This window comes from Ciceribacter sichuanensis (genome assembly GCF_024055605.1).
Classification (GTDB): domain Bacteria; phylum Pseudomonadota; class Alphaproteobacteria; order Rhizobiales; family Rhizobiaceae; genus Allorhizobium; species Allorhizobium sichuanense.
The window spans coordinates 1-57,025 of the sequence record NZ_JAMXLX010000004.1 but is presented as its reverse complement, the minus strand read 5'-3'; the positions used below and the strand labels follow the sequence as shown (position 1 = coordinate 57,025).

General features: G+C 58.7%; 52 protein-coding genes, 1 other RNA gene, 2 pseudogenes and 1 other annotated feature (1 of these 56 cut by a window edge). Of the genes and pseudogenes, 29 read left to right on the top strand and 26 right to left on the bottom strand.

The features are described 5' to 3' along the window. Positions 1–967, bottom strand: partial view of a 2-hydroxyacid dehydrogenase gene (locus NBH21_RS13345; RefSeq protein WP_250914199.1) — the 5' portion only. It extends 38 nt beyond the left edge of the window; 967 of the gene's 1,005 nt are visible here — the first part of the coding sequence; its start codon is at positions 965–967; its stop codon lies beyond the left edge, outside the window. Between the two features lie 196 nt (positions 968–1,163). Here NBH21_RS13345 and NBH21_RS13340 point away from each other — a divergent pair, with 196 nt between their 5' ends. Further along, positions 1,164–1,706: an SH3 domain-containing protein gene (locus tag NBH21_RS13340; protein WP_250914200.1), complete on the top strand. Its 543-nt coding sequence runs from the start codon at positions 1,164–1,166 to the stop codon at positions 1,704–1,706. Here the strand turns inward: NBH21_RS13340 and NBH21_RS13335 are convergent. After that, entirely contained in the window at positions 1,699–2,691 is a 993-nt protein-coding gene (locus NBH21_RS13335; RefSeq protein WP_250914201.1) for an adenosine kinase, read from the bottom strand. The two genes, NBH21_RS13340 and NBH21_RS13335, sit on opposite strands and share 8 nt — an antisense overlap. Positions 2,692–3,108: 417 nt before the next feature. Here NBH21_RS13335 and NBH21_RS13330 point away from each other — a divergent pair, with 417 nt between their 5' ends. Continuing rightward, positions 3,109–4,053, top strand: a complete 945-nt coding sequence (locus tag NBH21_RS13330; protein ID WP_250914202.1) for an AEC family transporter — start codon at positions 3,109–3,111, stop codon at positions 4,051–4,053. Between the two features lie 70 nt (positions 4,054–4,123). Here the strand turns inward: NBH21_RS13330 and NBH21_RS13325 are convergent, their stop codons facing one another. Further along, positions 4,124–4,684, bottom strand: a complete 561-nt coding sequence (locus tag NBH21_RS13325; RefSeq protein WP_250914203.1) for a c-type cytochrome — start codon at positions 4,682–4,684, stop codon at positions 4,124–4,126. 152 nt (positions 4,685–4,836) lie between these two features. Between NBH21_RS13325 and NBH21_RS13320 the strand changes: the two genes are divergently transcribed. Both NBH21_RS13320 and NBH21_RS13315 read left to right on the top strand, forming a co-directional pair. Continuing rightward, a complete protein-coding gene (locus NBH21_RS13320; protein ID WP_250914204.1) occupies positions 4,837–5,592 on the top strand; it encodes a 3-deoxy-manno-octulosonate cytidylyltransferase in 756 nt (251 codons plus the stop codon). A gap of 16 nt (positions 5,593–5,608) precedes the next feature. Next, complete coding sequence (locus NBH21_RS13315; protein ID WP_250914205.1) at positions 5,609–6,466, top strand: prephenate dehydratase; 858 nt, start codon at positions 5,609–5,611, stop codon at positions 6,464–6,466. A 10-nt stretch (positions 6,467–6,476) separates the two neighbouring features. On the opposite strand, the gene nudC is transcribed toward NBH21_RS13315, so the two are convergent. Both nudC and NBH21_RS13305 read right to left on the bottom strand, forming a co-directional pair. Continuing rightward, positions 6,477–7,436, bottom strand: coding sequence for an NAD(+) diphosphatase (gene nudC, locus NBH21_RS13310; protein WP_250914206.1), 960 nt, complete (start codon positions 7,434–7,436; stop codon positions 6,477–6,479). After that, entirely contained in the window at positions 7,433–7,843 is a 411-nt protein-coding gene (locus tag NBH21_RS13305; RefSeq protein ID WP_099056089.1) for an HIT domain-containing protein, read from the bottom strand. Before NBH21_RS13305 ends, nudC begins: the two co-directional genes overlap by 4 nt. A gap of 90 nt (positions 7,844–7,933) precedes the next feature. Here NBH21_RS13305 and ffs point away from each other — a divergent pair. The 3 genes from ffs (at position 7,934) to NBH21_RS13290 (ending at position 10,359) form a co-directional block, all read left to right on the top strand. Continuing rightward, positions 7,934–8,030, top strand: an RNA gene (gene ffs, locus NBH21_RS13300) — signal recognition particle sRNA small type. 92 nt (positions 8,031–8,122) lie between these two features. Further along, on the top strand, positions 8,123–10,009 hold the full coding sequence (locus tag NBH21_RS13295) for a DNA polymerase III subunit gamma/tau (protein WP_250914207.1): 1,887 nt from the start codon (positions 8,123–8,125) through the stop codon (positions 10,007–10,009). A 26-nt stretch (positions 10,010–10,035) separates the two neighbouring features. Next, the gene (locus tag NBH21_RS13290) at positions 10,036–10,359 is read left to right on the top strand and encodes a YbaB/EbfC family nucleoid-associated protein (protein WP_099056087.1); all 324 of its coding nucleotides are present in this window, start codon (positions 10,036–10,038) and stop codon (positions 10,357–10,359) included. A gap of 18 nt (positions 10,360–10,377) precedes the next feature. On the opposite strand, the gene NBH21_RS13285 is transcribed toward NBH21_RS13290, so the two are convergent. Then, positions 10,378–10,851, bottom strand: a complete 474-nt coding sequence (locus tag NBH21_RS13285) for an Lrp/AsnC family transcriptional regulator (RefSeq protein ID WP_250914208.1) — start codon at positions 10,849–10,851, stop codon at positions 10,378–10,380. Between the two features lie 120 nt (positions 10,852–10,971). On the opposite strand from NBH21_RS13285, the gene NBH21_RS13280 reads away from it, so the two are divergent. Continuing rightward, positions 10,972–11,547 carry an RBBP9/YdeN family alpha/beta hydrolase gene (locus NBH21_RS13280; RefSeq protein ID WP_250914209.1) on the top strand — a complete coding sequence of 192 codons (576 nt, stop codon included), beginning with the start codon at positions 10,972–10,974 and terminating at the stop codon, positions 11,545–11,547. Positions 11,548–11,550: 3 nt separating this feature from the next. Here the strand turns inward: NBH21_RS13280 and NBH21_RS13275 are convergent, their stop codons facing one another. Next, positions 11,551–12,168, bottom strand: coding sequence for an MOSC domain-containing protein (locus NBH21_RS13275; protein WP_250914265.1), 618 nt, complete (start codon positions 12,166–12,168; stop codon positions 11,551–11,553). A 56-nt stretch (positions 12,169–12,224) separates the two neighbouring features. On the opposite strand from NBH21_RS13275, the gene recR reads away from it, so the two are divergent. Both recR and NBH21_RS13265 read left to right on the top strand, forming a co-directional pair. After that, positions 12,225–12,830 (top strand): recombination mediator RecR, encoded by a 606-nt coding sequence (recR, locus tag NBH21_RS13270; RefSeq protein WP_250914210.1) that lies wholly within the window; start codon positions 12,225–12,227, stop codon positions 12,828–12,830. 23 nt (positions 12,831–12,853) lie between these two features. Then, positions 12,854–14,110 (top strand): lytic murein transglycosylase, encoded by a 1,257-nt coding sequence (locus NBH21_RS13265; protein WP_425340417.1) that lies wholly within the window; start codon positions 12,854–12,856, stop codon positions 14,108–14,110. A gap of 10 nt (positions 14,111–14,120) precedes the next feature. Here NBH21_RS13265 and NBH21_RS13260 read toward each other — a convergent pair whose 3' ends face one another. Beyond that, positions 14,121–15,749: an MFS transporter gene (locus tag NBH21_RS13260; protein WP_250914211.1), complete on the bottom strand. Its 1,629-nt coding sequence runs from the start codon at positions 15,747–15,749 to the stop codon at positions 14,121–14,123. Positions 15,750–16,011: 262 nt separating this feature from the next. Between NBH21_RS13260 and rimP the strand changes: the two genes are divergently transcribed. The 11 genes from rimP (at position 16,012) to NBH21_RS13205 (ending at position 28,961) form a co-directional block, all read left to right on the top strand. Next, positions 16,012–16,611 carry a ribosome maturation factor RimP gene (rimP, locus tag NBH21_RS13255; RefSeq protein WP_163905994.1) on the top strand — a complete coding sequence of 200 codons (600 nt, stop codon included), beginning with the start codon at positions 16,012–16,014 and terminating at the stop codon, positions 16,609–16,611. 59 nt (positions 16,612–16,670) lie between these two features. Continuing rightward, positions 16,671–18,278, top strand: a complete 1,608-nt coding sequence (gene nusA, locus NBH21_RS13250; protein ID WP_250914212.1) for a transcription termination factor NusA — start codon at positions 16,671–16,673, stop codon at positions 18,276–18,278. Continuing rightward, complete coding sequence (locus NBH21_RS13245) at positions 18,275–18,967, top strand: RNA-binding protein (protein WP_250914213.1); 693 nt, start codon at positions 18,275–18,277, stop codon at positions 18,965–18,967. Before nusA ends, NBH21_RS13245 begins: the two co-directional genes overlap by 4 nt. A gap of 99 nt (positions 18,968–19,066) precedes the next feature. Continuing rightward, on the top strand, positions 19,067–21,805 hold the full coding sequence (infB, locus tag NBH21_RS13240) for a translation initiation factor IF-2 (RefSeq protein WP_250914214.1): 2,739 nt from the start codon (positions 19,067–19,069) through the stop codon (positions 21,803–21,805). A 72-nt stretch (positions 21,806–21,877) separates the two neighbouring features. Next, positions 21,878–22,294 (top strand): 30S ribosome-binding factor RbfA, encoded by a 417-nt coding sequence (gene rbfA / locus NBH21_RS13235; RefSeq protein WP_250914215.1) that lies wholly within the window; start codon positions 21,878–21,880, stop codon positions 22,292–22,294. Positions 22,295–22,301: 7 nt separating this feature from the next. Further along, positions 22,302–23,231, top strand: a complete 930-nt coding sequence (gene truB / locus NBH21_RS13230; RefSeq protein WP_250914216.1) for a tRNA pseudouridine(55) synthase TruB — start codon at positions 22,302–22,304, stop codon at positions 23,229–23,231. A gap of 155 nt (positions 23,232–23,386) precedes the next feature. Further along, the gene (rpsO, locus tag NBH21_RS13225; RefSeq protein ID WP_250914217.1) at positions 23,387–23,656 is read left to right on the top strand and encodes a 30S ribosomal protein S15; all 270 of its coding nucleotides are present in this window, start codon (positions 23,387–23,389) and stop codon (positions 23,654–23,656) included. Between the two features lie 366 nt (positions 23,657–24,022). Then, a complete protein-coding gene (pnp, locus tag NBH21_RS13220) occupies positions 24,023–26,170 on the top strand; it encodes a polyribonucleotide nucleotidyltransferase (RefSeq protein WP_250914218.1) in 2,148 nt (715 codons plus the stop codon). 73 nt (positions 26,171–26,243) lie between these two features. Beyond that, a complete protein-coding gene (locus tag NBH21_RS13215; RefSeq protein ID WP_250914219.1) occupies positions 26,244–27,260 on the top strand; it encodes a class I SAM-dependent methyltransferase in 1,017 nt (338 codons plus the stop codon). A gap of 162 nt (positions 27,261–27,422) precedes the next feature. After that, the gene (locus NBH21_RS13210; protein WP_250914220.1) at positions 27,423–28,451 is read left to right on the top strand and encodes an AraC family transcriptional regulator; all 1,029 of its coding nucleotides are present in this window, start codon (positions 27,423–27,425) and stop codon (positions 28,449–28,451) included. Positions 28,452–28,700: 249 nt separating this feature from the next. Then, complete coding sequence (locus NBH21_RS13205; protein WP_250914221.1) at positions 28,701–28,961, top strand: LuxR C-terminal-related transcriptional regulator; 261 nt, start codon at positions 28,701–28,703, stop codon at positions 28,959–28,961. 172 nt (positions 28,962–29,133) lie between these two features. Here the strand turns inward: NBH21_RS13205 and fabI are convergent, their stop codons facing one another. From fabI to fabA, 3 genes are read right to left on the bottom strand one after another with little or no spacing between them, the layout of a single operon-like run. Beyond that, a complete protein-coding gene (gene fabI / locus NBH21_RS13200; RefSeq protein WP_250914222.1) occupies positions 29,134–29,940 on the bottom strand; it encodes an enoyl-ACP reductase FabI in 807 nt (268 codons plus the stop codon). Between the two features lie 4 nt (positions 29,941–29,944). Continuing rightward, a complete protein-coding gene (gene fabB, locus NBH21_RS13195; protein WP_250914223.1) occupies positions 29,945–31,168 on the bottom strand; it encodes a beta-ketoacyl-ACP synthase I in 1,224 nt (407 codons plus the stop codon). Positions 31,169–31,210: 42 nt separating this feature from the next. Next, positions 31,211–31,726, bottom strand: a complete 516-nt coding sequence (gene fabA / locus NBH21_RS13190) for a 3-hydroxyacyl-[acyl-carrier-protein] dehydratase FabA (protein WP_250914224.1) — start codon at positions 31,724–31,726, stop codon at positions 31,211–31,213. A gap of 315 nt (positions 31,727–32,041) precedes the next feature. Here fabA and irrA point away from each other — a divergent pair, with 315 nt between their 5' ends. Continuing rightward, complete coding sequence (irrA, locus tag NBH21_RS13185; RefSeq protein ID WP_250914225.1) at positions 32,042–32,458, top strand: iron response transcriptional regulator IrrA; 417 nt, start codon at positions 32,042–32,044, stop codon at positions 32,456–32,458. Between the two features lie 80 nt (positions 32,459–32,538). Here the strand turns inward: irrA and NBH21_RS13180 are convergent, their stop codons facing one another. After that, positions 32,539–33,177, bottom strand: a complete 639-nt coding sequence (locus tag NBH21_RS13180) for a trimeric intracellular cation channel family protein (protein WP_250914226.1) — start codon at positions 33,175–33,177, stop codon at positions 32,539–32,541. A 110-nt stretch (positions 33,178–33,287) separates the two neighbouring features. Between NBH21_RS13180 and NBH21_RS13175 the strand changes: the two genes are divergently transcribed. After that, a complete protein-coding gene (locus NBH21_RS13175) occupies positions 33,288–33,761 on the top strand; it encodes a hypothetical protein (protein ID WP_250914227.1) in 474 nt (157 codons plus the stop codon). Between the two features lie 15 nt (positions 33,762–33,776). On the opposite strand, the gene NBH21_RS13170 is transcribed toward NBH21_RS13175, so the two are convergent. After that, positions 33,777–34,568: a YdcF family protein gene (locus NBH21_RS13170; RefSeq protein WP_250914228.1), complete on the bottom strand. Its 792-nt coding sequence runs from the start codon at positions 34,566–34,568 to the stop codon at positions 33,777–33,779. A 158-nt stretch (positions 34,569–34,726) separates the two neighbouring features. On the opposite strand from NBH21_RS13170, the gene NBH21_RS13165 reads away from it, so the two are divergent. Beyond that, positions 34,727–34,921, top strand: a complete 195-nt coding sequence (locus NBH21_RS13165) for a hypothetical protein (RefSeq protein ID WP_163902608.1) — start codon at positions 34,727–34,729, stop codon at positions 34,919–34,921. A gap of 24 nt (positions 34,922–34,945) precedes the next feature. Here the strand turns inward: NBH21_RS13165 and NBH21_RS13160 are convergent, their stop codons facing one another. Next, positions 34,946–36,109 carry a TMEM43 family protein gene (locus tag NBH21_RS13160; RefSeq protein ID WP_250914229.1) on the bottom strand — a complete coding sequence of 388 codons (1,164 nt, stop codon included), beginning with the start codon at positions 36,107–36,109 and terminating at the stop codon, positions 34,946–34,948. Positions 36,110–36,379: 270 nt separating this feature from the next. On the opposite strand from NBH21_RS13160, the gene NBH21_RS13155 reads away from it, so the two are divergent. Further along, complete coding sequence (locus NBH21_RS13155; RefSeq protein ID WP_250914230.1) at positions 36,380–37,807, top strand: MBOAT family O-acyltransferase; 1,428 nt, start codon at positions 36,380–36,382, stop codon at positions 37,805–37,807. Next, entirely contained in the window at positions 37,734–39,044 is a 1,311-nt protein-coding gene (locus NBH21_RS13150; protein ID WP_250914231.1) for an alginate O-acetyltransferase AlgX-related protein, read from the top strand. Before NBH21_RS13155 ends, NBH21_RS13150 begins: the two co-directional genes overlap by 74 nt. 28 nt (positions 39,045–39,072) lie before the next feature. Here NBH21_RS13150 and NBH21_RS13145 read toward each other — a convergent pair whose 3' ends face one another. The 11 genes and pseudogenes from NBH21_RS13145 to NBH21_RS13095 all read right to left on the bottom strand — a co-directional run bounded on the left by NBH21_RS13145 (position 39,073) and on the right by NBH21_RS13095 (position 53,236). Beyond that, a complete protein-coding gene (locus NBH21_RS13145) occupies positions 39,073–39,963 on the bottom strand; it encodes a glycosyltransferase family 2 protein (RefSeq protein ID WP_250914232.1) in 891 nt (296 codons plus the stop codon). Continuing rightward, positions 39,960–40,655: a class I SAM-dependent methyltransferase gene (locus tag NBH21_RS13140; RefSeq protein ID WP_250914233.1), complete on the bottom strand. Its 696-nt coding sequence runs from the start codon at positions 40,653–40,655 to the stop codon at positions 39,960–39,962. The genes NBH21_RS13145 and NBH21_RS13140 overlap by 4 nt, the downstream gene beginning before the upstream one ends. Before the next feature lie 222 nt (positions 40,656–40,877). After that, the gene (locus NBH21_RS13135) at positions 40,878–42,221 is read right to left on the bottom strand and encodes an ABC transporter ATP-binding protein (RefSeq protein WP_250914234.1); all 1,344 of its coding nucleotides are present in this window, start codon (positions 42,219–42,221) and stop codon (positions 40,878–40,880) included. Positions 42,222–42,223: 2 nt separating this feature from the next. Next, on the bottom strand, positions 42,224–43,045 hold the full coding sequence (locus tag NBH21_RS13130; protein WP_250914235.1) for an ABC transporter permease: 822 nt from the start codon (positions 43,043–43,045) through the stop codon (positions 42,224–42,226). 52 nt (positions 43,046–43,097) lie between these two features. After that, positions 43,098–45,416 carry an FkbM family methyltransferase gene (locus NBH21_RS13125; protein WP_250914236.1) on the bottom strand — a complete coding sequence of 773 codons (2,319 nt, stop codon included), beginning with the start codon at positions 45,414–45,416 and terminating at the stop codon, positions 43,098–43,100. Continuing rightward, a complete protein-coding gene (locus NBH21_RS13120; protein ID WP_425340416.1) occupies positions 45,413–46,321 on the bottom strand; it encodes an NAD-dependent epimerase/dehydratase family protein in 909 nt (302 codons plus the stop codon). The genes NBH21_RS13125 and NBH21_RS13120 overlap by 4 nt, the downstream gene beginning before the upstream one ends. Positions 46,322–46,341: 20 nt before the next feature. Continuing rightward, complete coding sequence (locus NBH21_RS26240) at positions 46,342–46,680, bottom strand: acyltransferase (RefSeq protein WP_425340428.1); 339 nt, start codon at positions 46,678–46,680, stop codon at positions 46,342–46,344. Positions 46,681–47,050: 370 nt separating this feature from the next. Then, positions 47,051–48,754, bottom strand: coding sequence for a capsular biosynthesis protein (locus NBH21_RS13110; protein ID WP_250914238.1), 1,704 nt, complete (start codon positions 48,752–48,754; stop codon positions 47,051–47,053). Positions 48,755–49,109: 355 nt separating this feature from the next. Further along, entirely contained in the window at positions 49,110–50,216 is a 1,107-nt protein-coding gene (locus NBH21_RS13105) for a glycosyltransferase (RefSeq protein ID WP_250914239.1), read from the bottom strand. Next, complete coding sequence (locus tag NBH21_RS13100; protein WP_250914240.1) at positions 50,213–51,592, bottom strand: capsule biosynthesis protein; 1,380 nt, start codon at positions 51,590–51,592, stop codon at positions 50,213–50,215. Before NBH21_RS13100 ends, NBH21_RS13105 begins: the two co-directional genes overlap by 4 nt. 399 nt (positions 51,593–51,991) lie before the next feature. Further along, positions 51,992–53,236: pseudogene (locus NBH21_RS13095) on the bottom strand (IS3 family transposase). After that, positions 52,838–52,955, bottom strand: a sequence feature (AL1L pseudoknot). It overlaps the preceding pseudogene by 118 nt. Before the next feature lie 277 nt (positions 53,237–53,513). Between NBH21_RS13095 and gmd the strand changes: the two are divergent. After that, positions 53,514–54,608 carry a GDP-mannose 4,6-dehydratase gene (gmd, locus tag NBH21_RS13090; protein WP_250914241.1) on the top strand — a complete coding sequence of 365 codons (1,095 nt, stop codon included), beginning with the start codon at positions 53,514–53,516 and terminating at the stop codon, positions 54,606–54,608. A gap of 4 nt (positions 54,609–54,612) precedes the next feature. After that, positions 54,613–55,548 (top strand): GDP-L-fucose synthase, encoded by a 936-nt coding sequence (gene fcl / locus NBH21_RS13085; protein ID WP_250914242.1) that lies wholly within the window; start codon positions 54,613–54,615, stop codon positions 55,546–55,548. Here fcl and NBH21_RS13080 read toward each other — a convergent pair. Then, positions 55,508–55,792, bottom strand: a pseudogene (locus tag NBH21_RS13080) (hypothetical protein); the annotation flags it as partial. The gene fcl and the pseudogene NBH21_RS13080 sit on opposite strands and share 41 nt — an antisense overlap. A 535-nt stretch (positions 55,793–56,327) precedes the next feature. Here NBH21_RS13080 and NBH21_RS13075 point away from each other — a divergent pair. Further along, positions 56,328–56,936, top strand: a complete 609-nt coding sequence (locus NBH21_RS13075) for an integrase core domain-containing protein (protein ID WP_250914243.1) — start codon at positions 56,328–56,330, stop codon at positions 56,934–56,936. Positions 56,937–57,025 lie beyond the last annotated feature (89 nt).

Here is a 57,025-nt window from a genome sequence, read left to right as displayed (position 1 = left end):
GACCGTCGAAATAGGTCCGGATGTTGATGATGACCTTGTCGCCCATGTCGATGCGGCCCTCGATGGTCGCCGAGCCGGTATGGGGGAGAAGCACGACCTTGCCTTCATTCGCAAGCTTGACCAGCTTCGGATTGACCGCCGGTTCGTTCTCGAACACGTCGAGGCCGGCACCGGCGATCTTGCCATGGCGCAGGCAGTTGACCAGCGCATCTTCATCGATGATGTCGCCTCGGGCGGTGTTGACGATGTAGCTCGTCGGCTGCATCAGAGCGAGCCGCCGCGCCGAGAGAAGGTGGAAGGTCGCGGGCGTCGAGGGGCAATTAACGGAGACGATGTCGACCCGCGCCAGCATCTGGTCGAGGCTGTCCCAATAGGTCGCCTCCAGTTCGTCCTCGGTCGCTGGATTGACGCGCTTGCGGTTGTGGTAATGGATCGATAGGCCGAACGCCTTGGCACGACGCGCGACTGCGGTGCCGATGCGGCCCATGCCGATGATGCCTATGCGCTTGCCCCATATGCGCCGGCCAAGCATCCAGGTGGGCGACCAGCCCTGCCATTCGCCGGGCTTTTCGATCAGGATGCGCGCTCCCTCGACCAGCCGGCGCGGCACGGCGAGGATCAGCGCCATGGTCATGTCGGCGGTATCTTCGGTCAGAACGTTCGGCGTGTTGGTCACGGTAATGCCCTTACGAGCAGCGGCATCCACGTCGATATGGTCGAAGCCGTTGGAGAAGCTGGCGATCAGCTTCAGCTGCGGGCCGGCCTGCTCGATCAGCGCCGCATCGATGCGATCGGTCACGGTGGGTACCAGAACGTCCGCAGTCTTCACAGCAGCGACGAGTTCCGGCTGGGTGCGCGGCTTGTCGTCGACGTTGAGTTCGGCATCGAACAGTTCGCGCATGCGCGTTTCCACGGCGTCCGGCAGCTTCCGGGTAATGTAGACCTTGGGTCTTTTCCTGTTGGTCATGGGGACGTTCGATGCCTTGTTTAGAGGTCGTTAACCAAGCGGGGGCATAATTTCCCCGTTCAGGGCAATTTCTACCAAACCCGCAGGCGAAGACAAACAAAACTCTCAAGCCCGGGACCGTTTTGTGCCGGGGTCGGTGCAACTGCATCCTGATCTTCACGGAAACCCTTGGATTCGTTGATTGATCGGAAACGCCATGGTTCAAATTCTGCCCCGCGCCCTGCTTGTTGCCTGCCTGTCGATAGGCCTTTCGGCATTTGTGCCCCCTCATGCCGAAGCGCAGGCTGTCGCCAAGGGATCCAGCGGCCTTCCGCTGCCGCGCTTCGTCAGCCTGAAAGCCAAGCGCGTCAACCTCAGGATCGGGCCAAGCACCGACTATGCGGTATCGTGGCTCTATCTCAAGTCCGGCCTTCCGGTGGAAATCATCCAGGAATATGAAAACTGGCGCCGCATCCGCGATGCCGACGGAACGGAGGGCTGGGTCAGCCAGACGCTGCTTTCCGGCGAGCGCACCGCCGTCGCCGCCCCGTGGATGCGCGGCAATGGCGACAGCGTCTATGTCAGCATGCGCCAGGACTCGCTTTCGAATGCCTCGGTCGTCGCCAAGCTGGAGCCCGGCGTCGTCGTCAAGCTCGACGAATGCAACGGCAACTGGTGCCGGGTGGAAGCGGGCGGCGTGAAGGGATGGGTGAGCCAGGGTGAAATCTGGGGTGCCTATCCCGGCGAAGCCTTCAAATAAGACCGGCTTCGCGCGCTGCCTTTTCAAGCGAGACGAGCGGGCGCGGACCGATCTGCTGGATCACGATACCGGCTGCAAGGCAGCCCAGCTTGCCGCAATCCTCGAGCGAGCGTCCCTGCGTGTAACCGAAAAGGAAGCCTGCCGCGAACAGATCGCCGGCACCGGTCGTATCGACAAGCTCGGCAATCGTGCGGGCATCGACCTTCACCCTCTCCTTGCCGCGGAGAATAACGGCGCCCTCTTCGCTCATGGTCACGGCCGCAAGCTTGCAGTCAGCGGCAATCTTCTCGAGCGCCAGTTCGAAATCGTCTGTTTCGTAGAGAGACAGGGCTTCCTGCTTGTTCGAGAAGACGATGTCGACCGTGCCGGAGCGCATGAGATCGAGGAATTCGTCACGGTAGCGACCGACGCAGAAGCTGTCCGACAGCGTCATCGAGACTTCCCGGCCGTTCTCATGGGCGATGCGGGCACAATCGAGGATGGCCTGCTTGGCGCGCGGCGGATCCCAGAGATAGCCCTCGAAATAGGTGACCTTCGCATCGGCGACAACTTCGGGTTCGACATGCTCAGGCCCCAGCTCCACGCAGGCGCCGAGATAGGTGTTCATCGAACGCTCGCCATCCGGCGTGACGAAGATCATGCTGCGCGCCGTCGGCGGGTTCGTACCTTCCGGCACGGTTTCGAAATGCACGCCCTGGGCGCGGATGTCATGCTTGAAGATCTGGCCGAGCTGGTCGTCCGCCACCTTGCCGAAATAGGCCGCCTTGCCGCCGAAGCTCGCAATGCCTGCGGCCGTGTTGCCGGCGCTGCCACCGGAGGCTTCCACCGCCGGCCCCATCAGCGCATAGAGCTTCTCGGCGCGGACGGCGTCGATCAGGTTCATCGCTCCCTTGGTAATCTCGTTGTCGATCAGAAACCGATCTTCACAACGCGAGATAATGTCGACGATGGCGTTGCCGACGGTGAGGACATCGAACCTGCTCATTAAATGCGGATCTCCAATTTCACGGGTGATCCGGTCATAGCCAATTTTCTTCCGCATGGAAGCATAAACAGCAAGTCCGGAAGAAATATGCGTTTCGTCATCCGCATGTCATGCAGGCCTTCTAAAAGAAGCCTCAAGTGATGACGGCATGTGACTGCGTTTTCGGTCAGCCGTTCACCATCGGGCATGATCGCCCGAACGACAGTTCCTTGCTGACCACGGATGTACTGGCGGCATGGTCCGGAGCCTGGTTTTCGGGCGGAAGCGGGGAATTTCCCCGCTTTTTTCTTTTCCGGCTGCTCCGGCCATGCGTCGCGGCATTCCTGTCATTCATCAAAAATACTGGTCCGGGGGTCGCGGCCGCGGTAGAGGTGATAAACTTGCCCGCCGTAGAAGCCCCCCGAAAGCTCCCAGCATATGTATGCGATTGCCCACGATGTCTTTCCGATCTTCATCCTGATCCTTATCGGATGGGGTCTGGTGAAGGCGAAGATCCTGAATGCCGAAGTAGGCGACGGGCTCAGCGAATTCGTATTCAAGGTCGCGGTGCCGGTGCTGCTATTCCACACAATATCACGGGCCGATTTTCATGGCGCGTCACCGTTCAAGCTCTGGATCGCGTACTTTACCGGCGTCGGCGTCACATGGACCATCGGACATCTGGTAGCTACCCGCCTTTTTCAGCGCGACCAGCGGGTCGGTGTGCTGGCAGGCGTGTCCTCGGCTTTCGCCAACAACATCTTCATCGGACTACCGCTGGTCGAACGTACGGTCGGCGCGGAAGGCCTCGTTCCGCTGACCATCCTGCTTGCCGTGCACCTGCCGCTGATGATGGTGATCGGCACGGTGTTGATGGAGCGCGCCGAGCAGAAGACGAGCGGGAAGCCTTCCCGCGGCGCGCTGGTGGTGTTTCGCCAGATCGGCTTGAACCTCGCGCGCAATCCGCTGGTCATCGGCCTCATGGCGGGGTTGCTGCTGCATCTGAGCGGCCTGCAGCTTCCGGAAGTCCTCGATGGCGTCGCGGCCCAGATCTCGACGATGGCGGCACCCGCAGCCCTGATCTCGCTTGGCATGGCGCTCAACCGTTACGGCGTTGCGGGAAACCTGCGCATCGCCGGCATCATTTCCGCCCTCAAGCTTCTGGTCATGCCGGCAACGGTGTGGGCAACCTGTCATCTGATGGGACTTAGCCCTCCCTGGACCGCCGCGCTGGTGCTGACCTCCTCGGTTCCGACGGGCATCAACGCCTGGCTGATTGCCAATCGCTTCGGGGTTGGCCATGCGCTTGCCGCCTCCTCGATCACGCTGACCACCGCGCTTGGCGTGCTGAGCGTTACCTTCTGGGCCTATATGCTGCAATAACGGCGGCATGAGAAACGCAAAATGCCCGGCAAGGCCGGGCATCGCTGGAAGTCTAGAATCAGTCAGCCGATCAGTTGGTCGCGGCCGGAAGGGCAACCGGGGCATCGGACAGCGAGCGAAGATAGGCGAGCAGGTTTGCGCGCTCGTCTTCCTTCTTGATCCCGGCAAAGCCCATGGCGGTGCCGGCGATGAACTTCTTCGGCGCCGTCAGGAAGTGGTTGAGGTTTTCGAAGGTCCAGGTAACCGAACCGCCCTGCGAGAAGTCCTTCATCCCAGCGGAATAACCAAAACCTTCATGCGAGGCGATCGGCCGCTCAACGACACCGTAGAGATTGGGGCCAACTTTGTTGGGTCCGCCCTTGGACCCGTCATGACAGCTCGTACACTTCTTGAAGACGGCTTCGCCGGCCTTCGCATCGGCGCTGGCAAGCAGCGTGGCGATCGGGGTTTCGGCAGCGGCAGTGGTCTCTGCGCCGCCCTCGGCTTCGCCCGCGCCCACGGCTGCGATGGCGAAACCTTCCTTCTCCGGCTTTTCGGAGTGGAAAATGCCCTCCGATGTGATCGAAACCGTCATAAGGACGAAAACGGTTCCCAGAAGAGCCCCCACGCCCATGTTCACATATGAGTTCATCTGCAACGCTCCCCATGCAGCCGAATGATCAGCCCGGATGATCTTGAAATCGCGCGGAACCTATGTCTTTTGCTTGACAGTTGCAACACGATTGTGAATCCCCAGACTGGGACTTTTTGACACTGTTTTGGCTGATTTTGAAGGGGCCGGCGATGAATAATTCAGATTTGGGGAAGGTCCTGATCCTCATCCCCGCGCGCATGGCTTCGACGCGCCTTCCCGGCAAGCCGCTCGCCGATATTTGCGGCCTGCCGATGATCGTCCAGGTGGCAAAACGCGCCCGGGAAGCCCATGTCGGGCGGATCGTGGTCGCCGTCGATGACCAGCGGGTTTTCGATGCCGTTGCCGATGCCGGTTTCGAGGTCGTCATGACCCGGCAAGACCACCAGTCGGGGTCCGACCGCATTCACGAGGCCCTGCTTGCCGTCGACCCGAAAGGAGAGGTCGAGATCGTGGTCAACGTGCAGGGCGACCTGCCGACCATCGAGCCGGAGACCATCCGCGCAGCGCTCAGGCCGCTCGACAATCCGCAGGTCGATATCGCGACGCTGACGGTGGAGATTTCCGACGAGGAAGAGAAGACCAATCCAAATGTCGTGAAGGTGGTGGGTTCCGCGGTCTCCGACAGCCGGCTCAGGGCGCTCTACTTCACCCGCGCCACCGCACCCTACGGCAAGGGACCACTCTTCCATCACATCGGCCTCTATGCCTATCGCCGCGCGGCGCTGGAGCGTTTTGTGAGCCTGCCGCCGTCACCGCTTGAAAAGCGGGAATCCCTCGAGCAACTGCGCGCGCTGGAAGCCGGCATGCGCATCGATGTCGAGGTCGTCCGCTCCATTCCGCTCGGGGTCGACACGCCGGCCGATCTCGAAAAGGCGCGGCGTCTCCTTGCTGCCCGCGCAAACTGATCTTACGGATATCCCGATGACCAACTACAAGACCAACAAGATCTCCTTTCAGGGCGACTTCGGCGCCAATTCCGACATGGCCTGCCGCGACATGTTCCCAGACATGGAGCCGCTCCCCTGCCCGACCTTCGAGGACGCTTTCGTGGCGCTTGAGACAGGCGAGGTCGATCTGGCGATGATCCCGATCGAGAACACGCTGGCCGGTCGCGTCGCCGACATCCACTACCTGCTGCCGCTGTCGCGCCTGCACATCGTGGGTGAGTATTTCATGCCGATCCGCTTTCAGTTGATGGTGCTGCCGGGCGTCGGGATCGACGAGATCCGCACCGTGCACAGCCACATCCACGCGCTCGGTCAGTGCCGCAAGATCATCCGCAGCAATGGCTGGAAGGCCGTTGTCGCCGGCGATACGGCGGGCGCAGCAAAACTCGTTTCGGAAAAGGGCGACCGTACCATGGCGGCCCTTGCGCCGCGGCTTGCAGCCCCGCTCTACGGCCTCGATATCGTCGCCGAGAACGTCGAGGATTCCGAGAACAACGTGACCCGCTTCGTCGTCCTCTCCCGTGACGAGAACCAGCCGAAACGCGCAAGCGACGACGAGACCTTCATCACCACCTTCGTGTTCAATGTCCGCAACATTCCGGCCGCGCTCTACAAGGCGCTCGGCGGCTTCGCCACCAACGGCGTCAACATGACGAAGCTCGAAAGCTACCAGATCGGGGGCAAGTTCATCGCCACCCAGTTCTACGCCGATATCGAGGGACATCCCGAGGACGCACCGGTCAAGCGGGCGCTGGAGGAGCTTTCGTTCTTTTCGGAGAAGGTCCGCATCCTCGGCGTCTACAAGGCGCACGCAATGCGCGGAAGGCTGTAACGCCTCCCGCTCAGTGCCTCCATTCCAGCCAGTCGATGATGAGCCGGCGCGCGATGGTGCCTTCGACCGGCAGGGTGAAGCCGTTCACGCTGCCGGTCTCGACGATGGCGACGATCTCTTCTCGGGAAAACCAGCGGCAATCTGCCAGCTCGCCTTCATCACGCTCGATGTCGAAGGTCACGGCCTCGGCGTAGCAGCCGATCATCAGCTGGTGCGGCATCGGCCAGGGTTGCGACGCGTGGTAACGGACGCGACCGATCGCAATGCCGGATTCTTCCTTCGTCTCCCGGCGAACCGCGTTCTCAACCGTCTCGCCGGGCTCCACGAAGCCGGCAAGGCAGGAGTACATTCCCTCGGGGAAACGATGATTGCGGCCGAGCAGGCAGCGGTCGCGCTTTTCATCCACCGCAAGCATAATCGCCACCGGATCCGTGCGGGGAAAGATCTCGTGGCCGCAGGCCGGACAGACCCGCTTGTAACCGCCGATGCGGCTTTCCATCTCCGCGCCGCAACGTCCGCAGAAGCGGTTGTCCGTGTTCCAGCGGATGAGGCTCAAGGCCTGCGCCGCTTCTCCCAGCAGTTCCTCTCGGATCAGCTGCTCGCGAAACAGAGCGCGGGCGTCGGCCGGCTTGTAACGGGTCGCCAGTTCGTCGGCGCTGCGAGCCACCGGCACCGCGAGACGCGGCTCACCGTTCGGCTGGAAGCCGAGCAGGATGGCGCGCTCGAAATCGGGATCGAGTTCCGACAGCTCGTAGGGCGCAAACAACGGATCGAGCACCTGCCCGTCATGCTTCAGCACCAGCTGGGCATCAGAGAAAGCGAGAATATGGGCGCCTTCCACGGCAAGCGCGACGGAAAGCGAGGTCTCGTCCCGATGTTCGGCACGGCGATCCAGCGCATTCTTGGAAAACGCTGTCAGTTCGCTCGGTTCGAGATGGGGGGCACGGCTGAGGAAAATCGAATTCTTCATGAGTGGATGGCTTCTAGCAGCTTCTTCTTGATCTCGCGGCGTTCGTCGTCGGTATAGGCCTCGGCTGCGCCATGGCCCCAGACCGGACCCGGCCAGTTGGGATCGCCCTCGAAACGGGCAATGACATGCACATGAAGCTGGCGAACGACATTGCCGATCGCAGCCACATTGATCTTGGTGGCGTGGGTCAGCGTCTTCAAGCCCGAAGCCACCAGATTCTGCTCGAATGTCAGCACGGCCTGATCGAGCGGGGTGAGCTCGAACACCTCGGAAATTCCCGGTCGCTGGGGCACCAGAACCAACCAGGGCCAGCGCCTGTCCTCGATCAGGCGCAGTTCACAAAGGCCAAGCTTGATGACCAGCGAACTGTCGCGCGCCAGCCTTTCATCGAGTGCGAATGGTTGCAAAGGCGTCTCTCCCGTCGTTTTTCCTATTCATAACAGTTTTTTGCAGGCTTGGCTTGCATTTGCTTGCGTAATTGCCGATATGTGCAGCCGGGAGGTTGGTGGTGGACGAGCCACTCGCCAACCGGGTCAGGTCCGGAAGGAAGCAGCCCTAACGAGCGCGGCACGGGTCATCGTGCCAGCCTCCCACCTTCCGTTTCATTTGGCCGCTTCGTTTGGCCGGCAAACAAGCGGTCAATTCATGCCCGGCTATCGGGTTTTCGAGAGACGCTGGCAGGGGCAATGAGCGATTTCGAGCCTAAAGCATCGAATGCCAACGGTACCGCAACCGGGTACCGCGTTCTTGCCCGCAAGTATCGCCCCAAGGATTTCACGGACCTGATGGTCGGCCAGGAGCCGATGGTCCGCACCCTCACCAACGCCTTCGAGACCGGCCGCATCGCACAGGCCTACATGCTGACCGGCGTTCGCGGGGTCGGCAAGACGACGACGGCCCGCATTCTCGCCCGAGGGCTCAACTACAAGACCGCCGAGATCGACAAGCCGACAATCGACCTGAGGATACCCGGCGAACATTGCCAGGCCATCATGGAAGGTCGCCATGTCGACGTGATCGAAATGGACGCCGCCTCCCACACCGGTATCGACGACATCCGCGAGATCATCGAGCAGGTGCGCTACCGCCCCGTTTCGGCGCGCTACAAGGTCTACATCATCGACGAAGTGCACATGCTCTCGACGGCAGCCTTCAACGGCCTGCTGAAGACGCTGGAAGAGCCGCCGGAGCATGTGAAGTTCATCTTCGCCACCACCGAAATCCGCAAGGTGCCGATCACGGTTCTTTCCCGCTGCCAGCGCTTCGACCTGCGCCGGATCGGCGCCGGCGATCTCGTCGGGCTGTTCTCGACCATCGCGGCGAAGGAAGGCATCAGCGCCGAGGAAGACGCGCTTGCGATGATTGCACGCGCGGCCGAAGGCTCGGCCCGCGACGGCCTATCCCTGCTCGACCAGGCGATTGCCCATGGCGGCGGCGTGGTGCGGGCCGAGGCCGTGCGCGCCATGCTGGGCCTTGCCGACCGTGCCCGCATCGTCGATCTCTTCGACCATGTCGTGCGTGGCGACGTTTCGGCCGCCCTTGCCGAATTCGGCAGCCAGTACGAGGCGGGTGCGAACCCGACCGTCGTGCTGACGGATCTCGCCGATTTCACCCATCTTGTGACCCGCCTGAAATACATTCCCTCCGCCGCCGAGGATCCTTCGCTCAGCGAAGTGGAACGGGTGCGCGGCGCAAGCCTTGCCGACAGTATCTCGGTCACCACGCTGTCGCGCATGTGGCAGATGCTGCTGAAGGGTATTCCCGAAGCGGAGAATTCCTCACGACCGGCGGGTGCCGCCGAGATGGTCATCATCCGGCTTGCCCATGCCGCCCATCTGCCGTCGCCCGAAGAGGCCGCCCGCCGCCTGCTGGAACTTTCCGAAGGTGGAGAAGGTGCCGCGCCGGGCGGTGCATCACCGCGCGGCGGAAATGGCGGAGGCGGCGCCTCCATGGCCTACCGCACGGCAGCCGTCGGCCAGCAGAGCATCGACGCCACCGCGCGCAACAGTATCTCCCCGCAGCCGACGGCCCGCCTGCAGAGCGTGCCTGCGCCGGAAAACGCGCTCCAGACCATGGTCCGCGTCGAAACACGGCCAGCCGAGGCGGCTCCCGTGCCGAAGGTGCCGGTCAACTCGCTCGAAGAACTTGCCGACCTCTGCTCGAAGAACCGTGACCCGAAGCTCAAGGCGCTGATCCGCGCCTATGTCCGGCTGGTGCGGCTCGAGCCGGGGCGGCTTGAAATCAACCTGCCGGACGAGGCTCCGAAGTCGCTGGTGGGAGACCTGCAGCGCCGGCTTGAGGAATGGACCGAAATCCGCTGGATGGTCATCCTGAGCCGCGAGCCCGGCCAGCCGACGCTGACCGAAAGCGAGGCATCGACCCGCGCCGCGCGTCTGCTCGACGCCCGGCAGGATCCTGATGTCGCGGCCATTCTCGCTCGGTTCCCCGGCGCTAAGATCACGGACGTGCGCATCCGCGCCGCCTCCACTGCCGAGGATGATACGCCGAGCTTGCCGGCAGCGGCGGAATCCGCCGAGGGCGATATCCTGCCCGGCGACGATATCGAATTCTGACATATTCCGAGAAGGGAGTTTTCGACATGCGCGACATCATGGGCATGATGGGCAAGGTCAAGGAAATGCAGGCCAAGATGGAGAAGATGCAGGCGGATATCGCCGCGCTCGAAGTCGAAGGCAAGTCCGGCGGCGGCCTTGTCACCGTCACGATGACCGGCAAGGGCGACCTGCGCGGCCTCAAGATCGATCCGTCTCTGTTCAAGGAAGACGACGTCGAGATCCTCGAGGACCTCATCGTTGCCGCCCACAAGGACGCCAAGGACAAGGCCGAAGCCGTGATGGCGGAAAAGACCAAGGAAATGACCGCCGGCCTGCCTATCCCGCCCGGCATGAAGCTGCCTTTCTGATCACCGGCATGGGCGACCTCACGGCCGGCGGCGGATGAGCTCGCGGCCGATTGCCTTTGTCGGCTCGCTGCGCAATACCAGCGACGTGGTCACCGCCCCATAGCGGGCAATGGAATCGACAATGGTTTCAAGATCCGCCGGCGAAGGCACCAATACCTTCAGCAGGAAGCAATCCTCGCCGGTCAGCCGCAGAACATCGATGACCTGCGGCATTTCCGAAAACTGCTTCAGACACGGCTTGATGTGCTCGTGCGTCGTCCGTAGCCGGACAACCGCCATCATGCCGAGGCCGAGCGCGGCGGCATTGATCCGGGCACCATAGCCAGTAATCACCCCTCGCTCCTCCAGTCTCTTGAGACGTTCAGACGTCGCGGGTTGCGACAGGCCGATCTTCCGGCCAAGTTCCGACACCGATATACGACCGTCCTCCTGCATGATCTCGACGATCAGCATGTCGGTCGGATCCAGGTGCCGTTCAGAAAATCCATCCATGATGGTCGCTGCCTTAAATCTATCGGTCGAGCCAATCTTTCTCCGATGGTTTGCCATGTCAATTCCGCTGACTGCTATCCACAATGGCCATTCCTGCAAATGAGCATGAAGAGGACTGGCATGAGCGACGTCATCATTCTTCCGGGCATCGGCAATTCCGGAGCGACCCACTGGCAGACGATCTGGGAAAACGGCGATGCGAGGATGACCCGGTTTCAACCGAGCGACTGGGACAGACCCGAGCTTGAGGACTGGATCGATGCCCTCCACCGAGCAATAGAGAAGGCGATGCGACCGCCGCTGCTGGTCGCCCACAGCCTCGCATGCCTGCTCGTCGCCCATTGGGCCACTCACTGGGCGACCCACGGGGCCACCGGCCGGCCACACCCGGTGCGGGGCGCTTTTCTGGTTGCCGTTCCCGATCCGGCATCGCCGGTGTTCCCCGCTGAGGCGGCAAGTTTTGCCAATCCGCCGGCTGCGCGATTGCCGTTTCCCTCGCTGGTCGTCGCCAGCAGCAACGATCCCTACGGGACACTCGCCCATGCACGCGCCAGCGCTGACATTTGGGGAAGCCGGCTTGTCGAAGCCGGAGCCCACGGCCACCTCAATGGTGCGAGCGGTCTCGGAGCCTGGCCTGAAGGAAACGCGGCGCTGGCCGCGTTCGAGGAAAGCCTTGCCCCGCAGGCAATATTCTAGCCTCTAGGACCGCATATCGAGAGCCGAGCGCAGCTTGTGATGAATCGGTGCCGCAAGATAGCGGGTCCGGTCTTCCGGTGACAGCGTCTTCCCGAAGGTGGCGATCATATCCGGCATCGTCACCTTCTGCCCGTCGAACGGCTGGTAACCGACAGGCAGCCCGGCCTCCACCATCCCGCCGCGAATGACCCGGCAATAGGCACCCGGCCTTGCAGCAAGGGTATAGCGACGGACGAATTTCGAATCGCCCATCTTCGCCGCGAAGGTGGCGCAGGGAATGCGTGCGGACGTGACCTCGAGGACGACGTCTCCGACAACGAAACGATCGCCCACGGCGACATCGCGATTGTCGAGGTCATCGATCACCAGATTTTCGCCGAAGGTTCCCGCCGGCAAGGGTCGTCCCAGTTCCTCTCCCCACCAGTCGAGCGTCAGCGATCCCTCGATATAGATGGCCTGATCGACGCCTCCATGATGCCGGCGATTGCAGATGCGGTCGCCGACAATGCCTTCCGCATCCACCATTACGGGGCCGCCGACAGGCGCCTTGTTGATGCCGCTCTTGTACTTCAATCCGGCGAGCGTTTCCGCGTCGCCGCGGCAGACGGCAAGGACTTTCATCCACATGGGTCCTTTCGACGATTCCGTTGGCAAAGGTTATGAGATAGAAACGCAGCATGGCAAAGCGAGTCACAGGTCCCGAAATCGAAAAACTCATCCAGCTTCTGGCGAAGGTGCCGGGGCTCGGCCCCCGCTCGGCCAGACGTGCGGCACTCCACCTGATCAAGAAGAAGGATCAGTTGATGGGGCCGCTGGCGCATGCGCTCGGCGACGCCTACGACAAGGTGAAGATCTGCTCCCATTGCGGCAATGTCGATACCAGCGATCCCTGCACGGTCTGCACCGACGACCGGCGCGATCAGGCGATCATCATCGTTGTCGAGGACGTTTCCGATCTCTGGGCGCTGGAACGGGCAGGCGCGATGAATGCGGCCTATCACGTCCTCGGCGGGACGCTCTCGCCGCTCGACGGCGTCGGCCCCGACGACCTCAACATCAAGGGGCTGATCGACCGCGTGGCGAAAGGCGGCATCCGCGAGGTGATCATCGCAGTGAACGCCACCGTCGAAGGGCAAACCACGGCTCACTACATCACCGACCACCTGTCCGGGCTCGACGTGAAGATTACCCGGCTCGCCCATGGCGTTCCGGTCGGTGGCGAACTCGACTATCTCGACGAGGGCACGCTTTCGGCGGCGCTCCGCGCCAGAACGGCCATCTGAGACTTTCAAGGGAGAGAAACTGGATGGGCAAAAGAACCCTCTTCGCCCGCACGGCGATCATGGCGCTTACGCTTGCCTTCGCCGCGCCTGCAGTTCACGCCGCGCCGTCGAAGGCGGAGGTAGAGAAGCTGTTCCGCACATGGCTTACGAATGACCTCTGGCCCGAGGCGCAGAAGACGGGCATTTCCCGCCAGCTGTTCGACCAGGCGACCGGCGGGATTTCTCTCAAATGGGATCTTCCGGACCTCGTGCCACCGGGGACAGCACCGCCGAAGGAACAGAAGCAGAGCCAGGCGGAATTTTCCTCGCCCGGCGCCTATTTTTCCGAAAAGCGCCTGCAGGGGCTCGCCGGCACCGGTCGCAGCCTCGCGGAACGCCATGCCGCGACGCTTCGCAAGGTGGAGGCCGCCTATGGCGTGCCTGGTTCGATCATCGTCGCGATATGGGGCCGGGAATCGGGCTTCGGCAGCGCCAGGCTTCCCTATTCGGCCATCGACGTGCTGGCGACCAAGGCCTTCATGTCGACCCGCAAGGATCTCTTTCGTCGCGAACTGATCTCCGCACTGCATATTGTCGAGGGCGGCGATATCGCAGTGTCGAAGATGATGGGATCATGGGCCGGTGCGCTCGGCCAGCCGCAGTTCATGCCGACGAGTTATCTCAAATATGCCGTGGACTTCGATGGCGACGGCCATCGCGATATCTGGAACTCCGTGCCGGATAGTCTGGCGTCGATCGCCAACTATCTGAAGAAGAGTGGCTGGCAGGCGGGACGCAGCTGGGGCTACGAGGTCTCGATACCCGACGGCGTCACCTGTGCGCAGGAGGGTCCGGACCGGGCAAAGCCGCTTTCCGACTGGTCCTCGCAAGGAGTCACGCGCATCTCTGGCAAGGGCTTTCCGAAGGCCGAGCTTTCGGCGCCGACCATGATGCTGGTGCCGGCGGGAACCCACGGGCCGGAATTTCTGGTGAGCCCGAACTTCTACGTGCTCAAGGAATACAACAATTCTGACCTCTATGCGCTTTTCATCGGCAATCTCGCCGACCGGATCGCCTATGGCGGAGGCGCGTTCAAGGCGCCCTTCGGCGATGTCGGCAAGATGCTGCGTTCCGATGTTCTGGCCATGCAGCAGGCGCTTGTCGCCAAGGGCTACGACGTCGGCACGGTCGACGGTCTTCCGGGCTTCAAGACCCGGCGCTCTCTCGGGGATTGGCAGGCCAAGGCCGGCATGGCGCCGACCTGCTTCCCCGATGCCTCGCTGAAATCGAAACTGCGCTGAGCGAACGCCCTCAGTGCGGTTCGATATGGGCCTGGTGGAAAACGTCGTCGGCCGGTGGGATCGCCTGCCTTTCGATCATCCGGTGAACCCTGGGTTTGGCTTCTCCGCGATGAAGCGCCAGTAGCCGATCGCTGTTTTCCGCATCGGCATTCGTGCGCCGCTGGTTGTGGCGCACGTAATCGACCCAGGTCGGGGTGTGGTAGGTTTCCGTCCAGATATCGGGATTTTCAAGGTCTCGCATCAGCGCCCAGTTGCGGGCACCGTCGCGAATGCGGATGCGCCGCCGCTCCACCATCAAGGTGAGGAATTCCTGCAGATCAGCGTCGTGGATCTCATAGTCGATATTGATGACGATCGGGCCGCTGCGGGGACGGATGTCGAGGCTGAGCGGCGGCTCGTTGAAGCGGTTCAGCGGATCGAGATCGAGCGAGGCGAAAGCGGGCATCGGCAACCACAAGCCAATTGCAACGCCGGCGATCATGACGATGCTGGAGGCGAACAGGGCGGTGGAAATGCCCTGCCCTTCCGCCATCAGACCCCAGATCCAGCTGCCCGTCGCCATGCCGCCGAAGGTCGCGGTCTGGTAGAGCGACAGGGCCCGGCCGACGACCCAGCGCGGCGTCGAAAGCTGTACGACGGTGTTGAAGAGCGAGAGCGCCAGCACCCAGCATGCGCCGGCCAGCAGCAGCGCAAGTCCGGTCAGCAGCGCGGACCCGCTGGCGCCGATAATGGCCGCACTCAGGGCAAAGCCGGCGAAGGCGCAGCGCACGATATCCTCGCTCGACAGTATCTCGCGCAGCCGGGCGCTGGAGAATGCCCCGCCGATGGCCCCCGCCCCAAAAGCACCGAGCAGCAGGCCGTAGGTCAACGGACCGCCGGCCACGAGATCACGGGCGACGATCGGCAGCAGCGCCAGGATGGCGACTGCCGTGAAGCCGAAGATGAAGCCGCGAAACAGCACCTTGCCGAGATTTGGCGACATTGCCACGTAGCGAAGGCCCGCTGCGATCGCGCGTCCGAGTTCCTCGCGCGGAAGCGTGGACTTCGGAAGTTCGGGGCGCCAGCGGAAGAGCACGAAGATCAGGGCAAAGTAGCTCATCGTATTGGCGGCGAAAGCCGCGGCTGCGCCGGCGGCGGCCACGATGATACCGCCGATGGCGGGGCCTACGCTGCGGGTGATGTTGAAACCCATGCTGTTGAGCGCGACGGCGCCCGGCAGATCGCTCCTCGGCACCATATCGCCGACGGAGGCCTGCCAGGAGGGATTGTTTAGTGCGGTGCCGGCGCCGATCAGGAAGGTGAAGGCAAGCAGGAGCCAGGGCGTGATGAGGCCCATATAGGCGAAGGCCGCAAGCCCCGCCGACACGACGAACATGAAGACCTGGGCCGTCAGCATCACCCGGCGGCGATCGTAATTATCGGCAATGGCCCCTGAGACGAGCGAGAACAGCATGATCGGCAGCGTCGTCGATGCCTGCACGAGCGCCACCATGTTTTCCGAACTTGAGATCGACGCCATCATCCATGCAGCGCCGACACCCTGGATCAGGCCACCGAGATTGGAGGCTATGCTGGCGAACCAGACATTGCGGTAGATCGAGTGCGACAGCGGGGACAGGAAAGATCTGCGCTCGGGCACGAAGGGAACCTCTTTCGGGCGGGCAACGGGCGGTCGCCCCGGGGGATGTCATTTCCGGAAAACTGCAGGGCCGTACCTATCAGTATGCGGACGAAGCAGGTAACGGTTTGTAGCCCTTGACGGCAAAAGCTTGCAATCCCGCCAGAGCAGGCGTATATAGCGCTCAAGTTCTTGATCGACAGATGAAGAGTGGGACCGCAAGGACCCGCTCTTTTTTGTTGGCGATCGGTACCATCCAGGAGTGAGACGATTGTCCGAAAGCATGCCGATGCCGCAGGCCGGCGAAGCGCGTATCATCACCGAAACCGGGCTTGACCGGCGTATTGCCGAGATCATCGAGCCGGTGCTCGTCGCCATGGGTTTCAAGCTCGTGCGCGTCAGGCTCATGAACCAGAACGGGTTGACCCTGCAGGTCATGGCCGAGAAGAACGACGGAACGATGACCGTCGAGGATTGCGAAGAGGTCTCCATGGCGATTTCGCCGGCCCTCGACGTCGAAGATCCGGTTGACAAGGCCTATCATCTTGAGGTGTCCTCTCCGGGTATCGACCGCCCGATGGTGCGCAAGTCGGACTTCGAGCGCTGGATAGGCCATCTGCTGAAGTGCGAAACCTCGATCCTGATCGATAACCGCAAGCGGTTCCGCGGCAAGATCACGGAAGTCAGCGCAGAAGGCTTCACAATCGAACGCGATCAGGTCGCCTATGGCGAGCAGCCGCTGGTAACCGTGCCGTTCAATGCATTGGCGGAAGCCAAGCTGATCCTGACGGACGATCTGATCCGCGATGCGCTGAGAGCCGACAAGCTGGCCAAGGCTGAAGCCGCGAACCAGAACGAAAACGAAGAAGACAACGACGCTTAAACGTTTGACCAACCGCCGCGAGGGCAGGCGCCCCGGCAGGAAGACGGAGACCTAAGACAATGGCAGTCAGTGCAAACCGGCTCGAGCTCTTGCAGATCGCGGATGCGGTCGCCCGCGAGAAGGTCATCGACCGCGAAATCGTTCTCGCCGCAATGGCCGATGCGATCCAGAAGGCTGCCCGCTCGCGTTACGGCACGGAGACCAACATCCGCGCCGACATCAATTCCAAGACCGGCGAAATCCGTCTCCAGCGTCTCCTCGAAGTGGTCGACAAGGTCGAGGACTATTCGACCCAGATCGCACTTGAACTCGCCCGCGACCGCAATGTCGACGCCAAGCTCGGCGACTTCATCGCCGATCCGCTGCCGCCGATGGACTTCGGCCGCATCGCGGCACAGTCGGCCAAGCAGGTCATCGTGCAGAAGGTGCGCGAAGCCGAACGCGACCGTCAGTATGACGAATTCAAGGATCGCGTCGGCGAGATCGTCAACGGCACCGTCAAGCGCGTCGAATACGGCAACGTGATCGTCGATCTCGGCCGTGGCGAAGGCATCATCCGTCGCGACGAGATGATCCCGCGCGAAGCCTTCCGCTACGGCGACCGCGTCCGCGCCTATGTCTACGATGTGCGCCGCGAACAGCGCGGCCCGCAGATCTTCCTGTCGCGTACCCATCCGCAATTCATGGTGAAGCTCTTCACCATGGAAGTTCCGGAAATCTACGACGGCATTATCCAGATCAAGTCGGTCGCCCGCGATCCCGGTTCGCGCGCCAAGATCGCCGTCATCTCGAACGATAGCTCGATCGATCCGGTCGGTGCCTGCGTCGGTATGCGCGGCTCCCGCGTTCAGGCCGTCGTCGGCGAGCTGCAGGGCGAGAAGATCGACATCATTCCGTGGAGCCAGGATCCGGCCTCCTTCATCGTCAACGCCCTGCAGCCGGCAGAAGTCGCCAAGGTCGTTCTCGACGAGGACGCAGAACGCATCGAAGTCGTGGTGCCCGACGAGCAGCTTTCGCTCGCCATCGGCCGCCGCGGCCAGAACGTCCGCCTCGCCTCGCAGCTGACCGGCTGGGACATCGATATCATGACGGAGCAGGAAGAATCCGAGCGTCGTCAGAAGGAATTCAACGAACGCACCAACCTGTTCATGGACGCTCTCGACGTCGATGAAATGGTCGGTCAGGTGCTTGCATCGGAAGGCTTCGCCCAGGTCGAGGAAGTCGCCTATGTCGATCTCGACGAAATTGCCTCGATCGACGGCTTCGACGAAGACACCGCCCTGGAAATCCAGACGCGTGCCCGTGAATACCTCGACAAGATCGAGGCCGAAATGGACGCCAAGCGCAAGGAACTCGGCGTTTCCGACGACCTGCGTCAGATCGACGGCATGACCTCGCAGATGATGGTCGCGCTCGGCGAAGACGGCATCAAGACGATCGAGGACTTCGCCGGTTGCGCTGCTGACGATCTCGTCGGCTGGACCGAGCGCAAGGACGGCGAGACGAAGAAGTTCGAGGGCCTGTTCTCCAAGTTCGACGTCTCGCGCGCCGAAGCCGAGAACATGGTCGTACAGGCCCGCCTTGCCGCCGGCTGGATCACCGCGGAAGACCTCGCCTCCGACGCTGCCGAGGAGGAAACCGTCGAAGACGCGGAACAGGGCGAATGACCAATGCCGGCGCGCCGGACGATCTGCCTGAGGAAGACGATTTCGAAGGCTTCGACGTGAACGGCCGCATGTGCATCGTGACGCGACAGAGCGGGTCTCCCGACACGCTCATCCGTTTCGTCAGAGCTCCGGACGGCACGATCGTTCCGGACCTGAAGCGCCAACTGCCGGGACGCGGCTGCTGGGTGACGGCAAGCCGCGAGGCGATCGACAAGGCGGTGGCGAAGAAGATTTTCGCCCGCGCCCTCAAGGCGGACGTCAAGGCGGACGCCACGCTCGGCGAAACGGTTGACCGGCTGCTGGTTTTGCAGCTTGCGGGAATGATGAACCTGGCGCGCAAGGCCGGCCAGTTCATCACCGGCTCCGCCAAGGTGGAGCTTGCGGTGCGCAGTGGCGAGGCGCTGGCGGTGTTCCATTCAGGGAATGCCGCAGCCGATGGAGTGAGAAAAATCGACCAGGCCCGGAAGGCCTGGCACCTCGGAATGGGAACGGAAGCGGAGATTCCCGCCTTCCATCTGCTTTCCGGGGCGGAATTGGAAGAACTGATGGGCCAGAATGCGTTTATCCATGCCGCGGCGCTTGCAGGGCAGGCGGGTGAGGGTGTAGTGAAGCGCGCAAACCTGCTTGAACAGTACCGCACAGGCGGCCTGTCCCAGAAAAAGGATGTCGTTGACATGCCGAAGCAATGACGCGGTCACCGGCCTCAGCCGGACGCTTTATCGGAATATACGAATTGAACGACGAGGTCTGATGCGCCGCATCCGTCCTTGTGCAAGGAACGGAACGGAATGACCGACAACAAAGACGACAAGACACTCAGCGTATCGGGTAAGAAAACCCTCACCCTGAAACCCTCAGGCGTGACTCAGGGTACCGTGCGCCAGGACATGGGTCGCGGTCGAACCAAGGCCGTCGTGGTTGAGACGCGCAAGCGCCGCCCGACCCGTCCTGAGGACGAGAAGGTCGTGACTCCGGTCGCGCCAGCACCGGTTCGCGCACCCGAGCCTCCGCAGGCGCCGGTTGCCCAGGCTCCGCGTCCGGCCCCCGCTCCGGCACCGCAGCAACAGACGCGCGTTCATCAACCCACTCCCAGCAATCATCAGCCGCCGCGCTCTCAGCAACAGCCGTCACGGCCGCAGCAGCCGTCGCGCGCACCGGAGCGTCCGCGCGGCAACGTGCTTCACGACCTGTCCGCCGGCGAGATGGAAGCCCGCCGCCGTGCGCTGATGGAAGCGCAGGCACGCGAAGTCGAGGAAGCCAAGCAGCGCGCAGCCGATGAAGCCCGTCGCAAGGTGGAAGAAGAAGCTCGCCTCAAGGCTGAAGCTGAAGAAGCCGCGCGTCGCGCAGCCGAACCCAAGCCGGTCGAACCGGCTCCCGAGCCGGTATCTGCGGCAGAGCCCACAGCAGTCGCCAGCGCGCAGCCGGCAGCGGCAGCACCCGCTGCTCCCGCAGTGGCAGCGCCTGCACGGCCCGCACCTTCCACGACGCCAGGTCAGCCCTCGTTCGTCCGCGGCCGCAAGGGCGCAGACGAAGATGAAGATCGCGGCGGCGCGCGCGCTGCTCCCGGACGTGGCAAGATTGCCGTTCCGGCTCCCGCAAAGGTTCCGCCTCGTCCGAAGGGCGAGGAAGATCGTCGCCGTGGCAAGCTGACCGTTACCACTGTCAGCGAAGACGATGAGGGCGGTGCACGCGGCCGCTCGATGGCCGCCATGCGCCGTCGCCAGGAAAAGTTCCGGCGCAGCCAGATGCAGGAAACCCGCGAAAAGGTCATGCGCGAAGTCATCCTGCCGGAGACCATCACCATTCAGGAACTGTCGCAGCGCATGTCCGAACGTGCCGTCGATGTCATTAAGTACCTGATGAAGGAAGGCCAGATGATGAAGCCGGGCGACGTCATCGACGCCGACCTTGCAGAACTCATCGCCAGCGAATTCGGCCATACCGTCAAGCGCGTTTCCGAATCCGACGTCGAGGAAGGCATCTTCAACGTTGCCGATGACGAAGGCGAACTGCTGCCGCGTCCGCCGGTCGTGACCATCATGGGTCACGTCGACCACGGCAAGACCTCGCTGCTTGATGCGATCCGCCACGCCAACGTGGTGGCCGGCGAAGCCGGCGGCATCACCCAGCATATCGGCGCCTATCAGGTCGAGCAGAACGGTCAGAAGATCACCTTCATCGACACGCCTGGCCACGCTGCATTTACTGCAATGCGTGCCCGTGGTGCGCAGGCAACCGACATCGCCATCCTCGTGGTTGCGGCCGACGACAGCGTCATGCCGCAGACGATCGAATCGATCAACCACGCCAAGGCAGCCGGCGTTCCGATCATCGTGGCGATCAACAAGATCGACAAGCCGACCGCAGACGCACAGAAGGTTCGCACTCAGCTGCTGCAGCACGAAGTCTTCGTCGAATCTATGGGCGGTGAAGTTCTCGACGTCGAAGTTTCGGCGAAGAACGGCACCAATCTCGACAAGCTTCTCGAAGCAATCCTGCTGCAGGCCGAAATCCTCGACCTGAAGGCCAATCCGAACCGGACGGCCGAGGGCACGGTTATCGAAGCCCAGCTCGATCGCGGTCGCGGCTCCGTTGCCACGGTCCTGGTTCAGAAGGGTACGCTTCGTCCGGGACAGATCATCGTCGCCGGCGACCAGTGGGGCCGCGTTCGCGCGCTCGTCAACGACAAGGGCGACCACGTCAAGGAAGCCGGCCCGGCCATGCCGGTCGAGGTGCTCGGTCTTTCCGGCACGCCGGCGGCCGGCGACCGGTTTGCCGTCGTTGAGAACGAAAGCCGCGCCCGCGAGATTTCCGAATATCGCCAGCGGCTTGCCCGCGACAAGGCAGCGGCTCGCCAGTCCGGCTCGCGCGGTTCGCTCGAGCAGATGATGACCCAGATGCAGGCTTCCGGCCTGAAGGAATTCCCGCTGGTCATCAAGGGCGATGTGCAGGGCTCGATCGAAGCCATTATCGGCGCGCTTGAAAAGCTCGGCACCGACGAAGTGCGTGCCCGCATCGTCCATTCGGGCGCCGGCGGCATCACCGAGTCGGATATCTCGCTCGCCGAGGCATCCGATGCGGCGATCATCGGCTTCAACGTCCGCGCCAATGCGCAGGCACGTTCGTTCGCCGAGCGCTCGGGCATCGAAATCCGCTACTACAACATCATCTACGATCTGGTGGATGACGTTAAGGCAGCGATGTCGGGCCTTCTGTCACCGGAACGCCGCGAGACCTTCCTCGGCAATGCCGAAATCCTGGAGGTGTTCAACATCACCAAGGTCGGCAAGGTCGCGGGTTGCCGCGTCGTCGAAGGCAAGGTCGAGCGTGGTGCAGGCGTTCGCCTCGTGCGCGACAACGTGGTCATCCACGAAGGCAAGCTCAAGACGCTCAAGCGCTTCAAGGACGAAGTCTCGGAAGTGCCGGTCGGCCAGGAATGCGGTATGGCCTTCGAGAATTACGAAGACATCCGCGCAGGCGATACGATCGAGTGCTTCCGCGTCGAGCATGTGACGCGGTCCCTCTGATCGGATAAACTTGATCGATGGACGGGCGCTGGATAGAAGGTCCGGCGCCCGCATCTGTTTGGGGCGAGAAAAATGGCAACAAGATCCACATCATCAGCACCTTCGCAGCGCATGCTGCGTGTCGGCGAGCAGGTGCGCGCCGCAATTACCCAGGTCCTGCAGCGTGGCGAAGTGCGCGATGCGGTGATCGAGAAGACGGTGATTTCGATTTCGGAAGTGCGCATGTCGCCCGACCTGAAGATCGCGACCGCCTATGTGACGCCGCTCGGCGTCACCGATCATCAGGCCGTCATCGACGCATTGAACCACAATGCGAAATACATTCGGGGCCGACTTGGCTCCCAGCTCCGGCAGATGAAATACATGCCGGAAGTGCGCTTCCGTGACGATACGAGCTTCGACAACTACAAGAAGATCGATGAGCTTTTGCGCTCTCCCGAAGTGAGCCGTGACCTCGGCCACGCCGACAGCGACGACGAACAAGAATAAGGCTCTAATGTCCAAACCCCGCAAACCCAAGGGCCGGCCGGTTTCCGGCTGGCTTATCCTCGACAAGCCTGTCGATTTCGGCTCGACCGAAGCCGTTTCCAAGATCAAGTGGCTGTTCAATGCCCAGAAGGCCGGGCATGCCGGTACGCTCGATCCGCTCGCTTCCGGCATGCTGCCGATCGCGCTCGGCGATGCGACCAAGACCGTTCCCTATGTGATGGACGGTCGCAAGATCTACGAATTCACCGTCACCTGGGGTGAAGAACGCTCGACCGACGATCTCGAGGGCGAGGTAACCCAGTCCTCCGACGTTCGTCCGACGGAAGAGGCGATCCGCGCGCTGCTGCCGAGCTATACCGGCGTGATATCGCAGGTTCCGCCACAGTTTTCCGCGATCAAGATCGCCGGCGAGCGGGCCTATGACCTGGCCCGCGACGGCGAGACGGTCGAGATCCCCTCTCGCGAGGTGGAAGTCTTCCGGCTGACGCTGATCAGATGCGACACGGACCGCGCATGGTTTGAAGTCGAATGCGGCAAGGGCACCTATGTACGCTCGCTTGCCCGCGATTTCGGCCGGGAACTCGGCTGCTACGGCCATATCTCGGAGCTGCGCCGCAGCTTCGTGGCACCCTTCGCCGAGGAGACCATGGTTCCGCTCGCCGAACTCGTGGCGTTCGAGAAGATCGAGGATCGCGACGAACGGCTTGCCGCACTGGACGCCTTCCTCATCGATACCGGCGAGGCCCTGTCGGGGCTCCCTCATGTCGCCATCACGGAAGACCAGGCCCATCGCCTGCGCATGGGCAATCCGATCCTGCTGCGGGGCCGCAACGCTCCGGTCAGCGAGGCGGATGCCTTCGTCACCTCTGGTGGCAAGCTGGTGGCGATCGGTGAGATTGGTGAAGGCGAATTCCGCCCACGCCGTGTTTTCACGTGAATCGGGCACGAATCAAAGAACGCTTTCAATTGCGAGCCGAATGAGCTATAGGCACGCCCAGCATGGCGGCGAGCTGCCTGCTCCTAACGGCCGACGCTGGACGACATCCCGGCATCAGGCGACCCGTTTTCTCCTATTCATAGAAAGGACATACGATGTCGATTACCGCAGAGCGCAAGAGTGCCCTCATCAAGGAATACGCAACCAAGGAAGGCGACACTGGTTCGCCGGAAGTTCAGGTTGCCATCCTGACCGAGCGCATCAACAACCTCACCGAGCACTTCAAGGACCACAAGAAGGACAACCACTCCCGTCGTGGCCTCCTGACGCTCGTGTCGAGCCGCCGCTCGCTTCTTGACTACCTCAAGAAGAAGGACGAAGGCCGTTACACCAAGCTGATCGCCAGCCTGGGTATTCGCCGCTAACAGCTTCCGGCGGACCTTCCTCGGAACGGTCCGCCGGTTTCTTTTCGGGAGAACTCCCGATGGTTCCGCAAAGGGCGAGGCGCCCGGCTGGACCGAACGCATGGCGGACCGGATGGGCCGGTGCTGCCAGAACCAACCGATGACCTGTCATGGGGCAGGATTGCCGGACGCTTTGGCCAGACGACCCTGGCGGCGAGACAAAAAGCCGGAAGGTTTCACGTCCCGCAATCGGACCCCCTCCCTCGGAGGGAAGACCGAAACGAAAGCTTCCCGCTGTCTTGCCCGTGATAAGTCACATTCTCACGGCCGCGCACGCCCTTTCGGGCAGAGCATTAAAGCCCGCGGTCCGTCGAAGAAGGACAAGACATGTTTGATATTCATAGCGTCGAAATCGAGTGGGCCGGTCGCCCGCTCAAGCTCGAAACCGGCAAGATCGCCCGTCAGGCCGACGGCGCGGTCATCGCCACCTACGGTGAAACCGTGGTTCTCGCCACCGTCGTTTCCGCCAAGGCGCCGAAGCCGGGCCAGGATTTCTTCCCGCTGACCGTCAACTACCAGGAAAAGACCTATGCCGCCGGCAAGATCCCGGGCGGTTATTTCAAGCGCGAAGGACGCCCGTCGGAAAACGAAACCCTCGTCTCCCGCCTGATCGACCGTCCGATCCGCCCGCTCTTCCCGGAAGGCTACAAGAACGACACGCAGGTCGTCGTCACGGTCATCCAGCATGACCTCGAAAACAACCCGGACATCCTGTCGATGGTCGCCACTTCGGCTGCGCTGACGCTTTCCGGCGTTCCCTTCATGGGTCCGGTCGGCGGCGCGCGCGTCGGCTACATCAACGGCGAATACGTGCTGAACCCGCATCTCGACGAGATGGACGAAAGCTCGCTCGACCTCGTCGTCGCCGGTACGCAGGACGCCGTTCTCATGGTTGAATCCGAAGCCAAGGAGCTTCCGGAAGACGTCATGCTCGGCGCCGTCATGTTCGGTCATCGCGGCTTCCAGCCGGTCATCGACGCGATCATCAAGCTCGCCGAAGTCGCCGCCAAGGAACCGCGCGAATTCGAACCGGAAGATTATTCCGAACTTGAAGCCGAAATGCTCAAGATCGCCGAAGCCGAACTGCGCGATGCCTACAAGATCACCCAGAAGGCCGACCGCTACGCAGCCGTCGATGCCGTAAAGGCCAAGGTCAAGGCGCACTTCACGCCGGCAGAAGGCGAAGAAGCCAAGTACACGGCAGAAGAAATCGGCTCCGTCTTCAAGCACCTGCAGGCGAAAATCGTCCGCTGGAACATTCTCGACACCAAGAGCCGTATCGACGGTCGCGATCTGGAGACCGTTCGCGCCATCGTGTCGGAAGTCGGCATTCTGCCGCGCACCCATGGTTCGGCCCTGTTCACCCGCGGCGAAACCCAGGCGATCGTTGTTGCGACGCTCGGCACCGGTGAAGACGAGCAGTATGTCGACAGCCTGACCGGCATGTACAAGGAACGCTTCCTTCTGCATTACAACTTCCCGCCCTACTCGGTCGGTGAAACGGGCCGCATGGGCTCTCCGGGCCGTCGCGAAATCGGTCACGGCAAGCTCGCATGGCGTGCTATCCGTCCGATGCTGCCTTCGGCCGAACAGTTCCCCTACACGTTGCGTGTCGTTTCCGAGATCACCGAGTCGAACGGCTCGTCCTCGATGGCAACCGTCTGCGGCACCTCGCTCGCTCTCATGGATGCAGGCGTTCCGCTCGCCAAGCCGGTTGCCGGTATCGCCATGGGCCTGATCCTCGAAGGTGACCGCTTTGCGGTTCTCTCCGACATCCTCGGTGACGAAGACCACCTCGGCGACATGGACTTCAAGGTTGCAGGCACTGCCGACGGCATCACCTCGCTGCAGATGGACATCAAGATCGCCGGCATCACCGAAGAGATCATGAAGGTCGCGCTCAGCCAGGCCCAAGGCGGTCGCAAGCACATCCTCGGCGAAATGGCGAATGCGATCTCCGAAGGCCGTTCTCAGCTCGGCGAATTCGCTCCGCGCATCGAAGTCATGAACATTCCGGTCGACAAGATCCGCGAAGTCATCGGCTCCGGCGGCAAGGTCATCCGCGAAATCGTCGAAAAGACCGGCGCAAAGATCAACATCGAGGACGACGGCACCGTCAAGATCGCATCCTCTTCGGGCAAGGAAATCGAAGCCGCCCGCAAGTGGATCCATTCGATCGTGGCCGAGCCGGAAGTCGGCGCCATCTATGAAGGCACGGTCGTCAAGACCGCCGACTTCGGCGCCTTCGTCAACTTCTTCGGTTCGCGTGACGGTCTGGTCCACATCTCGCAGCTCGCTTCCGAGCGCGTTGCCAAGACCCAGGACGTCGTCAAGGAAGGCGACAAGGTCTGGGTCAAGCTGATGGGCTTCGACGAGCGCGGCAAGGTTCGCCTCTCCATGAAGGCCGTCGATCAGGCGACCGGTAAGGAAATCGTCGCCGAGAAGAAGAAGGACGAGGGCGAAGCCGCCGAATAAGCGGCCCCTCACCTCCGGAACAAGGCGCGGATACCTGTCCGCGCCTTTTTTATATGCTTGAAGGACCATTGCCATGAGCCAGGAATCGCTCAAGACCCTTTTCCATCCCTTCGCGTCCGGCGTCCTCGAACAGCCGGAGCAAGGCGCTCGCTACCTTTTTCTGGGTGCCGAGGCTGGTTTCGCCAAACCGACCGAATTTCCCGCCACGCTGAGCTGCGTCCAGGGGTTTCGCGGCGAATTCCTGAAACTGCAGGCAGCTCACCTCGATCCCCAACCGCAGGCTGAGGGCGAGGATTTCGACGGTGCGCTCATCTTGTTCGGCAAGCATCGCGGCGAGAATGAAGCCCGTGTCGCTGAAGCACTTTCCCGCGTGAAACCCGGCGGCCAGATCGTCATCGGCGGCGGCAAGGAAGATGGCGTGCAGCCGATGCGCAAACGCCTCTTCGGGCTGGGTCTCGAAGTCGAGCATATGCCGAAATATCACGGCGTGGCCCTGTGGTTTAACGCCCCCGCCGACGCGAGCGCGCTCATCGCCTCGCTGAAGCCTGCGGAAGTCGTGGTCGAAGGCCGCTTCAGGACCGTGGCCGGCATCTTCTCCCATGACCACGTGGACGATGGCTCGGAGCTTCTGGCATCGCGCCTGCCCAGCGACTTTGACGGCAATGCCGCCGATTTCGGCGCCGGCTGGGGCTATCTCTCGGTGATGCTGTCGGAGCGCTCGTCCCGGACCGCGCGTATCGACCTTTTCGAGGCCGATCACGCGGCGCTGGAATGCGCCAAGGCGAACCTGGCTGCCATCCGCCCGAATCTCACAGCCCGCTTCTTCTGGCAGGATCTGACCCGCGAGCCGCCGAAGGAGAAATACGACCTCGTCATCATGAACCCGCCCTTCCACCAGGGCCATGCGGCAGAACCGAGCCTCGGTCAGGCAATGATCGCCACCGCCGCGCAGGCGTTGCGGACGGGCGGCACGCTGCTGATGGTCGCCAATCGCGGCCTGCCCTATGAGCAGACGCTTGCGGCCAACTTCCGCGAACATGGCGAAACCTGCCGCAACGCGCGCTTCAAGGTTCTCTGGGCCAAGCGCTGACGCACGCCTAACCTGCCAGATATCGAGAGGTTCAAGCGACCCGGCCGGCTTTTGCAGGCCGGGTCGTTGTCATTTTGCGTCGTGATGACACTCACTCGACAAACCCGCAGACGTCACTTAACCTTACGCGACATTCTATTAGCGTCAGGCGCCAATCCGTCAATGTCGAGTAAAAGTCTAACCGACGAACTGACTACGGTAGCGGGCGTCGCGTCTGCGGTCGCGAAGCATGCCATGAGCTACGGCATCGACATTGCACCCATCTGCAAGGCGCTGGAGATCGATCCGGAGAGCTTCCAGTCAGTCACCAGCCGCATCAGCATCGATCGCCTGTGCAGGCTTTTGGAGGCCTGTGCGCTGCTTGCCAATGACGATGCCTTCGGGCTGACCTGCGTGCGCAATTTCGTCGCCGGCGCGAGCGGTCCTTTCGGCTACGGCGTGATGTCGGCGCCGACCGGACGAGACTTCGTTCACTTCGTCAAGGAACACACCCAGTATGTCACGCATACGAGCTACTGCCATCTGGAGTTCGACGATCGCGGTGCGCGGCTGACCTGGACTTTCGCCCCCGTCATCGTCAAGCGCGACCAGTATGTCGACATGGCGCTTGGCTTGTTGATGCAGCGGGCACGCGATATCACGGGACAGGCGAATGAGATTATCGAGATCGAGCTGGAACGTCCGAAACCGAAACAACCACACCTTTTCAGGGAGTTGCTTGCCCGCAAGGTCAGTTTCGAGTGCCGGTTCAATTCTATCCGCTTCAGCAACGCCTTCCTCGAGGCCCGCAATCCCAAGGGCGACAGGCGCCTCTACGAGCTGATGGACCTGCAATGCCGCGCCATGCGGCCCGAGCCGACGCTGCTCGACAGCGATTTCATCGATCAGGTTCGGAAATACCTGTTCCTGCATATTTCCGAGCAGAGCTTCGCGCTTGCGGAGATCGCCCCCTATTTCGGCCTCTCGGAGCGAACCTTCCAGCGCAGGCTCGCTGACCATAATACGAACCTCAACGAATTACGCGACGATGTTCGCCGCGACATCAGCCATAGCCTGCTGACGACCAGCGACCTGCCTATTTCGGAGATCTGCTACCGTCTGGGTTATTCGGCGCCGAGCGCCTTCACCCGTTCGGTAACCCGCTGGTTCGGTGTCACTCCGAGGGACCTGCGGGAACAAAAGAGCGCCTGAGCGGGGAGCCTTCCGCGGCCCATAAACATGGCCTCTTGACAAAATCCGGATACTCGGAAGAAATAACCTCAAGAGGCGAATTCCAACAACAGATCTTCGATTGAAAATTGACTGGCCGGTAAAATATTTGGCGGCCAGCGCGAATTACTTTTTCCAATTCTCTCAGTATATGACCCGCCAACAGAGCGGGCACGGAGTAGTATTGCCATATGCCCAGATCGAAAATTCCATCCTGGTTTTCAAGACATCATGACAAAGCTCAAAGCCTCCGGGAGCGAGCCCCGTGATGGGGCCGTCCTCAGCAGACCTGAAATACAATGTCTGACGCTAGTTGCCGAAGGAAAGCGGCTGCTGGATATCTGCAATCTTCTGGTTCTGGCGGAAATTCAGGTCGAGGACCTGCTTCAGTCGGCGCAGCAGAAGCTCGGTGCCCGTAACCGCATGCATGCGGTCAGCCTGGCGATGCTCGCAGGCGCAATTCGGCATGAAACCCATTCGAAACCGGAGTAAGCCGGGAATTTCCCGGTTGGCGGACCCTCCGTTTTCAGGCCTGACGCGACACTTCGCGTCAGGCCTTTTTCTTTGTCCGCTAAAGCACTTCCGGCGAAAAAACGGAATCGCCTTCAATGCTCTATCTTTTTGTCTTGACGCAAAACCGCTGCGCGCTTTTGCGGGAATTGCTCTATTCGCTGTCGGCGCCGCGAAGCACTTCAAGCGTCGGCAGGGACGTGATGTTGTAGCCTCCGTCCACATAGTGGATTTCACCGGTCACACCGTTCGACATGCCCGAAAGCAGGTAGAGAGCCGAACCGCCGATATCCTCGATGGTCGGCGTGCGACGCAGGGGCGCGTTCTTCTGGTTCCACGACAGGATGGCACGCGCATCGGAAATGCCGGCACCGGCAAGCGTACGAACAGGGCCTGCGGAGATGGCGTTGACGCGAATGCCCCGCGGACCGTAATCACCAGCCAGATAGCGCACGGAAGCCTCGAGAGCCGCCTTGGCGACACCCATGACGTTGTAGTTCGGAATGACCCGCATCGAGCCGCCATAGGTCAGCGTCAGCATGCTGCCGCCGTCCGTCATCAGTTCGGATGCCCGCTTGGCGATCTCGGTGAAGGAGAAGCACGAGATCACCATGGTGCGCGTGAAGTTGTCTCGCGTGGTGTCGGCATAGAGGCCCTTCAGCTCGTTCTTGTCGGAGAAGCCGATGGCATGAACGATGAAATCGATCTTGCCCCAGCGCGCCTTCAACTCGGCGATGGCGGCATCGACGGAAGCCAGATCCTCAACATCGCACGGCAGGATAAAATCCGAGCCAAGTTCAGCCGCCAGAGGCTTGACGCGCTTGCCTAGCGCCTCGCCCTGATAGGTGAAGGCGAGTTCCGCGCCAGCACCTGCCAGCGCCTGGGCAATACCCCAGGCAATCGAATGGTTGTTCGCGACCCCCATGATGAGGCCGCGTTTGCCCTGCATGATACCGTTCATATTGTCATCCATTGTAGCGCTGGAACACCAGGGTGGCGTTGGTGCCGCCGAACCCGAAGGAGTTCGAAAGAACGGTGTCGATCTTGGCATTGTCGATACGCTTGCGGACGATCGGAACGCCGTCGAATTCCGGATCGAGTTCGGTGATGTGGGCGCTTTCGCCGATGAAGCGCTCCTGCATCATCAGCAGGCCATAGATCGATTCCTGCACGCCTGCAGCACCCAGCGAATGGCCGGTCAGCGACTTGGTCGACTGGATATGCGGAATCTTGTCCCCGAACACTTCGCGGATGGCGCCGATTTCCTTGCTGTCGCCAACCGGGGTCGAGGTGCCGTGGGTGTTGATGTAGTCGACATCGCCCTTCACCGTGGAGAGCGCCTGCCGCATGCAGCGGATTGCGCCTTCGCCCGACGGGGCAACCATGTCGTAGCCGTCGGAGGTGGCGCCGTAACCGGTGATTTCGGCGTAGATTTTGGCGCCGCGGGCCTTGGCGTGCTCCAGCTCTTCCAGAACCAGAACGCCTGCACCACCGGCAATGACGAAACCGTCACGCGTGGCGTCATAGGCACGCGAGGCGGAAGCCGGCGTGTCGTTGTACTTCGAGGACATTGCACCCATGGCATCGAACAGGTCAGACATCGACCAGTCGAGATCTTCGTGGCCGCCCGCAAATACCATGTCCTGCTTGCCCCACTGGATCATCTCGGCGGCGTTGCCGATGCAATGCGCCGAGGTCGAGCAGGCCGACGAGATCGAGTAATTGACACCGTGAAGCTTGAACCAGGTGGCAAGCGTTGCGGATGCAGTGGAGGACATGGCCTTCGGCACGGCGAACGGGCCGATGCGCTTCGGGCTCTTGTTCTGCCGGGTAATATCGGCGGCCTCGACGATGGTGCGGGTGGATGGACCGCCCGAACCCATGATGATGCCGACGCGCTCCTTCTGGGCATAGTCGGCCTCTTCGAGACCGGCATCGGCAATCGCCTGCTTCATGGCGACGTGGTTCCAGGCGCCACCCTGCGACAGGAAGCGCATGGCGCGACGGTCGACGAGTTCGGTCGGATCGAGAGTGGGCTTGCCCCATACGTTGCACTTGAAGCCGTGTTCGGCGAAGTCCGGCGAAAAGGTAATGCCGGATTTCGCGTTGCGCAGCGATTCCGTGACTTCAGCAGCATCACTTCCAATGGAGGACACGATGCCAAGACCCGTTACAACTACCCGTCTCATCTCTCAGACCTTCTTGTTATCATGATTGGACAGAGCCTGCTTTCAGGCCGTCTTATCCTTCGACAGACCCACGCGAAGGTCCGTTGCCTGGTAAATGGTTTCGCCATCGGCCTTCAGCCAGCCATCAGCCGTACCGAGCACAAGACGGCCGCGCATGACCCGCTTGAAGTCGATGCCGTATTCGAGAAGCTTGGTGTGCGGGCGAACCATGCCCTTGAACTTCACTTCGCCAGTCGAAAGCGCCATTCCGCGGCCTTCCTCACCAAGCCAGCCAAGGAAGAAGCCGGTCAGCTGCCACATACCGTCGAGACCGAGGCAGCCGGGCATGATCGGATTGCCCTGGAAGTGACAGGGGAAATACCAGTCGTCCGGGTGGACATCATACGCGGCGCGGATAAAGCCCTTATCGAAGGCGCCGCCCGTTTCGGAAATCTCGGTGATGCGATGAACCATCAGCATCGGCGGCAGGGGAAGCTGGGCGTTGCCGGGGCCGAAAAGTTCGCCGCGACCGCAGGACAGGATTTCTTCGTAATTATAGCTGGACTGTCTTGGTTTCATCTCTTCTTCTTCTTCCTCCCTGAGCTTCACGATGGCGGACCCTTAGAGCAAGATAGGGACAAATTGAAGTCCCACAATAGCCGTGATGCAATCGTCCGGAGTTGTCAGACTCTCCTACGACGCCGGCCCCGTCCGCCGTCGCATACAGCATGACTTCGGCAACGACCAGAGAGAAAAGCCGCAAAAGGCTGGTTTTGCGGCTGTTTCTCATGCCGCGATGCCGCGGACACTATTGAAAGGACGAGCCTTAAAAGTTATATCCTTGATCAACGTCAGAGGATTGACAGGCGGAAAACTCGGAGTTCGTCGGTAACGATGGCTGAATACGGTGTGAGCACGGAACTGAAACTACGTCGCTCGGGCTTGCGCCCGACGCGTCAACGTATCGCATTGGCCAGTCTTCTTTTCGCCAAGGGCGACCGTCACCTGACGGTCGAGGAACTGCATGAAGAAGCGATTGCCGCAGATGTGCCGGTGTCGCTGGCAACCGTCTACAACACGCTGCATCAGTTCACCGAGGCCGGCCTCATCCGCGTTCTCGCGGTGGAAAGCGCCAAGACGTATTTCGACACCAATACGTCGGACCATCATCACTTTTTCGTGGAAGGCGAGAACGAGGTTCTCGATATCCCGGTCAACAACATCTCCATCGACAATCTCCCCGAGCCCCCGGAAGGCATGGAGATCGCCCATGTCGACGTAGTGATCCGCCTGCGTCCGAAGAGCCGGTAATTCTGTCCCCTTTCGATGGAAGACGTCTCGCGGCGGCCCAGGGCCGGCGCCTGTATTCTGTGTGCCCCTGAACAGCCAAACTATTTCATCACGTCATCGGGCGACCGGCCCGGACGGGAATTGGGACGGGGCAGTGACCAGCCAAACCACAGCGCTCCGCCGCGGATGGCGAAAGCCGTCAGCGCGCCGAGAACCGACGCCGTGAGAGGACCAAGATCGAACTCTGTCGCGGCAGTGAAGACCGTGGCGCCGACGAGCGCTGCGGTGACGTAGATTTCCGGCCGCAGGAGAACCGAAGGCTCGCCTGCGATGATATCGCGCAGGATGCCGCCGCAGGCGGCCGTCAATGTGCCGGTGACGATCGCGACCGTCGGCGATCCCGTCGCCACGTAGCCCTTCGCCGCCCCCATGACGCAGTAGGCCGAAAGACCGATGGCATCCAGCCAGACCAGCAGGCGATAGCGCGATTCGACCATGTGGGCGGTGAAGAACACCAGCACGCCGACCGAGGCGCACACCAGCACGTAATCCGGGTTGATGACCCAGAAGACCGGCAGGCTGCCGAGCACCACGTCGCGCATCGTGCCGCCGCCGATACCTGTGACCAGCGCCAGGAACAGAAAGCCGATCAGGTCGAGTTCCTTGCGCGAAGCGGAGAGCGCCCCTGTCGCCGCAAAAACTGCAACACCCGCATAATCGAGAAACCCCAGCAACGACATGAAAAGCCTTTCCGCCCGATGTGATCAAGAATCCGCCGCAAGCGTCAGTGTCGCGCAAGCAGACCCTGCGAGGATGGCCGCGACATTTCCATCTCGCCGGGACAAACGACGTGAAATACCTGTTGCTTGCCACATTGCAAATCGCCCTCCTGCTTGCCGCGCCTTCGGCCTCCTTCGGTCAGCAGCAGCTTATCAGCGATCCTGAAATATACGAGAAGGAGCACTTCAAGAAGCGGTGCGAAACAGTCGAGTACGGCCCCGGCTTCATGGACCGGATCGACATCAACAACGACACCCTCATTGATGCCGTGGTCAACGAGGGCGATATCACGTGCGACGGAACACGCGGCCCTGACTGCACGGCGGACGGCTGCCCTCACAATTTCTATCTGCAGGTCAAGGAAGGCGGCTACTTCATGATCGCCACCGCCCAGATCTACGGCTACGACTTCATCCAGCGCTTCGGCAACAAGGTCTTCATTCTGAAGATGCATCCTCGCTTCTGCGACCGCACCGACAGCGAGCCCTGCCAGATGACGGTGCGGGTGCGCGGCACCAAGTTCCTGACCATTTCCAAGAAATAGCTCCAGCCACCCTCATCATGGCGCGGGATAGAGCGTATCGATCCGGCCGGCCATGTAATAAGCGGCAAGGCCGATCCATTCGCGCACAGCGGTCGATGTCTGCTGGGTGTTGAGGGTCGGCTGGGTGAAGTCCAACGTCAGGTCGAGCTTACCGCTGGTACGGTAGTCAACCGGCCATGGCGTCACCGCTATCCCCGCCTTGCGAAACAGGCCGACGGATCGCGGCATGTGAAAGGCCGACGTGATGAGCAGGCAATCGCTTAGCCCATTGGCCTCGAGCACATTGCGGCTGAAGGCCGCATTCTCGAAGGTGGTGCGCGAATCTCTTTCGGCAATCAGCCTGTCAGCAGGAATTCCGAAAGCGGAGAAGAAGCGCAGCGATGCTGCGGCATCGCCCTCATAGGCCCCACTCAGCGAACCGTCTCCACCGGAAACGAGGATCTTTGCCTGCGGATAAGCCATGGCAAGCCGCAAGGCCTCTACGAAGCGGTCGGCGGCCTGATTGAGGTCGATACCACCCCTGCTCGTCGTCACCTCCGTCTCGAAAGCGCCGCCCAGAACGATCATGCAGGAAAGCGTGTCCGGATCCGCCTGCGGCCGGGGGAAGCGCGCCTCCAGCCCCTGGAGAGCATAAGAGCCGGCCGTGCTGAACAGCACCACAAAGAGAATCACGCCCGCCGCAAGGCTCAGAGCCTGTCCCGTCCTGCGAAGGCAGAAAAATTGGGCAAGCACGGCTGCGAGAATGGCGAAACAGGCAAGGGACAGCGGCTGGGCAAGCATCCAGAAAAGCTTGGAAAGAACGAACATCGGGTCTCCTCAAGGATCAACCCGACATACAGGCGATAGTCTGCTCCGACAATGCTCCGTATCCGCCACTTCAATCGAAGACAGCTTCGCTCAAGGCAATCACCCTAGGGCTCTAATATACATAGATACGGACATAAAAGACTGAATTTGGAGGCCGCATGCGCTTCGCAATCGACATTATCGACGAGGCAGGAAATAACCGGATCTATATCGGCGAGCCCCTTGGACTCGCAGGTGACAAACTGCGGGTCCAGCTTCGGGACGGCGAAGCGATGTTCGATGTCGAGCGTATCGCAGACTGGTTTCAGATCGACCAGATCGAGGGCAAGGGGCGCGGAGAGTTGTTCTGCTGAAAATGCCGCCGATTGTGCAAAGCTTCACCGACCGAATGCAGTTGCCGCGGGCTTGCCACGCCTGAGCCAGATAATGCCGAAGGCAACAATAGCGCCACCCGCCAGCAATCCTAGCGACAGAAGCGGACGGTAGGCGAACCAACCGATCGCGATCACCAGCGGACCGATCAGCACCGTCAGCACCAGCGCCACCAGGCCTGTGCCGAAGCCCACCAGCGAGCCAAAGAACGGGACGACATCGGCGATAACGCCGAGGATCGAAAAGATCAGCGAAAAGCCGATGAACAGACCGATCATGCCGCCGGCACGCACCAGCCAGGCGATGAGAGAGTTTTCCGCCTCGGCATCGGCAAACATCTGCGTCGCATCGACGTTGCCCGAAGCCGTCAGGAAGATCTCGCGACCGTTGGTCGTCGTGTAAGGCTTCAGCGAACCACCATCCTGCACGGCGACAAGGCTCGCTTCGCCGAGATCCGCGCGGGTGTAGCTTATCCGGATATCGCCAATCGCAGGCGTCGAAACATTGGCCCCCACATAAAGACCACCGCGATCGACATGCACCGGCCGGGAGAGAGCATCGGCTGCGCCGCGCGCATCTTCCTCGGTTACCTTGAGATCGGTCTGCGTGCCGAGATAGGCGATATCCTCCCCAGACACGGTGAAGGCGCCCACGGTCGCGGTATCGACGGTGAAGTTCTCGCTTTCAACGATCAATTGCGGGTTCTCATGGCCTTCGGGCTGACGGAAGTCCGCCGAATTCTCGCGCCCCTGCCGCCATTCCTTGGCATATTTATAGGTGGTAACGGTTTCTTCGCTGCCGCCCAGCTTCTTTTGCGTGGTCGATTCGCTCGATTCGATCCATTGATACATCTCGACTTCGCGGCGGATAGCCAGCGCTCCGTCGGCAGCAACGCCGAACTCTTCGTCCGAGGGAATGCTACCGGCCTTCACCTTGCCCGAGACATGAACGAGCTTGCCTTCGTTCGAAGGCACAATTTCGTCGGCGCTCACTGAAACGACGATGCTCGCTCCCTCCCCGAGCGCACGATAGGTCTTGATAGACCTTCCCTCGTTCCAGACCAGCGCCCAGATCGACCCGATCACAAGGACAATACCGATGAGAAAACCGACCAGCGCGTTCCTCAGCCGCGCGAACCAGGATGTCCGTGTCGTTTCCGTAAAACTCATGCTTCTGCCCCCACCCGCCGGATGCAATGCGCCTTTTGAGGGATTCTCTAGCGCAATTGGGTGTGAGAACCCTTAAGGCGCGATCAGAGCGGAAAACAGGGTTTAGCAAATCGCTGGCGACAGAGCGTTTATCGTTTGCCCTTCCGGTTCGTGCGTCCGTAAGGGGGATGTCTCCAACTCAAGAAAGAAAAATACGCGTCTAAACACTGGACGATTGAGCGAGCGTTGGAAGTTATGTACTCAAGGGACCGGAAACTCCCGGAAAAGCGAATGCTGTTTTCATCACCTGTATTCCTCAGCTTCTTTCTACCGCTGTCGATCGCTGCATACTTCCTGCTGCCTTTCCGCAGTTTGACGCTACTCGTTCTCAGTTTAGCGTTCTATGCTTGGGGAGAGCCAGCGGTGGTCTGGCTGCTTGTCGGAGTTATCCTAGTAAATTATGCACTGGGACTGGCTATTGATGGCAGCAGCGAAAGGTCCCGCCAGATCTGGTTGATAACCGGACTCATTGCCAATCTGCTTGTCCTGACCGTTTTCAAATACTCCACCTTTATCATCGAGAATATCAACAGTGCATTAGGACTTGTTGGATCAATATCTCTTCCAGTCCCACACCTGCCCCTTCCACTAGGCGTTTCGTTCTTCACATTCCAGGCCATAAGCTACCTCGTTGATATCTACAGAGGGGACGTTCGCGCTGAGCGGAATTTGGTTCGAATGGGTGTCTTCAAGGCATTCTTCCCACAACTTATTGCTGGCCCGATTGTTCGCTATAAGGAGATAGCAGGTGACCTCAGGAACAGAATGGTCACCCTGGAAAGGTTCTCGTCCGGCACTGAACGGTTTGTTATAGGTCTCGCAAAGAAGCTACTTATAGCTGACCCTCTCTCCATTCCTGTTGACCACATCTTCAGCACGCCTACCGCCGACCTCAGCAGTCCATTGGCATGGGTAGGCATCATATCCTTCGGGCTGCAAATTTACTTCGATTTTTCCGCCTACTCCGACATGGCAATCGGCTTGGCAATGATGTTCGGCTTTCGCTTCCCCGAAAACTTTGACATGCCTTATACCGCCAACAGCGTTCAAGACTTCTGGCGGCGCTGGCATATGACGCTATCGCGCTGGTTTCGCGATTATCTTTACATACCGCTCGGCGGGAACAGGCGCGGCGCGGCGCGGACATCAATGAACCTTTGGATCGTCTTTGCCACTACCGGGCTCTGGCATGGCGCTAGCTGGACGTTTCTAATTTGGGGATTATGGCACGGCCTACTTCTGACGGTCGAGCGTGCGTGGTTCGGTCGCATTCTGGAAAGCTGGCCTATCCCACTTCGAAGGCTCTATACCATCGTTGCAGTGCTGCTGGGTTGGGTGTGGTTCCGGGCAGAGAGCTTCTCGCACGCTATCGGCTACTTTTCGGCACTTTTCTTCGGCGATGTGGCAGGGGCGCCCGCGGACATTCTACGGCTCTACAATCCGTTCCTGCTGACCGTCCTTTGCGTCGGATCTGTTTTGGGTCTAGGGATGCACTTTAGCATCGAACGCATATTCGGATCGCGTCGCCCCGGCGAGGCTCTCATTGCCAACCCCCTCCAGGAAACCCTGAGGAGCTTGGCGCTGGTTGCAATTGGCGGCGTTGCTTTATCTGCCGCGGCTGCCAGCACCCTCCAAGCCTTCCTATATTTCAGGTTCTGAAGCGATGCATGGTACCTACCAAACCTCCTTTATCAGTCAGCTATGCAAGTTCTTGCGCCTTGCTATCCGCTTACCCCTGATGCTGATCTTGCCTTTGGCCCTTTTCACCTCACTATCTCTTAACGGTGTTCTTACGTTGGCTGGATGGCAGCCATCGATACAGGTTGACGAAAACCGCGAGATGGCTCCCGAACCCAGGTGGAAGGGTGACATCACATCCTATGTACGAGGCCTCGATGCCTGGCTCACCGATAACTTTGCGTTTCGAAGGCCCCTTGTCTTAGCGTTCAACGAGCAGCTTTATACCCGTTTTCGCTCGACACTGGCACCAAATGTCGTTGTCGGGGCCGGCCCTTGGGTGTTCGGCGCCGAATTCGACGGGCTAGGTTCAGTCGGTCCGCGGCGGCTCAACCCGGAATATGTTGCCAAGGTTAAACAAGCTCTTATTGACCGAAAGCGATGGCTGGAAAGGCGAGGCATTCACATGCTCGTTCTTTTCATGCCCACGAAAGCGGCGATATATGGTAACCGCTATATGCCGGACAGTTGGCACTTCGATGAAAGCCTTCCAACGCAATCAGAGCAGGTCTTCGATGCGCTGAAGGAGGTCATGCCGGAGAACTTGGTCCCCGTCCGCCAAGCGATCCGGAAAGCTTCGGACAATGCCGAGCTTTATTACCACACCGACCCGCACGCTACTCAGCACGGCACCTTCATAGCTTTCGAGCAGTTGGCGGATCACATTCGGAAATACTTTCCCACCAGCGTTCCCTCGGCTTTCCCACCGTATAACCTTAAGATCGATTACTACGAGCCAACGGGTTTTGGTCGCATGATGGGGCTTCCATTCCGTGATGAAAGCTGGGTCCCAGTACCAGAAAATGGATACGGGTTCACATCTCCCACGCCGCCATCATGGGAGAAGCTACTTCCCGAGGGAAGCCGTCTAACCTACTATGAGAATAGCCATGTCCGGAAAATCAAAGTGGCTGTCATTGGCGACTCATTCACCAACAGGATGGCCGCGATAGCTGGTGAGGTGTTCAGTCAGGCAGCAACTGTAAACGTTAATAACGTCGCCAACCTTCCTGACCATAAGTTTCCGGCTGCATTTTTAGATGCTTACCGCCCTGACTTCGCAGTTTTTATGTATGTAGAATCCCGGCTGATCGAATGCTCTCCGAGCTGCGGTGAATTTCCGGTTTTCAACCCCGTGGAGATTTCTGGCTCAAACTAGCGCCAACCGATCCATGAATCGAATCAGTTCAATTTTTTCCGCGGCTCTGTACCAAATGGTATTTTCTGCCCAACGTCAGGATTGGGTCGAACAGGCTAATGTAACGGCCCGACAGAACGTTAATACTGGTGCGCGCAAAGGCGGAGTTCCTAAGCGACCTGCCAACCCGACTGGTTGTAAGCGATGTCTTCAGGCGCTTTGCAAGCTCTTTCTTGAGGCGATAAGCACCCTGCTCTTGTCCGCCATCGGCGCCGTAAGTCTTCTCGTAACGCTCCCGCATAGCGATCTGACGCGCCTGAAGCCACTGATAGTTCTCAGACCTCGGATCCTCACTCCAGTTGCGGTAATGATGAAGAGCTATTTGCTTCGTGTACACCACATCGTAGTTGGAATGTAGAACTTCGGCAGTCAAGGCGGAGTCGATTCCATAGTCACGGAACTCTTCTGAAAAACCACCAACCTGCTTCATCACCTTGGTTGGCAATACCCCCTGATTCACATTCAGAATTCCGATGGAAGAAATGCCTCCGATATAGGGAGCATCAACGAACGGTCCCTGCACGTCCGTAGTCTTCAATGCGACCATGCCAATGGCTGAGTTGCCTTCCAGAATCTCAACCGCGCAGTCCAACCCTCCGTCGACGACCTCGTTGTCATCGCTCAACCAGCAGACATACTTGGTATCGACGATGTCAAAGACGTCGTTGTAGGCCTTCGCCTGACCTAGTTTTTTCCCGACCAGAACCGGAATAATAGTTTCGGAAGCAATGGACTGAAGATACTCGACCGTACCATCGGTAGAACCTGCATCGGTAATGTAGATCTTAGTCGGAGTTCTTGTCTCACGCACAATACTTTCAATGCAGCGCTGAACCTGATCGAGGCGATTGTATGTACCGAGAACAACGGAGAGCTTCATATCGAGTAGTCTATCTTTGGAGTTGTGGGATCCGGTTCGTGCACGAAGCTTTCGTCCGAAAATTCGACATTCTTAGTTACCATGAAGATTTCTCTGCGGTGCAAACGTTCACTACTGTCAACAAAATCCGAGTGGTCGACAGTTCCAACGTATCTATGAACCGAAGAAAATCCCGCAACATAGAACATTTTCAGGAGCGCGTTTCGCGACGGAACAATCGCATGAAAATGCAGCCCTTGCGTGTGATTGCGTCCCTCGGAAATGATTATCAGATCATTGCCTTTTCCGGGCGCGACCTGTGTCTCTACGAAGAGATACTTCTCCGTCATACGAAACAGATTGCGGATAGCAGCGAAAGGGTTTTCCAAGTGGTAGAGAAGACCAAAACAGAAAACCAGATCAGCCTGTTTACCGCCAAGGTCAACACTCTGATCGGTGATATCAAGAGCTGAAAACGTCGCCTCGGGTACCCTCGATGCCGCAGCTTCGGCCAGTTCCGGACGTCCATCGACGCCCCAGACATTCAGCCCGCGTGCAGCCAGACGCTCCGAAAACCAACCGGGTCCACAACCCACATCGAAACACCGCTCGATACCCTTCAGCCGATCGAGCACACCTTCCGCCATCGACCAACGTGCTTCGTTGATCTCGATATAGTATCGATCGTCGAACATACTGATTTTATTTGACATACGAACCTCAATCCGGGCGAGAACTGCCAGATTTACCGCCTAATCCGAATTTCGGCGTCAAACTCCAAATAACCGCGTCGACTTAACGGGGAGAGCAATCCTTCAAGCTGCCGCCGTATATCCCAGGAACAATAGGCTGTCAAACTTTGTCCGCCGCCCAATGATCGGTGTAAAAGGGCACCTTTGATCTGGCTTGCGAGCGCGGGCCAGTGATTGGCACCACTATTGCCGTTGATCCTCCACTGTCCAATCAAGCATGGGCCGGATGGGACCAGGAAACGGCCGCGGCATACCTCCACGAGCGGAGACCTCACCCAACGGTGCTTCCACACAATGGAACGACAGCATCCTCTCATGCTGGAAGAACCGCCTAAAAGGGGAGTCGAAGGGATTGAAGACCATCAACGATACGGAATAGGTGCCGATATTGAGGAGGTGCTTGGGGACCCAGACGACCGAACGAATAACAGTCGGGCGATCCTTGGCATAATGGGCAATGTCATAGCCGGTCGGAACGGCATTGAAAATATGCGTGCCCAATGGGCAATAAACATGGATGCCCGGAATAAACGTATTGGATCCCGTAGTGGAATAAATCATTTCTATTCCAATCTTCTCATTGAGATGGAATAGGGTCTTATCCTCGCCGGCTTCATCGATAATGCGTGCGGACATCAGATGTGCATTGCCCGAATTCTCTGGCGTGCCATCTCCGACGTTTTCATGCCGGTCTTCCGCAGCAACGACAGGACTTCTCTCCGACGACGCAGGATTACCTTCGGCGTCGGTCAGAGTTGGACGTACCAGTGAGGACTTAACGTTCAGAACTGCCTCAACATAAGCCTCGATGACTTCTCCGGCGTCACCATCCTTGAGTAGCTGGCCGTTTTCGATCCACAGACAGCGATCACAATAACGCATGACCGAATCCATGCTGTGCGAAACGAAAAACAGCGTCTGTCCTCGCGACGTGAGATCATCAACGCGTTCAAGGCATTTTCGCTGAAAGGCCATATCGCCTACGGCCAGGACTTCATCAAGCAACAGGATGTCTGGATCGAGGTGAGCTGCTACAGAGAAGGCAAGCCGCATGCGCATGCCACTGCTGTAGTGTTTCAATGGCGTATCGATAAAGCGCGACACCCCGGAAAACTCAACGATCTCGTCGAATCTTTCCCGGGTCCGTTCGCGCGAAAGGCCATAAAGCGACGCATTGAGAAAGACATTTTCCCGGCCGGACAGGTTGTCGTTGAAGCCGGTTCCGACTTCGAGCAGAGAGGTCAAAGTTCCCTTGATCCGTATCTCGCCCGTCGTCGGATAAGTCACCCGCGACATGATCTTGAGCAGGGTGGACTTTCCCGCTCCGTTGCGACCGACGATTCCAATGCGCTCGCCACGATTCACCGAGAAGGATACATCCTTCAGCGCCCAATGAATGTTCTCCTCCGATTGCCGCGAACCAATCAATCGCGGCAGCGAGAATTTCTTCTTTTCTTTACCAGCTAGGTTTTGGGCGAGTGGGTATGATTTTCCCAGGCCTGTTACAGTAACGACCGTTTCACTCATGACTACAACCTGTCGACAATGTATTTTTCACGGCGATAGAAAACCGCCAGACCAAGCAGCGCCACAACCACAGTGAACGCCATCGAATAAAGCCACAAATTTACCGGCAGTGCGAAATCCGCAAATAGCGTTGCCCGGAATGCCATGAGAAGGCCGACCATCGGATTCAGGGAATAGAAAAATTGGGCGTCTGCGGGCATCATTGCAGGTGCGTAGATAACGGGGGACACAAACAAGCCGATATACAGCAAATGTCCCAAGAAGCGATCCCAGTCACCGTTGCCAAGGCCCAGGACAGCGAAAATGCAACCGACGCCAAGGGTCATAAGAGCCAACTGCAATATGACCAACGGCAGCAGTAACACGTTCCAACCGGGAAATGTGTTGAAGAAGATCATCATGATGACCAGCGGAATCGCGCTTATCGAAAACGTCACTAGATTCGACAGGATCGAGCTTAGTGGTGAAAGGATTTTTGGGAAGTACACTTTCTTGATCAAACCTGCATTCCGCTTGACCGATGAAGAGGTGTCCTGGACGCTTTCGGTAAATTTGAACCAGAGGATCAGGCCGCTATAGACATAGAGCAGATAGGGAATTTCGACCCCAGTATTCGCCTGCGAATAATGACGAAAAAGACCGAAAAGAATCACCATCAGAACAGGTCGAAAAATCGGCCAGACATAGGCGAGATACTGTTGGTTGAATTCGGATTTCAGCTCACGCCGAACCATTGAGCGCAAGAGGCCGCGATAAGACCATAACTCTCGAAAGCTAACGAAAGCATAGAGATTGGGGGGACGGATTATCGTTTCTCGTGTCATGTCTGGTTTCTTCTGATTTTATCGCGGAGTTGGCGCCGATGATGGGGGAACATCATCGTGACAACATTTCGTTGCGCTTAAACGCGTTGTCCGCTCTGTCGATGGCCAAAATGCCACGCTCTCGTTCCGCCCATTGAAGCGCCTTGAGTTCATTGCGCGACAATTTGCCAGCAAAACGGCCGCCGAAAAATTGGTTCGGACGTAGTAGCGATGGTTGGCAGGCGGCGAAAGTGCGTTCGATCAACGCTGCCTTATCGTGCGTCTTCCGAACCAGAAAGTAGTTATTGCGTCGCGTAATTGCGGCAGCGTCAAAAATTTCGCTCATGCTGCCAAAGCGGACCAATCTCTTCAGGTCACCGGAAATGCAATAGGCAACGTAGCCAAGCTTCTCTTCGAGAAGCGTGAGACACGCCAACATCTCCTCTTTTTCTGCGGGATTGCTGTTCTTGGTGGAGATCTCCAGCTCAATGATCGCATCCGATCGCTCCAGTGTGCCCACCGCGCCTTCAAGGACCTGCGCTTCAGTGCCCTCAACGTCGATCTTGATGAAGGCGATTTCCAAAATCCCTATTTCAGGAAGGACATCATCAAGCCGCCGTACCGGAACTTCCCTTACGCTATCCACCGCGGAACGACCGGTATTTATAATCCCGCTGAAGCTGGTCTGCTCCGCCTCATAGAATGAAGTTACGCCGTTCTGCGAGCCGACGCATATGGGGAGCAGATTTATCTGCGCATCGAGCTTGTTGGCCGTGATGTTTTTCCGTAGCAGGTCTATCGCGCGCTGGGCGGGTTCAAACGCCACAACACGGCCGCCCGGCCCGGCCCTGAGAGCACCCAGCAAGCTGTAGAGGCCAATATTGGCTCCCACGTCGATGACAACGTCGCCCGGTTTGATCAATGCGTTGAAAAGAGCATACTCGGATTGCTCATTGAACATGCCATAATAAAGATCGCAGCCTAGGTGATCGCCGATATTGACATTGAGACTCAGTCCTGTCGTCGAGACCACCTGCTTGAGCGCATACTTTCCGGCCGGATGGAAAAGCTCTCGTCGATGCCGGACCAATTTTGAGAAACGCGGCCCCACCGCATCGGAGCGCAGTGTTTCCGGCAACAATTGGTGCAGCGCCGCCAACTTCAGGAACTCTTGTTCCTGTTCTGCTCGACTCAGGCTCTTCACCCAACGCGCCTCGTGCACCTCGGTCATGATCTTGATAAAATCGCGCGCGTATTGCCTAGCTCGCTTCTTGGCTGCTAGGCGGGCGGCCATTTCCATTTCGCCATCAGGTCCGGCACTGGACACATGCCAAACGGCCTTGAGCTTTTCCGCCAGGTCATTCGCGTCCCCGGTCTTGAAGAATGTGGCGTTCGGAGGATCCTGCTCCACATGGACGTCGATATCGGACACGACGATGTGCTTGCCCAAAGCACGGGCATCCTCGACCGAAGTACTCCAACCTTCGAACCGGGAAGGCTGGAGTACCAACGCAGCACGGCGAAAGATCTGAAGCTGATCTTCACGTGGGATCATGCCCAGCATGATTATCTGCTGCTCGACACCATGCTCCTTCAGAATGCTTTCAAGGCGCTGGAAATGCCCCGAATTGCGATAATCGTCTTTATTTCCGGTACTGACCAACGGCAATTCAAGTCCCTGATCGCGCAGAATGCCAATGGCTTCGAATGCCGTCTCGAAGCCTTTGTGCTGCCAAAGCTGATTGGGGAGATAAACGAATTTTTCCGGCAGACCGTATTTTCGGCAAACCTCAGCGGCATCCGCGGAAAAAGCAGCGCTGTCGATGACTGTGCAAAACCGAAGAACGCGAACAGCCTTATCCGCAAACTGGGGGAAAAATCTCAGAAAGTCCCTTTGTACAGCTTCACTACTCAGTACAAGAACGCCATCCTCGGACAGCATTTTGTTGTACATTTCATCTCGAGAGCGGCGTTCTTCATCGGAGAAGAATTCCGGGAAATGTTTGTACTGAAAATCGGGAATCCAGTAGACGTTTTGAGCGCTTCCGAGCACGCCTGGGCCTTTTACGGGAAAAGCCACGCTGCACTCGTCGGCGCGCATAAGCACCCCTGGGAGATCCATAGACATGTAGCGCCGGAGCACGCGGCGCAGAAAATCGATGCCACGGGAAAGCTTTCCGTTTTTCGTAGGCACAGGACCATCCAGAACGATGTTCGGTTGGCCTTTGAATTCCGTCTCGAAATTCAGGTCTTTATTCTTCCGGCCAATCTTCAGAACAATCTCCGGCTGCTCTGCCACCGGCAGAGAACAGATCGCTTTCAGGAGATTTCTGGTGTATTGCACTCCACCAAGCCAGTGCGCGCCGCCTGTCAAATAAACAAGTATTTTCATAGACTTCTAAACCACTCCACGTAGCTGGCGACGCCTCGCTTCAGATCCATTGACGGCGTAAATCCGAGCGTGCCCAACTTAGATACGTCGGCTCGCCAGTTCTTCGGATCCCCTGCTCGCTGAAGACCTGAAAACGAAAGGCAACTGCAATCCATGCCGAAACCTCCAATGACGAGTTCGGCAATTTCTCTGATGGACGTCTCCCGACCGCTTGCCACATTTATGGCTTCGCCGCAAAACGGCGAGTTGCGCAGGATGCACAATATGGCGCTGGCTATGTCGTTCACGTGGATAAAATCACGTGACTCCGTTCCGTCGCCGCTTAGCTGGATTTCCCTATCAACAGCGCACTTCCTGCACAAGTCCCAAAAGATCTGCTTTCTGAGCCCTGCGCCATAGGCGGAAAATACGCGAAGGGCAGCAACCCTTGTTCCGTAAATGGCGTGATATTCCTGCGTCAGCAACTCACACATCCACTTATGGTAGCCATAAGGAGAAATGGGCCGAGGCTGCATAGTTTCCAAAATGGGCAATTCACGTGGCTGCCCATAGATTGCGGCACTCGACGCTAGAAGGACCTTGGTTTCCGGTGACAACTGACGCACCTGCTCCAGAAGACTGGAAAACAGGTCCACGGACAGATTGAAATCGAAGCGGGGTTCCTTCACCGAACGGCTCACATCGGCGTTGCCGGCGAGGTTAATGACATAGGTAGGCTTAATGCTCGATAGAATTGAGCCGATATTGAGGTCGCCTTGCTTGACCACATGAAAGCGGGAAAAGAGTTCCCCCTCTTCGGGAGGGTTGATGTCCACCCCGATCGTCGTCAGTCCCTGTTTCTGGCAAAGGCGGGAGACTTCTTTACCCAGAAAGCCCGCAGCGCCGACAACTATTACACTCTCCACCCGCACCATCTCCTGCGAAACTAGATCTCACTCAGATCGCCGGACGTCAGCGGTTCACCCGGAGTCAGGCGCTTTACCACCTGGGCGGGATTTCCTGCTACGACAGTCCAAGGCTCAACGTCACGCGTTACCACGGATCGCGCACCCACGACCGCACCTTCTCCGATTGTCACGCCTTTTAATATTACCGCATCAAAACCAATCCAGGCGTAGTCACCGATGCGAATTGGTTTCTTATCAACGACGTCCCAGTTCTTGTTCCTAATAAAATTCCCAGAGCCCCAGTCTTTCAGCTGCCGCTTCTGGTCGTTGATCCTTTCTCGGAAATCAAGAGAGTGGGAATTATGGTCGTAGATCATAATTCCCCAGGCCATGGTTACCCAGTTGCCGATCTCCACCGATTGCGCGGATATTATCCGTGTGCCACCGATATAGCATCCGTCACCGATTTTGACGGACCCAGTATCCGTTTCGAAAATGATCTTGCATTTCAAAATGCATTCATTCCCAATCTCGACGCAGGGCTCATTCCTGTCGGTTCTGAATTCGACGCCAAAGCCTTTGTCGAGAATGGATTCTCCACATTTCACGGCAGGATGGGAGCGTGCCACATTCCCCTGAAACAATCCCGTCTTCGAAACGACAGGGCGCGCAGGACTGCTCTCGATTGCAGTCTTGGCGGAAGCCCTGACTTTGCGCCCTATTCTGGCAAGATGCCTTCGCAGCACATCAATCAAGCTGCACCTCGATGTTCTTTTCGTCCGGGTAAATGAAGTCCTTGCCCTCAAGGATACCTTCACAGATTACATCCAAACCGAGGCTCTTGCCTTTCGCGAGGTCGCTGGCGCCGTTTGCAAGGCTGATCTTGAAAGGAGGAAAGCCCTCGTTCGGCACGACCATTGGCAATGGGATCATTCTTCTGAAAAAGAAATGATACGCATATTTGCGAGCTTGTGTGCGCGCCTCCTCGTCGAGCCGATGTCCTATCGGCAAGCTGTCGAGGATCTCGAAGTATTCTTTCTGGCTGTGAGCGTCCAACGTCAGACCCTTGTTGCGGATCCACGCCTCGCCGGCGACAATTACAGGAATGCCGCGAGACGTTAGCTCGATGCCAGTCTTGGTGCCGTAAATGACGACGGAGTCACAGACCTCAAGGACCGCATAAGTGCTTATCGGGCTTTCCGGGGCAATCACGAAAATATTAGGCGGTAAGTTCGGAAACGCTTTCTGGATTTCATCCATCACACGTTGACGCGATTTGACTGTTCCGCGAATCTCAGCCGGATGCACCCGAATGACGAGTTGCAAATCGGGGCGCTTGGCGAAATACTTGATCGATTCCTGGAGCCAGACAATCATGTTGGGGAAAGCGTTCGCCTTAAAGTGTAACTGCGCATCCCAAACGACGTTGGTCAGCAAGCCAATTGTCGGCTTGTTCAGATCAAGCCCAAGTTCGCGCGCGATCGCCGCCATCTCTTCTTCCGGCTTCTCGTGGAACCAGATCCAGTCGCGCGTCCCCTTGGTACGACTTTCCAGATAGTCCATGGCCCGCTTATCCAACTCCGGCGTCCAGGGTATGTTCCTCCAGCTCTCGACGGGCTCGGAAATCATCGTGTGATGATAGGTATCGCCATGACTGAATATGAAGCGCTGCTTGCGATAGGCCGTTACCCAGTTCACAACGCGGACGCCCTTCTTCCGGGCGACCTCGCCCACAATGCCGAGCGGGACGTAAATGCCATGGCTAAATACGAGCACGTCGTATTTTTCACGATCAAGCAGGTTGCTGACAGAGATGGCCGTCAGGATCGAGCCCTTAAGGAAACGGCGCAGCACCGGCTCAGCATCCGGTTGCCCCTCAAGCGTACCTCTTGCGAAATAGCGCAATGCCCCCGCAAGAGCATGCTCGCCAACCGCTAGGCCATTTAACTCGAATTGCCCGATGTCATCAAAACTTATCTCTCTGCTAAGCACATCGGCCTGTGCTTTTTCAGCCTCCGAGATATAGGAGCCATATTTATGAACCTTGATGCCCGCTGATCCGAAGGATGCCTCGCTCTTCTCAAAACAGCCTCCGCAATACTTAAGCTTGGGTCCATGCTCGACGAATTCCTGCGGGTCTTCGTAATTGTTGATATTTCCTCGAAGACAAGCCGGAAGGCTGGCATCACAGAGCAATGCTTCCGCTTCGGCCCCGCGCTCGATGAGAGCAACGGCGATCAAGCTTTCCAGTGTGGTCGATGGCGCGTCACCGCCGATACTGGTTGCAATCAACACCCTCTGCTTCGGGGCGGTTCCCGTTTTTCCTCGCGAAGCCACATGGTCGCGTCCCAAAAGGTCGCCCCAATTCGGAAAGTTGCTGTGCACATTCCAAGTCTTCGTAATCTTGCTTACACCGCTTCTGGAAAAAAGCGCGCGCAAAAGTTTCTTCACTATTTCTCTCCGTAACGCAAAAAGTCCCGCCTGCTTCATCGGGAACATTGATCGCGTTTATCTAAAGCCTGCAGGGTTCCGAGAAAACGCGGCTCGGACAAGAGGACGTGCCTCAACATTTTCTCGCTTATAAGGTCTCTCCTGCTGGATGTCACATTTTCTATCGGCAGAAAATCACACCCTCCGGATTTCTGAGAGACCTGAGCGAAGCGCCGAACGAAATGTTCGCCGGCATACCGGCTCCGACGCCGAGAGGAGATGCGAGCATTTAAATCGACATTGTCCAAACCTCCACAAGGCTCAGCGTCAACAATCATGAAACGATGGGGCAAAAGCGTAAGACCGGGCCAAAGAACTACAAGGTTTCATCCGGCTCCAGGATTGCCCGTATATTCTCGATGAAGCGAACCCTCGAAAACTCTTTCGCGCGCTTTTCACAGGCCTGCCTCATCGACAAAGCCCTATTGCAGTCCATCGCCTCAACCGCTTGGCAAATTTCGGCAACCCCAAACGCTGCGGGAAGCAAATTACCAGTTTCCCCATCAACAATAGTCTCGACAAGGCCCCCTTCATTGACAGCGATCACAGGCTTGCCAGCAGCCATGGCTTCGACTGCGGACATTCCGAAATCTTCGTCAGCGGGGAGATAAAGGCAGGCAATCGACCTGCCAACCAGCTCTGCGAGCTTTTGGTCATCCACCCAACCCAGAACCGCGATGTTGGGTGCCCCCTCCGCAAGGCGCCTTATGTGCTCAAGTTGGGATCCACCGGACGCGACAACAAGCTTTTTGTCCGGCATCTGGCGGAAGGCTTGAACCACAAGATCGACACGCTTGTTCGGTTCCAGCCTCCCCAGAGAAAGATAAAAATCTCCCTGAGAGATCCATCGAAACAGATCAATATCCACCGGCGGGTAAATAACGTGGCTGGGAAGCCCCAGATACTTGTCGATGCGACGTTGAACATTCGCCGAATTTGTGACGATGAGATCCATCCGACGCATCGCTTGAAGGTATTTTCGACGATAAGCCGCAACACCGAGCGAAAAAAGCGGTCGCAAGAAAAGGTTGAACGAAAGCCTGTACTTTTCACTCTGCTCAAATGCAAACTTGGGTGGAGTGTGACAATAACATATTCGCTTTCCTGAGCGCTGCGCAGACACCGCCAAGGGGGCGAAGATACCACTGTAAATGACGTTTCTAGCCTTGGGCAGACATTGCCCGAGAAACATGAAGGAAAACATGGCTCGCGCCTGCCTCGGGAGGAATGCTAGGCGCTCCCCCAAAACCTTCACCTCGATGTCTTCTCCTACACCACTTCTAAGAAAGTCCGCGTATACGCCCGACGTCCAGAGTGCACAGTCTGGCAAATCCCTGCACAAAATATTGACCAGACGCTCAGCGCCCCCGCCCACCTGACAATAGTCCTGGACAACCAGGGTTGAGAGGGTTTTATCGCTCACTTCTCAGCCCCTGCTCTCATGACAAAGGGGGTGAGATTCATGATGCCATTGCACAGACAGTCAAGCCCCGCGTCTTTTCCAGGCAGCAGCGACTGGAGCGTTTCAACGTTATAGGCGACTGGCGTCAGACGATGGCGCTTTTCGGCAAACCCCAACGGGATCATGCGCCGAAAAAACAGATAGTGAGCATAGTGACGGGCGAGGCGTATCTGGTCGGCGGTCAGACACGGGATAGCGGGCAATTCCGCCAGCAATTCCGCGTAGTTCTCTTTCGAACTAATATCGACCGTAAATCCCTTGTTACGCGCCCACGCCTCGCCGGCCACGATGGTGGTGATGCCCAGGCAAGGCAACTCGATCGCCATTTTGGTACCGTAGACGAGGACCGCGCGACAGCGCTCCATCAGTAGATAAGTGTTTCGCGGATCATCTGGCTCCACGATCTTGATGGTTTCGGGCAGGCTACCGTAGCGTGCCGTGAGCAAGTCAGAAACCTTCTGCCGCGAAGGCACGCTCCCCAGAACCTCGGCCGGATGAATCCGGATCAGCAACTGAATGTCTGTCCGCATCCGGAAATAGTCGACAGTCTCATAGAGCCATTCCAGCATGGATGAGAAGGCGTTCGCCTTGAAATGCAGCTGAGCGTCCCACATGACATTGGTCAGCAGCCCGAAAACGGGCTTCTGCGAATCGATATCGAGACCTTCGAAAGGATCTTGCGACGCGCTCCTCTCACTCTGGAAGCTAATCCAGTCGTTACTGCCAGAGCGCCGTGACTTTATGTAATCGACGATTTCTGTCTCATCGCGCTCCGTAAACGGAAGGGTTTGCCAAGATTCACTCGGCTCTGCAATCATCGAGCGATGGTAAGTGTCATGATGGCTAAAGAGAACAGAACGCTCGCGATAGGCTAGATTCCAGTTTACCACCGGAACCTCGAACTTGCGACAGACGTCACCGACCGCACCTTGCGGAACGTAGATTCCGTGATGAAAGACAACTCTGTCAAAGGTCTGTGAGGTGAGCAGGTTCTCCATGACGCGAACACTTTGCATAGAAGCCTTCAAGTAGCGACGCAGGATGGCGCCGCCGCCCGCCTCGTTTTCCAATGTTCCCGAGCCGTAATAGCGCAAAGCACCGGCCCTCGCATGCTCACCGACCGGCACACCATGCCACGAGAAGCCTGACAACACGCCGTCATCGAGTCCTTCCACAATGTCATCGATTTCCCGCTGATCTGCTTCCGAAATGAACTGGCTGTAATACAGGAGCGGTATCTCCGCCTCCCGAAACATTTCAGATGCGGGCTTCGCGCAAGTGGAGCAAAGTGGCGATGGCCCATTCGCAATGAGTTGCCTTTCAGGAAGTGTCCGCAAGTCACACTCCTGACAGGCGGCGAGAACGCCATCACACAGCAAGACCGTGACCTTGCAACCTCTCAGCTGCAGCGCAACCGACAAGACGCTTTCAAACCCACTGAGAGGCCAATTCGAGCCGGTGCTGGTAGCAATAAGCACCGATGGTCCCGATTTCTCCGCATTCGGAGAACCTCTCGCTATGATCTTCTTCCATGACGGACGCGCTGAAGACCTTGTACGGACATGCCGGAGAAGACGCGCTCTAAAAGTTTTCAAGTCTGTACCCAAACTGACAAGCTCAAGACGGAGCAATTTTCAGCCGCCTTCTAATCTGCAAAAGCGGCGAAAAGCTAGTCAATCTGGTGACCAAGTTCAACCGATGATGATTTTTCAGGGAATCTTGATACCAAAAATCGATCAACCACGGACCAAAACTAGGGATTGCACTGAACCGCACCGGGTTTGTCGGAGGCTATCCTCGGCTTCGGCTGGCGGTATGTTGCCTATTGGCTCCAGAAGACGGCGGCTGTTGAACCAGTCGACCCATTCCAGCGTTGCAAACTCCACGGCTTCGAAGCTTCGCCACGATCCTCGCCGATGGATGACCTCGGCCTTGTAAAGACCGTTGATCGTTTCAGCGAGAGCGTTGTAGTAGGAATCGTCGACACTCCCGATAGACGGCTCGATGCCCCCCTCGGCCAATCGTTCGGAATAGCGAATGGACACATATTGCGAGCCGCGGTCGCAATGATGAACCAGCCCGCCACGATAGACGGGCCGCCGGTCATGCGGTGCCTGGTCGAGGGCATCGAGCACAGAACCCGCATGAGCAGTCCGGCGTGCCCGCCAGCCGACGATACGGCGAGCGAAAGCATCAATGACGAAAGCCACGTAGACGAAGCCCTGCTAGGTCGCCACATAGGTGAAATCGGAAAGCCACAACATGTTTGGCGCTGGCGCACAGAAGTGTCGGTTCACCCGGTCGAGTGGGCATGGAGCAGCCTTATCGCTGATCGTCGTGCGGATCGGTTTGCCGCGAATGATGCCCCGCAGCCCCATTACCCTGATAAGCCGAGCGACAGTGCAGCGGGCGATGTCGAAGCCTTCCCGCTTCAATTGCCGCCAGACCTTGCGCACGCCATAGACCTGGAAGTTCTCATTGAACACCCCGCGTATCTCGATCTTCAGGTTAATGTCGCTGCGGGCTCGGACCGACAGGCGATCCACATCCAGACGCTTGGCGACGTTCTCGTAGTAGGTTGACGGGGCAATCGGCAAAAGCCTGCAGATCGGCTCGACCCCGAACACGCCACGGTGTTCGTCGATGAACGAAATCTTCGTTTGAAGGGGCGGTCGAGCTTCCGCCTGGGCGAAATGAGCAGACGCCTTGCGCAATATCTCGTTGGCCTGACGAAGCTCGCGGTTCTCCCGCTCCAGGGCCTTCATCTTCTCGGCCACATCACTCGGCAGGCCGGGCCGTAAACCATCGTCCACTTCCGCCTTCTTCACCCATTCATTGAGCGCCTGCGCCGTGCAGCCGATCTTGGCGGCGATCGAGGAGACCGCTGCCCATCGCGAGGAATATTCGCCTTGGTTATCCAAAACCATCCGCTCTGCTCGGGCGCGGACTTCGGGTGAAAACTTGTTCGTTGTCTTGCTCATATCGGCTCCACTTGCTCAGAAGTTGGAGCCTCTGGCAAACCCGGGGCGGTTCAAAGATTTCCCGCGACTCCACAATTGAGTCGCCGATTACCGAAACGACCGAAGAACTGACTATCTGTGCAGCAACAAGCCGGTGGGCACCCACCTCTCCACCCATGGCTGGACGATCTGTATTCTTTCCGCTAAAGGCAACCCATATTGAAAAATTGCCCGTTTGACGCCTACCTTTGGCTTGAGTTGAGTGCAAGAGGCGGCAATCGAGAGGAGATTGACGGCTATGAACGCAAAACAAAAAACAGCTCTGATCACGGGCGTTACCGGCCAGGATGGTTCCTATCTCGCCGAACTGCTGCTGGAAAAAGGGTACAAGGTTCACGGAATCAAGCGCCGCTCTTCGCTGTTTAATACTGATCGTATCGATCATCTTTACCAGGATCCGCACGATCAGGATCGTCGGCTGGTACTGCATTACGGCGACATGACGGATTCATCGAGTCTGGTACGCATTATCCAGCAAGTTCAGCCGGACGAAATCTACAATCTGGCTGCACAGTCACATGTTGCCGTATCATTCGAGGAACCGGAGTACACCGCGAACTCCGATGCCTTGGGTGCTCTGAGAATCCTTGAGGCAATACGTATTCTCGGGCTTGAGAAGAAGACACGCTTCTATCAGGCTTCAACATCAGAGCTCTACGGACTCGTGCAGGAAATTCCGCAGCGTGAAACCACGCCGTTCTATCCGCGTTCGCCTTATGCAGTGGCAAAACTATACGCTTACTGGATAACAGTGAATTATCGCGAGGCTTATGGCATCTACGCATGCAACGGGATCCTCTTCAATCATGAAAGCCCCGTTCGGGGTGAAACCTTTGTTACCCGCAAGATCACGCGCGCACTGGCGCGCATCAAGCTTGGCCTGCAGGACTGTCTCTATCTCGGAAATCTTGATGCCAAGCGTGACTGGGGTCACGCAAAAGATTACGTCGAGATGCAGTGGATGATGCTGCAACAGGAAGTGCCGGAAGATTTCGTCATTGCGACGGGGGTTCAGTATAGTGTGCGAGAATTCGTGAATGCGGCCGCCAAGGAAATCGATATCGCAATCACCTGGCAGGGCGAAGGCGTCGATGAAAAGGGATACGACGCGAACGGCAAGTGCATCGTCGCGGTTGATCCGCGATATTTCCGCCCGACCGAAGTCGAGACCCTGCTTGGCGACCCAACCAAGGCGAAGGAGAAGCTTGGCTGGGTGCCAAAAATCACTTTCCATGAGCTTGTCGCCGAAATGATGCGCGATGATCTCAAGGCCGCAGAGCGCGATGAACTTGTGAAGAAGCACGGTTTCTCCGCCTACGACTATCACGAGTAACAAAATGGACAAGAACGCGAAAATTTATGTTGCCGGACATCGCGGAATGGTGGGGTCCGCCATCGTGCGACGCCTCCGCGCGAGCGGATACACGAACATTGTTACGCGGACGCACAACGAACTCGATCTCGTAAACCAGAGCGCCGTTACGGACTTCCTCCTTCATGAGAAGCCCGAGTACATTTTTATGGCGGCCGCAAAAGTTGGCGGCATCCATGCAAACAACGTCTATCGTGCCGACTTCATCTATCAGAACCTCATGATTGAGGCGAACGTCGTTGAGGCTGCCCATCAGGCAGATGTCCAGCGCATGTTGTTTCTCGGCTCAAGCTGCATCTATCCTAGAGATTGTCCGCAGCCGATCCGGGAGGAGTACCTGCTCACCGCACCCCTGGAATCGACAAACGAACCTTATGCAATCGCGAAGATTGCCGGCTTGAAGTTGTGCGAGAGCTACAATCGTCAGCATAACCGACACTACAACTCCGTTATGCCAACCAATCTCTATGGTCCGAACGACAACTATGACCTGAACAACAGCCACGTCCTTCCAGCGCTTATTCGCAAGGCTCACGAGGCAAAGCTGCGCGGCGATAGCCAACTGGTCGTATGGGGTTCGGGTAGGCCCATGCGTGAATTTTTGTATGTAGACGACATGGCGGATGCCTGCGTTTTTCTGATGGAGACGGGAATCGACGAAGGCCCGCTGAACATCGGAACGGGTGAGGATGTCACCGTAAGACAACTCGCGGAAACCGTCATGGAAGTGGTCGGCTTCGGCGGAGAGATTGTCTATGACGGCTCCAAGCCGGATGGAACGCCACGCAAATTGCTCAGTGTCGAAAAGATGAAGTCATATGGATGGACCGCCCAAACGTCCCTGAAGGCAGGTATAGCGCTCACTTACGCCGACTTCCTCGCACAGCATACCGACGCCTGATCTGAGAGCTTTCCGGAGGGAAGCCTTTCGCTAGCAGGATCATCGTCGATCTGGCTCTGCTCGGGCCGTTGACGATAGCGGTAGGTGTGGCGGACAGGTAGGCGAACGGATCGACAGCGTTGAGCTTGCGGGTTTCGATGAGCGAGGCGATGGTCGCCCAGTTCCCCACTCCTGCATCGTGCCCCGCGAAGAGGGCGTTCTTGCGATTTGAGGCTGTCGGCCGGATTGTTCGCTCGACAGTGTTGACCTGAGGCCCTGATCTTTCTCCAAATTTGGGTTGGGTCCGTCACCCTGAGGAGACGGAGGGCATGAAGCGTTTGCGGTTCACGAAGAACAGATCATTGGGATATTGAATGAGCAGGGTGAGCCCTGGTGAACGGTGCGAAGACGGCGGATGTGTTCCGCAAGCACGGCATCTCGGATGCAACCTTCTACCAATAGTGAGCCACTGGAAGCGCCACTGGTTCAAGCTCAGTGGCGAATCCGCAGTATGGCGGCATGGACGGTGAAGCGGAAAAGCAAATGATCCAGTGAATCATTTGCCCGCTGAACGATGCCCGCAAGCTGAAGGCGCTCGAGGACGAGAACGCCAAGCTGAAGGAGCTTTTGGCCGAGGCCATGCTGGACAACGCGATCCTGAAGGATGTCGCTTCAAGAAAATGGTGACGCCCGATGTGAAGCGGGATGCGGTGGTCCACATCTGTGCGCAGCATGGGGTGAGCCAGCGTTGGGCGTGAGAAGTTCTATCGTTTGATCGGTCAAGCATAAGATATCGCAGCGTGCGGCCTGACGATGCGTCCATTCGTGAGGCGATGAAGAATGTGGCGTCCGAACGCCGTCGCTTCGGCTACCGCCGCATCCACGTCATGAGCCTGGACTTCGTCAGTGACGCCTTCACGGACGGCCGCCGCTTTCGGGTGCTGGCCATCGTCGACGACTTTACCCGCCAATGCCTGTGTCCGGTCGCCGACACGTCCCTGTCGGGCGGACGGCTCTCCCGCGAGCTGGACAGCCTCATTGCCGGACGGGGAAAGCCTATGACGATTTTCTCTGACAACGGCACGGAGATGACCAGCATGGCCATTCTCAAATGGTGTCAGGAAACACAGGTCGAATGGCACGACATCGCCCCCAGCAAGTCGATGCAAAACGGCTTCGTCGAAAGCTTCAACGCGGCAGCTTCCGCGACGAATGCCTCAACGAGGACCCTGTTCTCGTCACTCGCTCAAGCCCGCGCCGCCATCACCGCATGGAGGGAGGATTACAACAGCAACAGACCGCACTCTTCATTGGGCAACGCCACACCCAGTGAATTCGCAATGAAAATGGCTATGGAAAAACAGGCAGCATGTGACCTGCTCCCCGGATTGTCCGCGTTTATAAGTTAGCTCTGTTCATGTTCTGGTCGTGTGTGGACCGGGTTGCAAACTCGTAAGGGGTCAAGCCGTTGAGGCTCGTGTGCGGGCGGTTCAGGTTA

Coding starts and splice junctions, on each gene's coding strand:
- nudC (WP_250914206.1), bottom strand. CDS start 7,436: ATGAAGAATTCGATTTTCCTCAGCCGTGCCCCCCATCTCGAACCGAGC.
- NBH21_RS13210 (WP_250914220.1), top strand. CDS start 27,423: ATGTCGAGTAAAAGTCTAACCGACGAACTGACTACGGTAGCGGGCGTC.
- NBH21_RS13275 (WP_250914265.1), bottom strand. CDS start 12,168: ATGAAAGTCCTTGCCGTCTGCCGCGGCGACGCGGAAACGCTCGCCGGA.
- NBH21_RS13180 (WP_250914226.1), bottom strand. CDS start 33,177: ATGTCGTTGCTGGGGTTTCTCGATTATGCGGGTGTTGCAGTTTTTGCG.
- gmd (WP_250914241.1), top strand. CDS start 53,514: ATGAACGCAAAACAAAAAACAGCTCTGATCACGGGCGTTACCGGCCAG.
- NBH21_RS13155 (WP_250914230.1), top strand. CDS start 36,380: ATGCTGTTTTCATCACCTGTATTCCTCAGCTTCTTTCTACCGCTGTCG.
- truB (WP_250914216.1), top strand. CDS start 22,302: ATGTCCAAACCCCGCAAACCCAAGGGCCGGCCGGTTTCCGGCTGGCTT.
- fabB (WP_250914223.1), bottom strand. CDS start 31,168: ATGAGACGGGTAGTTGTAACGGGTCTTGGCATCGTGTCCTCCATTGGA.
- NBH21_RS13165 (WP_163902608.1), top strand. CDS start 34,727: ATGCGCTTCGCAATCGACATTATCGACGAGGCAGGAAATAACCGGATC.
- NBH21_RS13125 (WP_250914236.1), bottom strand. CDS start 45,416: ATGAAAATACTTGTTTATTTGACAGGCGGCGCGCACTGGCTTGGTGGA.
- NBH21_RS13290 (WP_099056087.1), top strand. CDS start 10,036: ATGCGCGACATCATGGGCATGATGGGCAAGGTCAAGGAAATGCAGGCC.
- NBH21_RS13130 (WP_250914235.1), bottom strand. CDS start 43,045: ATGACACGAGAAACGATAATCCGTCCCCCCAATCTCTATGCTTTCGTT.
- nusA (WP_250914212.1), top strand. CDS start 16,671: ATGGCAGTCAGTGCAAACCGGCTCGAGCTCTTGCAGATCGCGGATGCG.
- rpsO (WP_250914217.1), top strand. CDS start 23,387: ATGTCGATTACCGCAGAGCGCAAGAGTGCCCTCATCAAGGAATACGCA.
- NBH21_RS13160 (WP_250914229.1), bottom strand. CDS start 36,109: ATGAGTTTTACGGAAACGACACGGACATCCTGGTTCGCGCGGCTGAGG.
- NBH21_RS13170 (WP_250914228.1), bottom strand. CDS start 34,568: ATGTTCGTTCTTTCCAAGCTTTTCTGGATGCTTGCCCAGCCGCTGTCC.
- NBH21_RS13245 (WP_250914213.1), top strand. CDS start 18,275: ATGACCAATGCCGGCGCGCCGGACGATCTGCCTGAGGAAGACGATTTC.
- NBH21_RS13325 (WP_250914203.1), bottom strand. CDS start 4,684: ATGAACTCATATGTGAACATGGGCGTGGGGGCTCTTCTGGGAACCGTT.
- infB (WP_250914214.1), top strand. CDS start 19,067: ATGACCGACAACAAAGACGACAAGACACTCAGCGTATCGGGTAAGAAA.
- NBH21_RS13145 (WP_250914232.1), bottom strand. CDS start 39,963: ATGAAGCTCTCCGTTGTTCTCGGTACATACAATCGCCTCGATCAGGTT.
- NBH21_RS13140 (WP_250914233.1), bottom strand. CDS start 40,655: ATGTCAAATAAAATCAGTATGTTCGACGATCGATACTATATCGAGATC.
- NBH21_RS13330 (WP_250914202.1), top strand. CDS start 3,109: ATGTATGCGATTGCCCACGATGTCTTTCCGATCTTCATCCTGATCCTT.
- rbfA (WP_250914215.1), top strand. CDS start 21,878: ATGGCAACAAGATCCACATCATCAGCACCTTCGCAGCGCATGCTGCGT.
- NBH21_RS26240 (WP_425340428.1), bottom strand. CDS start 46,680: ATGATCTACGACCATAATTCCCACTCTCTTGATTTCCGAGAAAGGATC.
- rimP (WP_163905994.1), top strand. CDS start 16,012: ATGCCGATGCCGCAGGCCGGCGAAGCGCGTATCATCACCGAAACCGGG.
- NBH21_RS13285 (WP_250914208.1), bottom strand. CDS start 10,851: ATGGATGGATTTTCTGAACGGCACCTGGATCCGACCGACATGCTGATC.
- NBH21_RS13280 (WP_250914209.1), top strand. CDS start 10,972: ATGAGCGACGTCATCATTCTTCCGGGCATCGGCAATTCCGGAGCGACC.
- NBH21_RS13215 (WP_250914219.1), top strand. CDS start 26,244: ATGAGCCAGGAATCGCTCAAGACCCTTTTCCATCCCTTCGCGTCCGGC.
- NBH21_RS13335 (WP_250914201.1), bottom strand. CDS start 2,691: ATGAGCAGGTTCGATGTCCTCACCGTCGGCAACGCCATCGTCGACATT.
- NBH21_RS13205 (WP_250914221.1), top strand. CDS start 28,701: ATGACAAAGCTCAAAGCCTCCGGGAGCGAGCCCCGTGATGGGGCCGTC.
- fcl (WP_250914242.1), top strand. CDS start 54,613: ATGGACAAGAACGCGAAAATTTATGTTGCCGGACATCGCGGAATGGTG.
- NBH21_RS13315 (WP_250914205.1), top strand. CDS start 5,609: ATGACCAACTACAAGACCAACAAGATCTCCTTTCAGGGCGACTTCGGC.
- pnp (WP_250914218.1), top strand. CDS start 24,023: ATGTTTGATATTCATAGCGTCGAAATCGAGTGGGCCGGTCGCCCGCTC.
- NBH21_RS13340 (WP_250914200.1), top strand. CDS start 1,164: ATGGTTCAAATTCTGCCCCGCGCCCTGCTTGTTGCCTGCCTGTCGATA.
- NBH21_RS13265 (WP_425340417.1), top strand. CDS start 12,854: ATGGGCAAAAGAACCCTCTTCGCCCGCACGGCGATCATGGCGCTTACG.
- NBH21_RS13295 (WP_250914207.1), top strand. CDS start 8,123: ATGAGCGATTTCGAGCCTAAAGCATCGAATGCCAACGGTACCGCAACC.
- recR (WP_250914210.1), top strand. CDS start 12,225: ATGGCAAAGCGAGTCACAGGTCCCGAAATCGAAAAACTCATCCAGCTT.
- NBH21_RS13135 (WP_250914234.1), bottom strand. CDS start 42,221: ATGAGTGAAACGGTCGTTACTGTAACAGGCCTGGGAAAATCATACCCA.
- irrA (WP_250914225.1), top strand. CDS start 32,042: ATGGCTGAATACGGTGTGAGCACGGAACTGAAACTACGTCGCTCGGGC.
- fabA (WP_250914224.1), bottom strand. CDS start 31,726: ATGAAACCAAGACAGTCCAGCTATAATTACGAAGAAATCCTGTCCTGC.
- fabI (WP_250914222.1), bottom strand. CDS start 29,940: ATGAACGGTATCATGCAGGGCAAACGCGGCCTCATCATGGGGGTCGCG.
- NBH21_RS13320 (WP_250914204.1), top strand. CDS start 4,837: ATGAATAATTCAGATTTGGGGAAGGTCCTGATCCTCATCCCCGCGCGC.